Here is a 57671-nt window from a genome sequence, read left to right as displayed (position 1 = left end):
TTTAAAACAGTCTTGGATCATAGTTTGGCTCTTTTTAGTATTCAGGCCGCCATCAATGAGTTTATAAGCTCTAAAGTAAGCCTCGTTGTCACGACTTAGTAGAAAAGTATCTACGCCTAAAAATCGAAGAGCATATGGGCCGGTATTACCGCCGAGTCGAGCGCCATGCTTTTTTAAATGAGCCCAAAGTCCAATCACGTCGTCTTTAGGCCAATTAGCGATGAACTGACCAAAAGAACCATGCTCTTCAGATACTTCGTAAATCATTTGAGCGTTGTCTTTTATACACATCACTTTTTTGCCATTACGAATAATGCGCTCGTCTTTGCATTTTGCTTCCCACATTTCGTCAGGCATCATCAGTATTTTTTCAATATCAAAACTAAAAAACACTTCCTCAAAACCAGGCCATTTTTGTTCCACAACGCGCCAAACAAACCCACTTTGAAAAATTTGTTTACTAAACTGAGCTAACCATCTGTCATCAGAGATTTGTGCTAAATCAGGCTTAGGCTCATTGACACCGGCCATTGCAAAAACAATGCTTTTACTGCCTTTGCGTTCAATCGCTCGGTTTAATATATCTCGAAACGGCTCGAGGTTTTTAATACTCATATTTTATTCTCGATGACTTATTACTAAAAAGCCGCGCTTGGCTTACGAAAAAACCAATACGCGGCGAAGCCTTTAAATGTTTAAAACTTTAGGCTGCAATACCAGAGTGACGAAGCAGAGCATCAATTTCTGGCTCACGACCTCTGAAGGCTTTGAATAGCTCCATTGGCTCTTGGCTTCCACCACGCTCTAAAATATTAGTTAAGAACGAGTGACCTGTTGTGGAGTTAAAGATACCGTCTTCTTCAAATTTAGAAAAGGCATCGGCTGATAATACTTCAGCCCACTTGTAGCTGTAATAACCAGCGGCGTAGCCACCTGCAAAGATGTGTCCAAAGCTATGTTGGAAGCGGTTAAATGACGGAGGCGTAATAACAGACACTGTCGTTCTAACATCATCTAAAATTTCCTGAATACGAGCGCCAGTCTCAGGTTTGTATTCTGCGTGAATTCTGAAGTCAAACAGGCTGAATTCTAATTGGCGAACCATCATCATCGCTGATTGGAAGTTTTTAGCCGCTAGCATTTTGTCTAACAAATCTTTAGGTAAAGGTTCGTTCGTCTCAAAGTGGCCAGAAATAAACGATAACGCCTCTTCTTCATAACACCAGTTTTCTAAAAACTGACTTGGTAATTCAACAGCATCCCAAGCTACACCATTTATTCCAGAAACCGCAGCTTCGTCAACTTGCGTAAGCATATGGTGAATACCATGTCCAAATTCGTGGAACAAAGTAACTACTTCATCGTGAGTAAATAGGGCAGGTTGGTCACCAATAGGCTGATTAAAGTTACACGTTAAATAAGCAATTGGGGTTTGTAGTTCACCAGTGGAAAACTTAATTCGGCCTTGGCAATCGTCCATCCAAGCACCACCACGTTTTTTCTCGCGAGCATATAAGTCTAAGAAAAAGCTACCACGGTATTCACTTTCTTGATCGTAAATATCAAAAAACTGAACGTCTTTATGCCAAGTATCAACGGTTTCTGCGTGCTTTTTAACGGTAATGCCAAACAAACGTTCTACGGTTTTAAACAGGCCATTTACAACGGTTTCAGCTGGGAAATAAGGACGTAACTGTTCGTCTGAAATAGAGTATTTAGCTTGTTTTAACTTCTCACCGTAGTAAGTGTAATCCCAAGGATTTAGGTCTGAAACACCATGTTCATCTTTAGCGAACGCTTTAAGCTCAGCCACTTCTTGTTTGGCCTGAGGGACCGATTTTTCTGCAAGTTGCGTTAAAAACTCAGTTACTTGCTCAGGCGATGACGCCATTTTTGTTGCAACAGACTTGTCAGCATAACTATCAAAGCCAAGTAAATTAGAGACCTCATGACGAAGTGCCATGATCTCTTCCATTATATCGGTGTTATTAAATTCACCTGCATTCGGGCCTTCTTCAGACGCTCTAGTGGTAAATGCGGTGTACATTTCTTGGCGTAAAGACGCGTTATCAGAGTAAGTCATCACTGGCAAGTAGCTTGGGAAGTCTAGCGTAAACAGGTAACCGTCAAGCTCTTTCATTTCAGCCGTTTGCTTAGCGGCGGCAATCGCTGACTCAGGTAGGCCGGCTAATTCAGATTCATCTGTGATGACTTTCTGCCATGCATGCGTAGCATCTAAAACATTATTACTAAACTGTGAGCTTAAATCTGAAAGGCGGCTTTGAATTTCGCCATATCGTTTTTGCTGCTCTGGTGGTAAATCGATACCTGATAATTTGAAATCACGAAGTGCATTTGTGATGACTTTTTGCTGAGCGGCATTAAGAGAATCAAACTGGCTTGATTTACTTAGGTTTCTCGTACGCTTTAAATAGTTCAGCATGCTGGCCAACCCAAGTACCGTATTCACTTAAAATAGGAAGACAAGATTCGTACGCGTCACGCATTTCGTCAGTACTTACCACTGAGTTCATGTGAGAAACAGGTGACCAGGCTTTGGATAGTTTATTGTCTGCCTTTTCAACGTCTTCTACTAAGGTTTTCCAAGTTGGTTCTGCTTCAGAAACGGCTTTGTTAATGGCTTCTTTGCACTCTTTAATCAACGCCTCAACAGCCGGTTTAACATGCTCCGGCTTAATTTTTGAGAATGGCGGCAATTGAAAATCAGATAATAATGGGTTGTTAGATTCAGACATAAACGACCTTGTCAGCGGTGATTAAAATAATTAGTTAATAAATAGGTGCGACAACCCTGTTTTACAAGGTTTTGTATTAGAATAAAAATACCGATGGTGATTATCTAATATTTCTATTTGGTTTTATTCATCGTAGCCCATATCCTTACGGGATAGTAATTTTACAGGATCAGATTTATGACAACTCATTTTGACTATATTGCCATTGGTGGCGGAAGCGGTGGTATTGCATCGGCGAACAGAGCAGCAATGCGCGGCGCTAAAGTAGCACTAGTAGAAGCGAAAGCAATGGGCGGTACTTGCGTAAACGTAGGTTGTGTACCTAAAAAAGCCATGTGGTTTGGCGCACAAGTTGCTGAGGCTATTCATAAATATAGCCCAGACTATGGTTTTGATGTAACGGTTAATAAATTTGATTGGAGCAAGCTTGTTGCTAGCCGCGAAGCTTATATCAAAAGAATTCATGGCTCTTACGATCGCGTATTAGGAAATAACGACGTTACCGTTATTAACGGCTTTGCTAAGTTTGTTGATGCAAAAACAATAGAAGTAGATGGCAAGCAATATACCGCTGATCATATTACGATTGCCACGGGCGGTCGTCCTACTTGGCCAGAGATTGAAGGTGCTGATTTAGGTATTGATTCTGATGGCTTTTTTGATCTAAACGAACAACCCAAAAGAACGGTTGTTGTAGGTGCAGGTTATATTGCTGTTGAATTGGCGGGCGTATTAAATAGCCTAGGTACAGAAACTAAATTAGCGGTTCGTAAACACGCACCTTTACGTAATTTCGATACTATGATTTCTGAAACACTAGTAGAAATGATGGCTGAAGATGGTATTGAATTATTAACACATAGCGTGCCTAAACGAGTTGTAAAACAGGCAGATGGTAGCTTAGTGCTTGAATTTGAAAACGGCACTCAAGTAGAAACTGATTGTGTAATTTGGGCGATTGGTCGTACGCCAAGTACTGACAATATCAATATTGAAGCGTCAGGTGTTAAACGTGATGAATGGGGTTACATTCCAGTTGATGAGCATCATGAAACTAACGTTCCAGGCGTTTACGCATTGGGCGATATCATAGGTAAGGTTGAATTAACACCGGTTGCGGTTAAGTCTGGTCGTATTTTAGCAGAGCGTTTGTTCAATAATATTACCGACGTTGTGATGGATTACACTAATATCCCAACCGTTGTATTCAGTCACCCAGCAATTGGAACAATGGGTCTAACGGAAGAGCAGGCTATTGTTCAATACGGCAAAGACAATGTAAAAGTATACAACTCAAGCTTTGCCGCTATGTATACGGCATTAACAGAACACCGCCAGATGACTAAAATGAAACTAATTTGCGCTGGCGACAATGAGCTTGTTGTTGGTATTCATGGTATTGGTCTTGGCATGGATGAAATCCTACAAGGCTTTGGCGTGGCAATTAAAATGGGTGCAACAAAAGCAGATTTTGACGCTTGTGTCGCCATTCACCCAACATCAGCGGAAGAGTACGTTACTTTACGTTAATTGCGTTAAAGTTGGTCTTTTATTAAGACACAAAAAAGCCACTTATCTAAAGTGGCTTTTTTACTTTTATAGCTTGAGTAGAGACTATATTTGCAACGTCATAGCGACATTACCTTCGATACATCTCTAAGCAACATTTCTACACAACAGCTCTACGCAACACCTTCAAACGGGACAATCCTATCCCCAATACTATTTAAAATATCTACCTGACCATCGCATACTGCGATAATAGAGCGTCCTTGTTTCAATTCCTCAGGTATAACAATACGGCCGTTTTGATTTTTGTTGAAGTTATGTGTTTCGTGACGCAGATCGAGAGCGCCATCTTCAAAAAAAATCAGTGTAGCTTGCGTAACCGGGTCATGTAACATCAGATAACCTTTTATATTTTTGATAACGAATTTATATCGGCAACTTAAAGCTACTCAATTTATATTCATAAATCAAACATAAATATTAGAAAAAGGGAATAAATAGTGAGGTCAGATGAGATAAGTGCTTTAAAGCGTTAGTTAACCACTTTAAAGCACACTTTGTTACAAGATTAATAACTTAGAAAGCAATGGAACCCGAGATATAAATATTTCGTCCAATCGCCGGGATTTTATCACCCGTTTGTAAGCTACTCATATTGTTATCCATTTCCATGCTGCTGCCCATATCCATAGAGCTTCCCATATCCATGCTTGAGTCCATGCTGCTGTTCATTGTCATTGGTCTGTAACGACCAGCTAAATGACTGGTATATGACTTATCAAACAAGTTTGAAATTCCAATGGTGACAGACCAATCTTTCTGCGCATAAAATGCAGAGATATCAGTTGTGCCGTAACCCGATGTTTTTGACTCGTTGTTAATAGCAGAGACTCTATCTTGGCTTGCCGTTAATTGTTCGGTGACTTTAAACAACCAATCATTCAACAGATAGCTAGCTGAAAGTCTTAATGTATCTGCGCTAATTCGATATAAGTCATCATCGATATCGTCACGTTCACCACGAACCATGCTAATTGAGCCATCCAAGTATAGGTCGTCATTAACTGCCCATTGTGCAATAACGTCAGCCCCATAAAGTGATGCTTCAACATTAGCGAACTGCATTGGCGCGCTTCCCGTCATCATAGTTGCAACCATATTCGCTTGCATATTGGTAGACGGTGTCGCTTGAATATAATCGTCTATATTTTGGTAAAATAACTGTGGTGAAATAAGTACATCAGCCAGTTTATATTCTAAACCTAGATTAAATTGATAAGCGGTTTCGTGTTCTAGCTCAGGGTTGCCTACATAAGTATGGCCATCAGCTAAACCACCAGTGGCTTGCATTGGGACCCAAAGGTACCTTTCTTGATAAGACGGTGCGCGTTGTTTTATGGCGCCTGAAACAAGTAGTGACAACTCTTCAGACAATAAGTGCGTATAGGCAGCTGATACGTCATAAAGCGTTTCTGTTTGATCAGTATTTGCAGAGTTAAAGTTATCACGAAGCATCATAATTGCAGGATTCATCATCGCCATATGGTGACTAACGTCTCCCGCATCACTTTCATGTTGTTTAGCTCTTAAACCTAAGGTGAGCTGACCGTCGGTTAAATCGGTTTTTACTTCCGCGAACACACTAACCACTTCGTCCGTAACATCATTAAAGTTCACCACGTTAAACATCATGTTATCTGGCGAAGTAATTACGGCTTGGTGTTCTGAGAATAGCCAGTCAGTACCTAAAACGACCATTGAGTTTTCTATCAAAGAAAACGGCATTTCTACCGATACATGGCCACCAAAAGACGTTGACTCAGCGGTATTGTATCTTGTCATCATTGGGTTCTTGTTAGTGCGAAGGCTATAGTTGTCCATGCCGTGCGTAGCGTCTGTGTAGTTTACATTCCACTTTATGTTTTGTTCATTATTTTGAATTTCGCCTGAAAGATTAAATTGATCAGTTTTTATGTAATCAATATCCATTGGTAATGCCGCTGTGCCGCTTGGCTTAGTATTCGTATTTTTGAAATTAAAGTGGGTTTCTGTTTGTTCCGTTAAATAACCTAAATCAAAACCAGACTGAGTTCTTTCATAACTTGAAGGCACAATATCAAAACCACTCGCGGTTTCTTGATCATCAGCTGATTGTTTGTTACCAAATACTAAAAAGGCCAAGTTTTGATTAGCGATGTTTAAAGTAGGCGCTACAAAATAGGCATCACCCTGTTGTTTATAACCTGTCGTTAAGTCACCGCTAAATAAAGCGTCCGCTGAGTCAGAAAACTTTGCTTGTCGGTGGTTAATTTTAATTGCGCCACCAAAGGTATTTAGACCTGCAGAAACCGGTGCAATACCACGGTATATGGTGACGGATTCAACGTTGGTCGGATTCGCATAACTCATCGGCGCATCCATAGCGTTGGGCCCCGCTCCAACAATAGTTTGGCCATCTATAGACACGCCAACTCTATCGCCAAATAAACCACGATATTGCGCTATACCAGTAATAGCACCATTTTTATTGGCGGCGGCACCAGCGGCTGATGTTAGCCAGTCCGCAGCATCAGGAGAGGTGACACTTTGTTCTAATGGTTGAGATGATGTTTTAGATGTGATCTTCTTTGTAGTTATTTCAATCACTTCCATTGATGTTTCTGCAACAGCAGGTGCAGATATGCTTAACAGGCCGCATAACGGAGCCAATACAGTTTTGTACTTCATTTTAAATCCTTGTTTAATAAATTTTAATTATTTTTGTTTAAACAAGGTGCGTTGGAGGGGCTCGACCTTCGGGCTGAAGATATTGCGTTGAATAGGATTGAGCAAAAAGAGTAGCTGAAATTTTAACGTGATGTACTACAACGGCTTGAACGGTTAGATAGTTAGAATGAACAATTGCAGGTGCATCAAGTTCAAAAATACACAGTGGGCAGTGACCAGAAGAAAAGGAGTGGTGTGGCGGGGCCTTAGGATCAAGATCGCTAAAAGCGTCAGCTTCAATCCCTATTTCTATGGCAAGCTGGTTGTAAAACTCGTTGGCGGTTGTTTTTGAAACCCATTCAAAACCGTTTTTTGTACAAATGAGTTGCTTGTCATTCTCGGCGTTCGCCAAAACTGAGACACTTGGCCCAATTAGGTTCCCTGCTAAACATAGAATAAAAAGTAACTGAACAAAATAACGCATTAAATGAATTGATCGCTTGTGCTCGTTTTTAAGTAAGTAAAAGAATATCGAAAATAAAAAATAGAACAATGAAATTTTTAAAATCAGTAGAAAAAGCGTCATTTTCTTACCAACGTAAAAAAAAGTGGCAGAAAATGCAGGTTTGTGGGACTTCAAGCTTTACGGTGGTCAAAATTACTGCTAACTTATCTACTGTCTGCGCAAACCCGCGCCAAAATTATTAAATCAAAAACTTCAAAACCTTCTTATCAATTACAAAGACATCTCAATATGCATTTACGTGAATTAAAAAATAAGCCAATTAGCGAACTCGTTCAATTAGCCGAGTCTATGGGCTTAGAGAATATGGCGCGTCTGCGCAAGCAAGACATCATTTTTTCAATCTTGAAAAAACACGCCAAAAGCGGTGAATCCATCTATGGTGATGGAGTATTAGAAATCTTACAGGATGGCTTCGGCTTTTTGCGTTCTGCAGACTCTTCTTACCTTGCTGGTCCAGATGACATTTATGTGTCGCCAAGCCAGATCCGCAGGTTTAATCTTAGAACAGGTGATTCAATTTCAGGATTGATTCGACCGCCTAAGGATTCAGAGCGCTATTTTGCGTTACTGAAAATAGAACAAGTTAACCATGATAAACCTGAAATCTCTCGCAACAAAATCTTATTCGAAAACTTAACTCCTTTGCACCCTACATCACGCTTCTCTATGGAACGCGGTAACGGTTCAACTGAAGATATTACAGCTCGAGTTCTAGATTTAGCAGCGCCGATTGGTCGTGGCCAACGTGGTTTGATAGTTGCTCCGCCAAAAGCGGGTAAAACGATGTTAATGCAGAATATTGCAACATCAATTGCAGCGAACCACCCAGAAGCAACATTAATGGTACTTCTAATTGACGAACGTCCGGAAGAAGTAACAGAGATGCAACGTCTTGTAAAAGGTGAAGTTGTAGCCTCAACGTTTGATGAACCAGCGAGCCGCCACGTTCAAGTTGCTGAAATGGTAATCGAAAAAGCAAAACGTTTAGTAGAGCACAAGAAAGACGTCGTTATCTTACTTGACTCAATTACTCGTTTAGCTCGTGCCTATAACACGGTAATACCTTCGTCAGGTAAAGTACTAACTGGTGGTGTTGATGCCAATGCACTTCATAAACCAAAGCGTTTCTTTGGTGCAGCTCGTAACGTTGAAGAAGGTGGTAGTTTAACAATTATCGCTACAGCGCTAGTAGATACAGGTTCTAAGATGGACGAAGTAATCTACGAAGAGTTTAAAGGTACAGGTAACATGGAATTACACTTAAACCGCAAAATTGCGGAGCGTCGTGTATTCCCAGCTATCGACTACAACCGTTCTGGTACTCGTCGTGAAGAGCTAATGACTTCTCAAGACGAACTACAGAAAATGTGGATATTAAGAAAGATTGTTAATCCAATGCAAGAAGTTGAAGCAATGGAATTCTTAATTGACCGTCTGGCGATGACAAAAACGAATGAAGAGTTCTTTAAAGCAATGAAACGTCAAAAGGGCGCGTAGTTAACTTTTTAGCGCGTTGTTTATTCGCTTAAATCGTGCAAAAGCCCAATGTTTATTGGGCTTTTTTGTTATTTAAAAGTAAGTTACATAGTAATTAGTAAACTTTCACAATTACTAGTTCGTATATAAAAATTACATTCAAATTAATGGTAAACGTTTAGCTCATTATGAAATATAAAGATCTTAGAGATTTTATCGACAAGCTAGAAGAGCAGGGTGAGTTAGTTCGCATTACTGCTGAGGTCGACCCTGACCTAGAAATGACGGAAATTGCTGATAGAACATTGCGAGGCGAAGGGCCGGCGCTATTATTTGAAAACCCTAAAGGGCATTCAATTCCGGTACTTGCAAATCTGTTTGGCACACCTAAACGTGTTGCTATGGGAATGGGACAAGATAATGTTGAAGCATTACGTGAAGTTGGTAAAACGTTAGCTTTTCTAAAAGAGCCAGAGCCTCCCGCAGGTTTAAAAGATGCTTTTTCTAAGTTACCTATATTTAAACAAGTTCTTAACTTAGCACCTAAAGAAGTTAAAAAAGCACCTTGTCAGAAAGTGGTTATTGCAGGCGATGATGTTGATTTAACAAAGTTACCTATTATGCGCTGCTGGCCAGGTGACGTAGCTCCATTGGTAACTTGGGGTTTAACGGTGACTAAAGGTCCAAATAAACCTAGGCAAAACCTAGGTATTTATCGACAACAGTTATTGGGTCCAAACAAACTGATCATGCGCTGGTTATCACATCGCGGTGGTGCCTTAGATTTCCAAGAGTTTAAAAAATCAAATCCAGGTGAGAAGTACCCTGTAGCCGTTGCACTTGGAGCCGACCCAGCGACAATTTTGGGCGCGGTAACACCTGTGCCAGACACTTTAAGTGAATACGGTTTTGCCGGCTTATTGCGTGGTGAAAAAACCGAAGTGGTTAAATGTATTTCTAACGACTTACAAGTGCCTGCATCTGCAGAGTTTGTTCTTGAAGGTTATTTAGACCCGGAGGAAATGGCACCGGAAGGCCCTTATGGCGACCATACAGGTTACTATAATGAAGTAGAGTCGTTCCCTGTTTTTACTGTTACGCATATTACGCATCGCAAAGATCCAATTTACCACAGCACTTATACCGGACGTCCACCCGATGAGCCGGCAATTTTAGGTGTGGCTCTAAACGAAGTATTTGTGCCTATAATTCAGAAGCAATTCCCTGAGATTGTCGATTTTTATTTGCCGCCGGAAGGCTGTTCTTACCGAATGGCTGTAGTGACAATGAAAAAACAATATCCAGGTCATGCAAAGCGCGTGATGATGGGAGTGTGGTCATTCTTAAGACAATTCATGTATACCAAGTTTGTTATTGTATGTGACGATGACGTGAATGCCCGTGACTGGAATGACGTAATGTGGGCGATAACGACTCGTATGGACCCTGCAAGAGACACGGTATTAATTGAAAATACGCCAATAGATTATTTAGACTTTGCTTCTCCTGTATCTGGTTTGGGCTCAAAAATGGGCCTAGATGCCACTAATAAATGGGCAGGTGAAACCGACAGAGAGTGGGGCGAGCCAATTGAAATGTCACCAGAGATTAAATCAAAAGTTGATGGTCGTTGGGATGAATTTGGTATTTCACTTAAAAAGTAAACACAAAGCGTACTATAGTCATATAGTCGCTTCTATATTAGGAAATGAGATTTAATGTCTGCACATCAGATAACTGCCGAAGTCGTGTCAATTGAAGCTGTCACGGATTATGTAAAAATCGTTAAGATGAAACCGCTTGAGCCAGCTCAGTTTTTAGCGGGTCAATATCTACAAGTTGTTTTGTCAGATGACGACAAGCGTATATTTTCTATCGCCTCGAGCCCTACTTCTGAATTTATAGAACTCCATATTGGTGCAGGTCCAGGTGATGCTTATCCGCAAGGAGCGCTTGATCACTTAGCCGAAAACAAAACGGTAACGTTAGAAATTGGTTTAGGTCATGCACATCTTAATTCTGCATCTGAGCGTCCAATTGTCTTAATGGCGGGTGGCACAGGTTTTTCTTATGTTAAATCCATTGCTGACTATCTAGCCGAAACAAAACCTTTCCATACCGTATTACTTTATTGGGGCGCTAAAGATGAAGAGTCTTTATATGCATCAGAGTATTTAGCTGAGTGGGCCAACAAATTTCCTCACTTTCAATACATTCCCGTTGTGGAAGAAGCTGAAGATAATTGGTCAGGTAAAGTGGGTTATGTTCATCAGGCAGTGATGGAAGATATTGTTAGTTTAGAACCTTATGATATTTACCTAGCGGGTCCATTTAAAATGGCTGGAATCGCAAGGGAAGACTTCATAAGCCAAAAAGGCGCGATAAAAGAACATATGTTTGCCGACGCCTTTGCGTTTATTTAGCAATAAGCATGTTATATCGGAACCCACTCACTAAATTAGTCAGTGGGTTTTTTAATTTAATACTAAATGAAAGGAATGGGCGTTAATGAACATAGAAATCAGACAAGCCGATTACAACGTAGAAAAAGACGGTACAGACTTAGTTAATTTACTAAATGGATACGCACAAGACCCAATGGGCGGCGCTGAGCCATTAAGTCAATTCAGTCAAGACAACTTAATAGCAGCATTAGCAAAAACACCTCATGCGTTTTCTGTACTTGCATACGTTGATGGTAAGCCAGCCGGTTTAATAAACTGTTTTGAGGGCTTTTCTACCTTTGCCTGTAAACCCGTAGTTAATATTCACGATGTTACCGTTGCTGGTGATTTTAGAGGGTTAGGACTAAGTCAGAAAATGTTGGATGAAGTAGAGCGAATCGCCAGCAGTAAAGGTGCTTGTAAGCTGACACTCGAAGTTTTAGAGGGAAATACTGTCGCTAGAAACTCTTACCTTAAATATGGTTTTAAAGGTTACGAGCTTGATCCAGAAATGGGTAAAGCTGAGTTTTGGGAAAAGAAACTTAAGTGACATTAAACTCATAATCGTTTAGTTTAATTACTTATCTTTTATATAATGAAAAAGGAGTTACTTTCATGAAAGCATGGAAGATTTCACTAGTTGCGGCCGCTTTACTGTCTGGTTGTGACGTACCATCAAAGAGCCAAAACACTGAGCAGCAAATAGCCGCTCAAGAGATTGCTGGCTTTAAAATATTAGACCAAGTTAACGCCGAACCAGGCAAAACTGCCATCCCTTATAAAAAGTTCAAACTAGACAATGGTCTAACGGTTATCCTTCATCAAGATGATTCAGATCCGTTAGTTCACGTTGACGTAACTTATCACGTAGGTTCAGGCCGTGAAGACATTGGTAAGTCAGGCTTCGCCCATTTCTTTGAACATATGATGTTCCAAGGCTCTGAAAATGTAGCTGATGAAGAACACTTTAAAATTATCACTGAAGCCGGTGGTACTTTAAATGGCACAACAAATACCGACCGCACAAACTACTTTGAAACGGTTCCTGCGAATCAGCTAGAAAAAATGCTGTGGTTAGAATCAGACAGAATGGGTTACCTTTTAGACGCAGTTACTCAAGAGAAGTTTGAAGTCCAACGTGAAACAGTAAAAAATGAACGCGGTCAAAGAGTTGATAACCGTCCATACGGAAGATTAAACGAGCGTGTTTCTGCAGCTTTATATCCAGAAGGTCATCCTTATTCATGGCCGGTTATTGGTTATATGGAAGACTTAAACCGAGTTAATGTGAACGATCTAAAAGCGTTTTTCTTACGCTGGTACGGTCCAAACAATGCAACTATCACAATTGGTGGTGACATTGATGAAGCTAAAACTCTTGAGTTAGTGAATAAGTATTTTGGAACCATTCCAAAAGGCCCAGAAGTTAAAATGCCTGAGAAGGCGCCAGTAACGTTAGATGCTGATAGATATATCTCTATGGAAGATAACGTTCATTTACCACTACTTTATATGTCTTACCCTACGGTTCATATTCGCCATGAAGATGAAGCGCCAATGGATATTTTGGCTGAGATTCTAGGCGGCGGAAAAACATCACTGCTTTACAAGAACTTAGTTAAGAATCAATTTGCAGTTCAAGCGTCGGTAAGTCACCCATGTTCAGAGCTAGCTTGTACGCTAAACATGTTTGCTTTACCTAACCCTGCAGCGGGCAAGTCACTGGCTGATTTAGAAAAAATCATTAGAGATTCGATGACTGAATTTGAAACTCGCGGTGTGTTAGATGATGACTTACTTAAAGTAAAAGCCAATATGGAAGCGTCTTTCATCTTTGGTTTACAAAGTGTTTCAGGAAAAGTAAGCCAGCTAGCAAGCAACGAAATCTTTACGGGTAACCCAAACTATATTGAAAAAGACATTGCTCGTTACGCAAATGTAACCAAAGCCGATGTAATGCGAGTTTATAAAGAATATATCAAAGGTAAACATGCAGTGATCATGAGTGTCGTGCCTAAAGGCAAACTTGATACTATTGCTCATGAAGACACTTATGTAACGCCAGAGCGCACTATTCCTGAGCTTAAAAACGCTACAGCCGATGACTTAAACGTACGCGTCGCTAAATCTAATTTTGATAGAAGCACAATGCCAACAGCCGGAGCAAATAAGCCAGTAGACGTGCCAGAGATGTGGCAAGTTACTACAACTAATGGTTTATCTGTTTTAGGTGCTCAAAGTATCGAAACACCAACAACGTCAATGTTAATTAAAATTCCAGCTGGTCACTTTTATGAGTCTAAAGAGCAAGCCGGATTATCTAATTTATTAGCGTCAATGTTTGCTGAATCAACAACTCAGCGTTCTGCAGAAGACATGAGTAAAGAGCTGCGTAAACTGGGTAGCAACGTTTATATTAGTGAAAACAATAATTACATTAACGTTAACGTAAATGCGCTGAGCAAAAACTTAGATAAAACATTAGCGTTGGTGAATGAAAAGCTAATGAATCCGGCTTTTGATGAAGCAGAGTTTGCTCGTGTTAAAAATAATGTATTGCAACAGTTCAATAATGCTAAAAAAGATGCGGGTTATTTAGCATCAACAGCTTATGCTCAAATCCTATTCGGTGATTCTATTGCAGGAGTTCCTTCTGATGGTAATGAAGCTACTGTTGCCAACATTACTTTAGCGGACGTAAAAGCGTTTTATGTAAAACATATAAAACCAAAAGGCTCACAGCTTATTGTGGTATCTGATCTGCCACAGGCGTCTATTAATAAGTCGCTGGTAGCGTTTGCAGACTGGAAAGGCGAAGCGCCAAAGCTTGAGTTAAATTTACCTGCCGTTGAGTTAGATAAAGGTACGGTTTATTTAGTAAATAAAGACAACGCCGCTCAATCGGCTATTAGGATTGGCAAGCGCGGTCTTACGCAAGATATTACCGGTGAGTTTTATAAAGCGAGCCTAATGAACTTTGCGTTAGGTGGTGCATTTAATAGCCGTATTAACCTTAACTTGAGAGAAGATAAAGGTTATACCTATGGTGCTCGCTCTCGTTTTTGGGGCGACAAAAATACCGGTGGTTATACAGCTAGTGCGGAAGTTCGAGCTGATGCGACGGACAAATCGATAGCGGAGTTTGTTAAAGAAATTTCCACATATCAAGCGTCGGGTATTACGCCCGAAGAACTAAACTTTATGCGCTTAGCAATTAACCAAGGTGATGCATTAAAATATGAAACACCTCGCGCAAAGCTAGGCTTTTTAGCACAAATACTAGAACATGATTTAGCGCCTACTTTTGTAGATACTAGAAATGAAATTGTGGCTGGCATTAGTCAAAAAGAAATTAATGAATTAGCGAAAAAGTATTTAATCATTAACGACATGATAATGGTTGTTGTAGGTGATGCAAAAACGTTAAAGCCAAAACTAGAAGCAATGGATCTTAAAGTGGTTGATTACTCAATCTAATCACTTTTAATTATCCAGAACGAAAAAACCAAGGAATACTCCTTGGTTTTTTTTATGTTTACTGATTACTGATTACTGATTACTGATTACTGATTACTGATTACTGATTACTGATTACTGGTTCAAAGTGAACAAGTCGTGATCACTGTTTGCTTTTCGCCTTTTTAATTGACTCAGCACAAGCCTTTTCCGCCATGCGAAGGGCTCTGTCGATAGCCGCTTGATCGTTCGTTGCTTTGGCTTCGGATACGTCAATTTGTGCATTCTGGCAACTGTCAGTGCGTTTTTTCTTAAGTTCTTTTTCTTCTATTACGCGGGTTTCTGAATCATAGCTCGCCTGCATATTACTGCAGCCAATAACAAGAATAGTGATGCCAGCACTTAAGCTTACTTTTATTATTTTTGTTAGCGTTTTATTCATTGTCCAACTCCTTATGAATATTAAAGTTCAGCCTAACTAATAAGGCTGTTGCTGCAAATAGAGCAGAGGTGATTGGTCTATTTTAATCAAACCTCTTTTGGGCCTGTCTAAATCAATAATGATAAATACAATCAATGTGATAAGTAAGGATACCATAGATATTTGCATCATCATTCTTGAGCCACTAAGGCCAACTGAATAGCCTAATATGGTAACAGCCGATAAGAACACGACAAACAGTAATATTAGTACAACGTCAGGCACGTGCATTTTGATTAAGGCGTTTCGAGTATTTTGCTGTTCAATCACTTTAATTATCTTAGATCTAAAATCGCTACTTTCAGATACCTCAAGTAACTGTTTTTGCACTCGGACTGACTCAAGGTGAAGTTGCGTGCGATGGCTCTCATCAACAATACTAGTTTCACTCAATTCAGATTTTATCTCTACATATTCTGTAAGTAATTTGTTTGCCCTATAAGCCTCTGTAACCGGTAAAAATTTAGATTCGATGATGGTCGATTGAATAACATTAGCTTCTTCAATAACGGCAATGCTTCGTGTTTTATATCTGTCCATCGACATACTAAATGTAAAGCCCAGTAACAGCGCAAGTAAGCCAAGTATTGATGCTTGAATGGAGCCCGTTAGTGACTTTACTTCTTCAGGGGTTTGTTTTTGTACAAACCGGCCAATACGGAACCCAAACTCATTGAATAAAATAATGTTAATGAATAAACAAACGGCAATGGTGACGCTGCTGAATTGATATAGCCAACTTAGCTCTGGCATAGATATAGTTTCCTTAAAAAAGCCACCAAAAAGGTGGCTTCGTTTATATTAACGTTGAGGCACTCTTACCCAGCCTTCCATTAAGACCCGCGCACTGCGACTCATAATAGCTTTCTTAACTTGCCAATTACCATCTAGCATTTCGGCTTCAGCACCAACTTTTAAGGTACCACTTGGGTGACCAAAAGTAACAGCCTGTCTGTTCTTTCCACCTGCTGCTAAATTAACAAGCGTATTTGGAATAGCGGCTGCAGTGCCAATTGCAACAGCGGCTGTGCCCATCATAGCATGATGAAGTTTACCCATAGACAATGCACGAACAGACACATCGATATCAGCTTTGGCGATGTGTTTACCACTTGAGGTAACATAATCTGCTGGTGGCGCAACAAAGGCGACTTTTGGCGTATGCTGGCGTGCAACGGCTTCGCTAATGTTTTGAATTAGGCCCATTTTAACCGCGCCGTGTGCTCTAATATGTTCAAAACGCGCTAATGCGGCGTCGTCATTATTAATAGCTTCTTGCAATTCTGTACCGGTATAGCCTATGTCGGCTGCATTAAGGAAAATAGTTGGTATGCCAGCATTGATCATAGTGGCTTTATAGGTCGCAGCAGGAAAATCGCCGATTGCAGGCACTTCTAACTCATCCACTACGTTACCAGTAGGGAACATGGCGCCTTCACCGTCAGCTGGATTTAAAAATTGCACTTCCACTTCTGCGGCTGGAAAGGTAACGCCATCAAGCTCAAAATCACCGGTTTCCTGAACTTCGCCATCGGTCATAGGGACTTGTGCAATAATGGTTTTACCAATATTAGCCTGCCAAATTCGAACCGTCGCAATGCCGTCTTTTGGAATTCGATCGGCGTCAACTAAACCATTTGAAATGGCAAACGAACCAACCGCGGCGGTTAAGTTTCCACAGTTACCGCTCCAATCAATAAAAGGCTTGTCTATAGCAACCTGCCCAAATAAGTAATCAACGTCGTGATCCGCTTTATTGCTTTGCGACAATATTACCGTTTTACTTGTGCTTGATGTTGCTCCACCCATTCCGTCTGTGTGCTTTCCGTATGGATCTGGGCTACCAATCACTCTAAGTAAAATCGCGTCACGTGTTTCGCCTGGTTCTTGAGCTTCTAGTGGTAAGTCGTCTAAACTAAAAAAGACACCTTTACTGGTGCCGCCGCGCATATATGTGGCTGGAATTTTTATCTGAGGCAAATGTGTTGAAGACATTACGTTCCTCCTTATGTTTGTATGAGATGAAAAGCGGCAAGTTAGACTCACCGCTTTATATTAGAATCTTAACCGGATATACCAGTTAGCTCATAATTTAGCTGTGTTGAGATTCTAGGAAGTCTTGTGCAAAACGTTGTAATACACCGCCAGCAGCATAAATAGAAACTTCTTCTGCAGTGTCTAAGCGACACTTAACCGGAACCTCAACAGAACTGCCATCTTTGCGATTAACAACAACTGCTAACGTTGCGCCAGGCGTTGGTTCGCCTTTAACGTCATAAGTTTCAGTGCCGTCTAAACCTAATGTCTTACGTGTTGTGCCAGGCATAAACTCAAGCGGTAAAACGCCCATACCAATCAAGTTAGTACGGTGAATACGCTCAAATCCTTCGGCTACAATGACTTCTACACCCGCTAAACGAACACCTTTAGCAGCCCAATCTCGAGAAGAGCCTTGACCGTAATCGGCACCCGCAACAATAATGAGCGGCTGCTTGCGTTCCATGTAGGTTTCAATCGCTTCCCACATACGCGTTACTTTGCCTTCAGGCTCAATTCGAGCAAAAGAACCTTGCTTAACCTGTCCATTCTCTTGAACCATTTCATTCAATAGTTTTGGGTTGGCAAAGGTGGCACGTTGCGCCGTTAAGTGATCGCCTCGGTGCGTTGCGTAACTGTTAAAGTCTTCTTCCGGTAAACCCATTTTATGTAGGTATTCGCCGGCTGCGCTGTCCATCATAATGGCATTTGAAGGCGATAAGTGATCCGTGGTGATGTTATCACCAAGCACAGCTAACGGACGCAAGCCCTTCATTGTGCGTTCACCCGCTAACGCGCCTTCCCAATAAGGAGGACGACGAATGTACGTGCTTTGCGGACGCCAGTCATATAATGGGTCGTTATCTTCACCATAATCTACTGTTAGGTCGAACATTGGCTCGTAAACCTTACGGAACTGCTCAGGTTTAACGCTCGCTTTAATTACTGCATCAATTTCTTCATCATTTGGCCACAAGTCTTTAAGAGTAATTGGGTTACCGTCTTTATCGTGTCCTAAAATGTCTTTTTCGATGTCAAAGCGAATTGTACCGGCAATAGCATAAGCAACAACAAGTGGCGGTGATGCCAAGAAGGCTTGGTCTGCATGAGGGTGAATACGGCCATCGAAGTTTCTGTTACCAGATAAAACCGCGGTGCTGTATAAATCACGATCTTTAATTTCTTGCGCAATTTTAGGGTCGAGTGCGCCACTCATACCATTACAAGAAGTACAGGCATAAGCAACAACACCAAAGCCTAGTTGCTCTAGTTCAGGCAATAAGTTTGCCTCTTCTAAATACATAGTTACGGCTTTAGAGCCTGGCGCTAATGAAGACTTAACCCAAGGCTTGCGCAACAGGCCATGTTTATTTGCGTTTCGAGCTATCAGGCCAGCAGCAACCATGTTGCGTGGATTACTGGTATTAGTACAACTTGTAATAGCCGCGATAATAACTGCGCCATCTGGCATTTTGCCTTCTTCATTCTCAACAATGCCAGCAATACCTTTTGACTTTAAGTCAGTGGTTGCAACACGAGCATGAGGATTTGAAGGGCCAGCCATATTACGAACAACACTAGAAAGGTCAAACGTCAGAACACGTTCGTATTCGGCTTCAACCATTTCATCAGCCCAAAGGCCAGTTTGTTTTGCGTAGTTTTCAACTAATTTCACTTGGTCGTCTTCACGGCCAGTTAGCGTTAAATAGTCAATAGTTTGCTGATCTATGTAGAACATTGCAGCTGTGGCACCAAATTCTGGTGTCATGTTGGAAATGGTCGCTCTATCGCCTAGCGTTAGTGCATTTGCGCCTTCACCAAAGAACTCTAAGTACGAAGAGACAACACGTTCATTACGTAGAAACTCTGTTAACGCTAAAACAATATCTGTACTGGTGATGCCTGGCTGAGGTTTGCCAGTTAGTTCAACACCAATAATATCTGGTAAACGCATGTAAGACGCACGGCCTAACATTACGCTTTCTGCTTCAAGACCACCAACGCCAACCGCAATAACACCTAACGCGTCAACCATAGGTGTGTGGCTATCGGTTCCAACTAGCGTGTCAGGAAAGGCAACACCATCACGGTTTTGAATAACCGGTGACATGCGTTCTAAGTTAATTTGGTGCATGATGCCGTTACCTGGAGGGATAACGTCAACGTTTTTAAATGCAGTTTTAGTCCAGTTGATAAAGTGAAAACGGTCTTCGTTACGGCGGTCTTCAATGGCGCGGTTTTTCTCAAACGCGTCTTTTTCAAATCCTGCGTGTTCTACGGCTAACGAGTGATCAACAATTAACTGCGTTGGGACAACCGGGTTTACTTTGGCCGGGTCGCCACCTTTTTCAGCAATGGCATCACGTAAGCCAGCTAAATCAACTAATGCTGTTTGGCCAAGAATATCATGACACACAACGCGGGCAGGGAACCAAGGGAAATCTAAGTCGCGTTTGCGCTCGATTAATTGCGTTAATGAGTCCGTCAGTTTATCTTCCGGGCATTTTCGTACTAGGTTTTCTGCTAGTACTTTTGATGTATAAGGTAATTTTGCATAAGCGCCTGGCTTAATGGCATCCACTGCTTCTTTAGTATCGAAAAAGTCGATACCTGCATTTGGTAGTGGCTTTCTGTAATTCATATTCATTTTAATCACCAATTCATTGTATGAATGAATGTTGTTTGGTTTTATAAAAAAGAAGCAGGAGTTTAAAAGTCCCGCACCTTTAGAGCATCAAAGGCTTTAAAGTGTTGAGCCAACAAATGTTTGTAAACTCAATTTAAAGCCTGACGTTAGGGGGTTGCTATTGTCGAGATATTAACGCTCTGCAATTGGCGTTACAGGACGTAGCTCTTCGCCAGTATAATCTGCAGAAGGGCGAATGATGCGGTTATCAGCACGTTGCTCCATAACATGTCCAGCCCAACCTGTAACGCGAGACATTACAAAGATCGGCGTAAACAATGGCGTAGGGATACCCATGAAGTGGTATGCAGACGCATGGAAGAAATCGGCATTACAGAATAAGCCTTTTTCACGTTTCATTACTTCTTCACAACGAACCGATACTGGGTATAAAACCGTATCGCCTACGTCTGCTGCTAGCTTTTCAGCCCAACCTTTGATGATTTCGTTGCGAGGGTCAGAGTCAGAATAAACCGCGTGGCCAAAGCCCATGATTTTTTCTTTGCGCTCAAGTTTGCCCATCATTTCTTGTTCGGCATGATCAGCAGATGTGAAGCCTTCAATCATTTCCATCGCCGCTTCGTTTGCGCCACCGTGTAATGGACCACGTAAAGAGCCAATCGCACCAGTTACACAAGAGTGCATGTCTGACAATGTTGACGCACAAACACGTGCAGTGAATGTTGACGCGTTAAACTCATGCTCAGCATAAAGAATTAAAGACACGTGCATTACTTGCTCATGCAATTCATTTGGCTTTTCACCGTGAAGCATATGTAGGAAGTGCGCGCCAATTGAGTCATCATCTGTTTCAACATCAATACGAACGCCATCGTGTGAAAAGCGATACCAGTAACAAATGATGCTTGGGAAGCTTGCTAATAAACGGTCAGTAACGTCTTGTTGTTGATCAAAGCTAGTTTCCATTTCTAGGTTACCAAGCATTGAACAACCCGTACGTAATACATCCATTGGGTGCGCGTTTGCAGGGATGCGCTCTAGTACATCTTTAAGTGCTTGAGGAAGACCACGCATACCGTGAAGTTTCTTCTTATATGCATCAAGTTCAGACTGAGTTGGCAGGTTGCCTTTTAGAATGAGGTACGCCACTTCTTCAAATTGACAGTTGTTCGCTAAATCTTTTACGTCATAACCACGGTAGGTTAAACCTGAACCTGACTTACCAACGGTTGAAAGGGCTGTTTTACCTGCAACTTGACCGCGAAGACCCGCGCCACTTAATACTTTAGCCATGATTTCTCTCCTGAGTTAACCTGTTAAATTTATTCATGTTGAGCGCCTTATTTACGACGCTTTATTATTTTTTAAGCGAGCCAAAAATTGACTCACTTTTTATCTAGTTGTACTAATCAATATTTATAAATTGACTGTTTTTATTACTTGTTTTTGCCTTCGGCAAATAATGAATCTAGCTTTTGCTCGTAGTCGTGATACCCAAGGTAATCATACAAGTCCATACGAGTTTGCATTGAATCTACTACGGCTTTTTGATCGCCATCGTTCAAAATATGTTTATAAACATTCTCAGCAGCCTTATTCATTGCGCGGAACGCACTTAATGGATAAAGAACCATGTCGCAGCCCCATTCACCTAGCTGTTCTTTATTCCAAAGTTCAGTTTTACCAAACTCTGTGATGTTCGCTAGAATTGGCACATCTAACGCTTCAGAGAATGCACGGTAATGATCTTCTGTTTGCACAGCTTCAGCAAAAATACCGTCGGCACCGGCAGCAACATACGCTTTAGCACGGGCAATAGCCGCTTCTAAACCTTCTTGTGCAAAAGAATCTGTACGCGCCATGATAAAAAAGTCTGGATCAGTACGAGCATCAACGGCCGCTTTAATACGGTCAACCATTTCAGCAGTAGACACGATTTCTTTGTTAGGACGGTGACCACAACGCTTTTGCGCCACTTGGTCTTCCATGTGAACGGCAGCTGCACCAGCTTTTTCCATATCACGAATGGTTTTGGCAATATTAAATGCGCCACCCCAACCAGTATCAATATCCACCATTAATGGTAGGTCACAGGCAGATGTAATGCGCTGTACGTCAACAATAACGTCATTTAATGAAGTCATACCTAAATCAGGCAGACCATATGATGCGTTAGCAACACCGCCACCAGAAAGGTAAATAGCTTGGTGGCCAATTTGTTTAGCCATCATTGCTGAGTACGCGTTAATTGTGCCTACAATTTGTAGAGGTTTGTTGTTTATTAATGCTTGGCGAAACTTCTTACCTGCGCTCATGCTGTTCTCTCTTTTTTGTTAAACCTATTGATGACATTTAATAGCAATGTCGGTTAATTTGATTGCATCGAGATTAATTTGTTCTCGATATTATTTTTAGAATAAAGGATGTGTCGACGCATTAGCATTTCAGCGAGTTCTTCGTCGCGGTTACTAATGGCCTGAACAATATGTTTGTGCTCATCAAAAGCAGTAGTGACTCGAGGGCCGGCCATGCCTAGTTGCACACGATACATGCGAACTAAATGGTAAATTCCGTTAATGAGCATATCGATCAAATGCTGATTTTTACTGCCTAATATGACACGGTAATGAAAGTCTAAATCACCCGCTTCTTGGTAATAAGACTCACCATCTTTAACCTTGTCAAAATGTTTGCTGAGGAGTTTGTTAAGGTCGGCAATTTCTTTATCCGTCATGTTTTTAGCTGCTAGTCTGGCGGCCATACCCTCTAAAGATTCGCGGACTTGATAAAGCTCGATTAAACCTTCTACCGATAACGTTGCAACACGAGCGCCCACATTGGCTTTGCGTTCAACTAGAAAGCTAGACTCCAATCGGTTCATAGCTTCGCGGACAACGGCTCGGCTGACACCATACTTTGTCGACAACTCTGCTTCGCTTAATTTTTGTCCAGCAGCAAGGTCGCCTTCAACGATATCCGCTCTTAATTTAATAAAAGTCTTGTCTGCCGCGGTAACTGGCTGTTCAAATGGAAGTGTAATTTTGCCCACAATCAAACTCTAGGTTTTGTAAATTGTAGACAATATAGGGGCGAAGAGTAAAAAAATCAAACATTAGGACAAAATTTAATAGCTAGAATATTTGGGTTGTCGACAAAACTGTATTGAGAAATTGACAGCTTTGCCTTTCGTTAAAACGGGCTCTATGGTTTTAAGCCGTTTACTTCCCATGCTGACCATTTATTTGATTTAGCTAATTCCTGCGCGCGCAGGTACATGGCTTTTGCGAGTTCAGGTTTATTCTGTGCTTGCAGTACATCAGCCTTAGCTTTGTACCATTCTGGCATTTTTTTAGCGGCGAGTTTTACTTGTGCAATAATCGCATCGGCTTTACTAAGTTCACCGGTTTTTATTAAACCATTGGCGAGTTGAATAGCAACTTGTGCGTGTGAGTTTGGGAATTGTTTATGGACAGCGTTAAGGATTTCAGAAATTTTATCCGTTTGTTCTGACCAAAAAACATATTTACTAAATTGGTAAGCTTGTAACCATTCAATTTGAAAGCCAGCCCATTGAGTGTTTAATGATTCAAAATATTTCAGCACAGCTTTATAGTCGCCCAACGCTGCAAGCTCACCGCCGTCTTTGCCATATTCAGGTGCTAAAAACTCTAAGCCTTTTAGTAGCGCAGGCAATCCTGTGGAAAAGTGGTTTTCTTCAGGTATAGATGCAAAAGTCCAGTTATCTATCGCTGGATTTACTTTTATGGCGGTAACTAATTCTGTAACGCCCATGCCTTGTTCATTCGCAACGGAAATAAACAATGGCTTTTTATGGGTTTTAGCTGAGTTTGAAGCGTCCATTGAAGCAGCTGGTATTTGTTTAAATCGCTGAATAATAGACATGTCGTCATACCAAACGCTTGGGCTCATGGCTAAAAAAGCACTAAACGGTGAGCTCGAATTTAAGTAGTTATTGAGCACAAATAAGCCACCTAAAGAATAGCCAGCTATGGCCCGTTTATCGTTGGTTCTAAACGCTTTATCTATAATTGGCACTAGCTCTGAATTAACGTATCGGTCAAACTTCTGAATACCGCCATATTCTGGCTGTGCTTTGTTTGATTGAGCCGCATCTGCATCTTCATTTTTAACTGTGCCAGGGTCAATCGACCACGTTGTATGATACACGTAGTCAGGATCACTTAAGGTCGCAACACCAACCACAATCATTGGTGGCATTTTTCCCATGCGGGTTAAATGTTTAATGGTGCTGGCTACATGTAAAAAGTGAAAGTCAGAATCAACGATGTAAAGAGTAGGGTACTTTCGTATAGTGCCTTCGTAGCGTTCAGGCAACGACACTTGGTACTTGCGAGGCGCATTAAGCACTTTAGAGTTATGCCAGTACTCTTCACCTATCACGACTTTAGAAGTGTCTGCTGCATAGACAGATTGACTGCCCGACACCAATAGAAGTAATAACCCTAGAAAAGCTAAAAGTGAAATATGCATGATAGAGCTCCGGCTTATCGTTAACCTATTTTAATACTTGGCTGATAATAACAAACGTCAACATTGCCATTGCCCGGGTATACCAAAAATGGGCCAGGGTTATGTTTGGCATTGTTAATTCGTTTTATAAACTTATCAGACTTAGTATTAGCAATACGAATGTTTTTTTGTTGTGCTTTTGATAACGATGAACCAATAGCCGCACTAAGTATTTTTACTTGTTCAGATTTAGGTTTAACAATGCCGCCTTCTGCTCGTTCTCCGCGATTCATTGCTTGCACAATTGACATGCCATGAACAACTCTGCCAATTACTGACATGTTTCTATCAAGATGGCGAGGTGCTTGTCCAATAACAATGTAAAACTCAGTAGACGACGAATCTGGGTCGTTGTTTCTAGCCATCGCTACTGCGCCAGGGCAATGTAATAACCAACGCTCTTTTGTAGAAGGGTCTTGGCCTGCAGGGAAGTTATGCCAGTAGCCTGTTTCAGGTGCGAGCAACGCAGGCGATTGCACAACTTGAAACCCCGATTGCTCATTACTCACGTTGGTAAACTCAGCCGATATAGGACGACGAAAATTCGATTTTTTACTCACACCCTTTTCATAATCCATTTCGCCAGCTTGAGCCACAAAACCATCAATGACTCGGTAAAAGCTTTGGTTATGATAAAAGCCTTCAGTTACTAAATTTGAAAACTGTTTGGCGGCCATTGGTGACTGTAAGTCAGTTAATTGAATAATAACTTGGCCAATATTGGTTTCCATATAAACAAGCGACGATTGCTCTACAGGAAGGTACTCCGGCTCTGCGTTAGCGCTTGTTGAAAATGCAATAAACTGGCTGGCGATAATAGATAGAGTGAAAACAGCAGCGGTCCAAAGTTTCATTAATTTGCCTTAATTATTATTGATGTTGGCTTATCACGGTTGCGTAACCGTGGTTTTTATATAACCTAACGTTATTCTTAAAAAAACAACTGGAAGATTCGCAAACGTGGACTTAGTAAAAGACTTTTTTAATCCAGATAATATCTACTTCATTGAGCTAATGACGCTGACAGTAACGGCAATTACGTTATTAGTACTTCGTGCGGTGAAAAGTAAGTTACATGCACAACCTCAAAATAAAATTTGGGGAGCCAGTTTGTTTTCGCTTTACCTTCCGGCAAAGTCCTTTCTAATTTTCCTTACCTTGTGGCATGCGCTTAAACTTGTGAATCAGTTTTGGGTACTCAAATTAGGTCTATCTGAAATGCCAGTAATACCGCTTCTTATTGCGGTTCATATGAGTTGGTTTGGCTTTAGAGTCGTAAATACATTGGAGTTCGCGTTTCTAGACTCTTCTGAAACGGGTCGATTAGATCAAACGGCCATTATTGGCGTTGCTAAAGTATGTCGATTATTACTTATGGTAATTTTAGCCATTGTTGCATTTGATTTACTAGGTTTAGATGCCAGTGGCTTAATTGCCTTGGGCAGTGTGTCAGGTGCCGCATTGGCGTTTGCCTCAAAAGATTTAGTATCAAATTGGTTCGGCGGCATCATGTTATACATGGATAAGCCTTTTAAAGTTGGCGACTGGATTTGCTCACCAGATAGAGAAATTGAAGGCACGGTTGAATACATTGGCTGGCGAATATCTAAAATTCGAACTTTTGATATGCGTCCGTTATACGTGCCTAATGCCATGTTTAATAATATCGCAGTGCAAAACCCGTCAAGAATGACTCACCGTCGTATCAAAGAAACCATAGGGGTGAGATACGATGACATCAAGCAAGTAAACGTCATTGTTGAGGATATAAAAACCTATTTGAAAGGCTCAGAACATATTGCTCAAGACCAAACTATTATTGTTAATTTTAACGGATTTGGCTCATCAAGCTTAAACATCCTCGTTTATTGCATGACAGTCACTACATCTTGGGTAACCTTTCATGAACATAAGCATACAGTGCTGTTAGCCATAGCAGATATTGTTGAGCAACACGGTGGAGAGTTTGCGTTCCCAACTCAAACATTACACGTAAATGCCGAACTTGAATCAGGACCAGAGCCGGAAATTAGAAAGTAACTATTATTTAGCAACTATCATTTAGTAGGTATCAGTTAGCAAGTGTGAGTTTATAAATATTAGTTGGTAGTTATAAGTTAGTAGGTACCCGTCTCTAGGTAAGAGTTATTCGATATCGCCCAGTAAGCTAAACCATGTTAGGCCAAGCTTACTGGGGATTACTCACTAAAGAGAGTGATACACTTCGAGGCTTTTTTGTGTTTCGCCTAACAATGCAAGTTCTTGCGCAAACAGTTTAGTGTCAGTAGCGTTGTTTTGGCTGTAAACCACTTTCTGTAAAGCTTGTTTAGCCAGTTGATGATCTCGTTGACCGGCAGCTAAATATCCTAATAAAGTTAACAACTCTTTGTCGTCGGGCGAATTTACTAAGTGTTTTTGCACTCGCCCAAATAAAACATCCATTTGCACAGAGTGATTAAGTTGATAATAGCGGCGGATTATATTTAGTATAAATTTGTTATTCAGAACCTTCTTTTGCTCTAAAATTAACGATTCTACTTTGTCCGACTGTTGTGCTTTTGACAGTGCAGACAAGTAAGCAAATAGCAGCGCAGGTAATTGTCTATTAGACTTATGCAGCCCTTGCCACGATTGTTCCAACTGATTTAAAGACTTCTGAGCTACGAATGAAGAAAAGCCTCTTTCAAACCAAGTTGTAAGTTGTGTCTGCCAAGCTTCAAAAACAGGCTCTGAGCTTTGCTTTTTAATTTGTTTATTTAGCTTTGGTAGCAATTCATCAACTTCTTTCCAGTTATGTTGATAAATATTCACCTCTAGCCATAACTGTTGAAACGCAATGGTTTGCTTCAATACGGGCGTGCTAAGTGTGTTTAATAGTTGTTCAGCTTGCTGATAGTCTTTGGATTGACAAGCCAATACTAATTGAGAAAACGGCACGTTAGACTTATCAAAGGTTAGATTATTCGCATCGTCTAAGTTAGATAACTTTAGCTTTTCTTGAACATTTTTAGTCACTGTTTCGTTATTTGCATGAGCGGCACACACTAAGCTCAATGCTTTTGCAGATTCAATTCGGTCGGTGCGACGAACTTTTAAAAATTCCTCCGCAGCTAAATCCCATTGACCTAATGACATAAGGTTTAAGCCATTTTGATAAAAACTGGTGCTCTTTTTTGCGTGAAACTTTTGCCACCACTTACTGGGCCAAATTAACATTAAAAATAGATATTGAATCAGTTTAACCACAACGTAAATTGCGACAGCGATAATGATCAATGCCGCGATAACTTGAAAGACAGAGCCTTCAAGAGTCCAGTTAGCAAACGAGATTAAAACGTAGCCCTGCTCGCCAGTTAGGCTCGACGCAAAAAGAAACGCGCAAACAATGAGTGCTAACGCCAGCAGTTTTTTTAGCCAACTATTCATTGCCGGCCTCCGTGATGCTTTGTAGATTCAATTGTTGTGCAACGTAAGCTTTTAAAAGAGGTTGTGTTGTTAAACCAGCAGGCAGTTGCAATTCAACTTGTTTGTTTTGAATTGCTTCAAGCGTGGTAATTGCTGATATAACCGCTGGGCTAGATAAATCAAAATATTGGCGTAACCAGGTTAAAGACTGATCGATGCTAGTTTGATAAATTTTCTGTTTGTAATTTAGACTCGCGTTTTGCGCCGCCAATAACTGACTCGTAACATTAGCTCTTACAAACCATTGTTGTTTAGGCGGTAATTCAGGTTCAATTGGCGTATCTCGACGAGTAATGGTGACAAAGTTACCCATAAATCGCTCAACGCTATTTGCTAGGTTTTGCTTCCAATCACTGATGTCTTCCGAAACTTGTGGTTTGCTTTCATTAGCGACAGGATCTGGTGTGTATTTTCGAGCTAAAGGTAAAGTTTCTAACTGGCTTATAACGCCAGATATCGCTAAAAATGAAGACTCTGTATCAGGTTGAACAATGCTATTTAGAACCGCAATGTCTTCACTAATCGCAGTGCGAATGTAAAACACACTTGGATCTTGCATTGCCACTAGTCTTACGTTGGCAGCTAATAACAATTGTACAGCCGTCGCTGTGTCTTTTTCGATCAATAAGCGGTGCTCTGCTAAGTTAACCAAGTATAAACTTTCCGCTGCGAGCCATGTATTTGGTTGGCTTTGGCCTAATTCTTTAATTCGATTATTAAGGCTTTGCAAACTTTGCTGAGTATTAAGCACAAAGTCATTGCCACGCTGTTGATTCAGTTGCAACTGCGCCAAGTTATCTTGAACGTTTTGCAACGTATTTCGAGTTTGTTGATAGCTTTGTTCCGCAAGCGTTTTTGTTTGCTCTAGGTCTTTCTGTTGTGTTTGCGTAAATTGCTGAGCTTGCCACCATAAATATGCCACACCGGACACTGCAACAAGGCTAAATAGGAATGCAAATAAAGCTAACCAACTAAATGGTTTTTTAGTTTTCTTTGCCGGTACACGAGATGAAGTATTGTGTGTTGAGCTTGAACCCGAACTTGAACCTGAACCTGGGCTCGAGCTTGGCTTCACGTCTGGCTTAGAGCTTGATGGCTTCTTTGTCTCTTGGCTTGAAGACGTTGGCTTTGAGGACGCTGCTGATAACGCTGCCTGAGCTTTTAACTCTGCTTCTAGCTTTTCTATTTCAGCGTTGGCCTTTGCGGTTTTTTGATCGGCTTTGCTCTTTTCTTTGTTCTTCTCTTTGCTCTGCTCTTTGTTCTGCTCATTGCTCACGTCAGACTGAGTGTTCTTTTCTACTTTTGAGTCTGCACCCGCTTTAGGTGTTTTATTGTCCTTGCCTTGCGCCATAATCGTCTCACTTCGCCAATCGTTGGATACTATTGATAATAGAAGAATTGTTCATTTGTTCACAGATAATAATACGAGAATCATCAATTCCCTTTGTCTGTAAATATACCTTTATTCGAGGGCTAAAAACTAGCCATTGCCATTTATTTAAATATTGGGGGAAGTTCTCCGGATCATTTAGCTCCCCATGCCTACTCTTATCTAGAGCTAGCTGCAATCCATTTACCAGTGCGTTAGCAATATCAATGCTGGTGGCCAATAGTGTTTGAATGTTTGTCCAAGGCACAGACAAAGCTTTAAAATCATTCGGGATTCGTTTATATAGTGACCACTCGCTTACCTCAAACCCTCTTTCAATTAAAGTGTCTTTAATTAGTTCACGGCCATCATTACCTTTAACAATAATCGCGCTTTGTATTGTATTGGCGTGATTAAATGCAGCCATGGCTAACAAGCCGTCGCTGTCACTTTGAAGTGGGTAATGGATATTTGTTTTTGGAATTGTTAATAACTGAGCTAGGTACTCCGCTGTGCCTTCACCTACCGCAAATAGTTGTTGGTGACTTTTAGCTGCGTTTAATAGCTCAGGGTGTTTGTTAATAGCCTCAAAAAACTGCTTAACCGCATTTTTACTAACGAAAATAAACAGGGTGTTTGATGATAGTAACGCATTAAAAATAACAGAAGGTTGCGGTGTAGGTTCAATGGATATAGCCGGGCTATGGATTGATGAAATGTTAGCTTCATCAAGTAAAACAGTCAGTTCCTCGCCCATTGGAGTAGGGCGAGTATTTAGTAACTGAATAGATTGAGGTTGCTCGTCTTGTGAGCTCATTCACTAACCTTCGGCGTAAACGGCTTTCAAAATTACGTCAGCCCCTTGCGCTAATAGTTTGTTGGCAAGTTCAGCACCTAATGCTTCGGCGTTAGACACAGGACCTTCAATGGAATCACGAATAATGGTTTTACCGTCTAAGCTTCCCACTAGGCCTCTAAGCGAAATGGTATCGCCCTCTATTTCTGCATAGCTACCAATTGGTACCTGACAGCCACCTTCAAGTCCGCGGTTCATGGCACGTTCAGCCAAAACTCTTGCTCGTGTTGGTGCATCTTCAAGTGCGGCTAACAATTGTTTAATTTCTGTGTCATTACTACGACATTCAATACCCACGGCACCTTGTCCGTTGGCAGGTAGTAATAACTCTGTAGGTAAATACTGTTTAATACGCTCAGGCATTTCTAATCGAATTAAACCGGCTGCTGCTAAAATAATGGCGTCGTACTGACCTTCATCAAGCTTACGTAAACGCGTATTAACATTGCCTCTTAAGTCTTTAATAACAAGGTCTGGACGTAATGACTTTAATTGACATTGGCGGCGTAACGACGACGTTCCTACTACCGCACCTTCTGGTAATTCATCAAAGTTAGCATGGTGGTTACTTACAAACGCATCACGAGGGTCTTCTCGTTCGCAAATTGTGTTTAGCATAAGTCCGTCGGGGAACTCTACAGGCACGTCTTTCATTGAGTGAACAGCAATGTCTGCACGATCTTCCAACATGGCTACTTCTAGCTCTTTAACAAACAGGGCTTTGCCACCAATTTTTGCCAAAGGAGTATCTAAAATTTGGTCGCCTTTAGTGGTCATCGGCACTAATACAACATTAACCGAAGGATGAGCAGCTTCAAGCTGCGCTTTTACATAATAAGCTTGCCACATGGCTAACGCGCTTTCACGGGTGGCGATTCGAATTTCGGTTACAGAAGTCTGGGTCATAAAATAACTACTAACGGTTGGATTAACATAAGAAAGTGTCGCTAAGACTACCAGTTTTAGCGACACTTCTAAATAATAAAGTGTGGATTAATAGGTAAAGGTTGTGCTCGCGATTACTCGGTTTTGCTCATCAACCGCCTCGACCAACCAAGTGCCTTTTAGGATTGGCACTAAATTTTTACTTGAGTAAGTACGCCATCTATTTGAACCAATATTTAGCGAAACCTCGGCCTGTACTTTACCATCCAAAGACCAGCGGTGAGTGATGCTTTGCCCTGATAAGTCAGTTACTTCCGTAAAAAAGTAAACTTTAGCAGTATTTTCATCAATGGCTGTGGCGTTAAGATTATCCACCGGTTCGCGATCAGTCACCTCAGTGGTTAATACCGCTCGCTGAATAAACTTATTAGATAATTGGTCAGTCTCATTCGCGATTAAATGAGTAGAGCCTAGTAGGGCAATGAGCCCAATAAAAAAGCCAGCTATGCGAGTCGATGTCACATTATTTTTGTTATTCATAAAGAATCCCTAACTTAAATGTTTAATTGCTCGACCAATTCCATCTACCGTCAATGGAAACATCTGATCTTTAACGAGTTGCCTCATTAAACCAATAGAGGCGTAAAATGACCAATGTTGCTCTTCTTGTGGGTTTAACCATGCAACTTTGTCAAAGTGATTAAGTACTTTGTTCATCCAGTCGGCACCAGACTTTTCATTCCAGTGTTCTACGGAACCGCCAGGCATCATAATTTCATAAGGACCCATAGTGGCATCACCAACAAAAATGACTTTGTAATTACTGCCGTAAGTCCTAATTAACTCGTCTACATCTAGGCCTTTGTCATAACGTCTGGCGTTATCTTTCCAAACTTGCTCATAGAGACAGTTGTGAAAATAAAAGAACTCTAAATGTTTAAATTCACCGTGTGCCGCGGCAAAAAGTTCTTCGCAGATATGAATATAATCGTCCATAGATCCACCAACGTCAAAAAACATCAACACATTCACCGCATTGTGTCGTTCAGGTTGGGTTTTTATATCCAAGTAACCCGCATTGTTAGCGGTGGCTCTTATGGTTTGTTTTATATCTAGCGTTTCACTATTGCCTGTGCGGGCAAATTTACGCAGTTTTTTTAAGGCTAATTTGATGTTTCTTGAGCCAAGGGCGTTGTCTTTATCAAGGTTTTGAAACTCGCGTTTGTCCCAAACTTTAACGGCTTTACGATGACGACTTTCGTGTTGGCCAATGCGCACACCTTCTGGATTGTACCCGTAGGCGCCAAAAGGCGATGTGCCACCAGTACCAACCCATTTGTTACCACCGGCATGACGCTCTTGCTGTTCTTTTAAGCGTTCTTTCAAGGTGTCCATCAGTTGATCCAGACCACCTAAAGACTTCAGTTTAGCTTTGTCTTCATCGCTTAATTGCTTTTCAAACTCTTTTCTAAGCCAATCTTCAGGAATGATGTGTTCGCTTAAATCAATATTTTGCACGCCTTCAAAGTAGTCGGCAAAAGCACGATCAAAGCGGTCATAGTGGATTTCGTCTTTTACGAGGATCAACCTTGAAAGATGATAAAACTCTTCAACATTGGCAAAAATAACACCCTTTTTTACCGCTTCAATTAAGTCCAACAGCTCTTTTAAAGATGTTGGGACCTGATACTTTTTTAGCGTTAGAAAAAAATCGATGAACATAGCTTAGCTTTTTCTTCTGCTCATAAAGGCCAGTTTTTCTAATAACTGTACGTCTTGCTCATTTTTAAGCAACGCGCCAAATAAAGGCACCACGCTTTTATCTTTATCTAGTAACACTTCTTGTGATACGTCGTCGGCAATTAACAGTTTTAACCAATCAATCAATTCTGATGTTGACGGCTTTTTCTTTAGGCCATTTAATTCACGCAAATCAAAAAACACTTCTAGTGCTTCGCGAAGCAAAGTGGCTTTAACGTCTGAGTGATGAACATCAATGATTTTTTCCATTTCTTCACGAGTTGGAAATTGGATGTAGTGGAAAAAGCAACGGCGCAGAAATGCATCCGGTAACTCTTTTTCGTTATTTGAGGTAATGATCACAATTGGTCTTTGTTTAGCAGCAACTTGCTGTTGAGTTTCATAAACAAAGAATTCCATTTTATCGAGCTCTTGAAGCAAGTCATTTGGAAACTCAATATCGGCTTTATCTATTTCATCAATTAGCAAAATAGGGCGTTTATCAGCTTCAAAAGCTTGCCACATTTTACCTTTTACAATGTAGTTACCAATGTTGTGTACACGCTCGTCGCCAAGTTGGCTGTCTCTTAATCGTGAAACGGCATCGTACTCGTATAAGCCTTGTTGAGCTTTAGTGGTGGACTTTATATGCCATTGAATAAGTTCAGTATCGAGTGCTTTTGCAAGCTCTTCAGCCAACTGGGTTTTACCCGTTCCAGGCTCACCTTTAATTAAAAGTGGCTTCTCAAGCGTAATAGCAGCGTTTACCGCTAAGCGAAGTTGTTCTGAAACAATATAATTATCAGTACCGTTAAAAACCATGCTGTTGATATCCTAACTGCGATTAACTAAAAGAAATGGCGGTGCCAGCTTGTTTAGTGCCAGCGTCATTTAATAGTGTGAACAGCTCTACGTCGGTACGATTATCTATCCATACGCCATCTTTATATTCAAAGTGATGACCGTTAAATTTAGTGGCTACCCAAATTTGATGAAGAGGCGCTTGTTTGTTGATAATGATTTTTGTGCCATTTGGAAAAATCACTTCTAAAATGCCGCCGGCCGTCTCGTAATCTAAATCAAAATCAATTTCGTCAATGTTGTCTTGAAGTTGATTTAAAAGGTCATCGGCTAATTGATGATATTGGCTGTCATTCATAGTAGTTTCCTATTGCATTTACGGATTATGATGCGATTATAGGCGGCAATTAAAATAGATACAGTAAAAACATGACTAGTCGACTTAAATCCCGCATTTTCAACGTCTCGCCTCTTATTGCCGTGTTATTTTTAGCTGGCTCAATAACGGCCTGTGGACAAAAAGGTCCGTTGTATTTACCCGGCGATAAACCGGAGAAGCCAGTAGAATCAAAGGCTGAAGAAAAAGAACAACCGTCTACTGCAAGTAAACCGGTAACTTCAACCCAATAAAACCCTTAATCGGTTTTGGTATATATACTAAATAAAAAGTATAACCGATTAATAAAACAAGAACTTATAAAAGATAGAGCTTAGTACTGTGGATTATTTTAACTTTACCAACCGTCGCCTTCTTGCCGAAAACGTAGACTGTCAGCACATTGCGGAGCAGTTTGGCACGCCCTGTTTTGTCTATTCAAAATCAACAATTGAACGCCATTATTTGGCATTTGATGATGCGATGAAAGGTTACCCTCATTTAATTTGTTATGCCGTAAAAGCGAACTCAAACATTGCGGTTTTAAACGTACTTGCAAAAATGGGCTCTGGTTTTGATATTGTTTCTGGTGGCGAATTAGCAAGAGTCCTGCACGCCGGTGGCGAAGCAAGTAAAGTTGTATTTTCAGGCGTTGGTAAAACCGTAGAAGAAATTAAGTACGCATTAGACGTAGGCATCAAGTGTTTTAACGTAGAGTCAGAAGCTGAACTAAAACGAATTGCTGCAGTCGCCAAAGAACATAATAAAGTGGCGCCTATTTCTATCCGAGTAAATCCTAACGTTGATGCGGGTACTCACCCGTACATTTCTACAGGACTTAAAGAAAACAAATTTGGTATTGAATTAGAGCAAGCCATTTCACTATTTGAATGGGCGAACCAACAACCATCATTAAGTGTGCAAGGTGTGGATTGTCACATTGGTTTCGCAGCTTACTGAGATTGCTCCGTTTTTAGATGCGCTTGATGCGTTAATTGACCTTATTGGTAAATTGCAAAGCAAAGGTATTGAATTAAGCCATCTAGATTTAGGTGGAGGTTTGGGTGTTCCTTACAACGGTGAAGCGCCGCCTCATCCAAGTGAATATACTGCTGCTCTTATGTCTAAGTTAAAGGCTTACCCTAACTTAACTATTATTTTTGAACCTGGCCGTGCCATTATGGCCAACGCAGGAATCTTGTTAACTAAAGTAGAGTATTTAAAGCAAAACGCGGACAAAAACTTTTGTATAGTTGATGCTGCAATGAATGACTTAATTAGACCTGCGCTTTATTCAGCGTGGCAAAAAATTGAACCTATTCACCAGCAGGACCTACCGGTTAAAAGTTATGACGTGGTTGGCCCAGTTTGTGAAACTGGCGACTTCCTTGGTAAAGACAGAGAGTTGTCGGTAATGGCTGGAGATATTTTAGCCGTGCGTTCAGCGGGGGCTTACGGCTTTACAATGAGCAGTAATTATAACTCTCGTCCAAGAGCTGCAGAAGTCATGGTAGATGATCAAAACGTTCATTTAATTAGAAAACGTGAAACCATTGAGTTCTTGTGGCATGGTGAGTCGGTAATCACCGATTAATTTGGGAAATAAAATGTTGTTAAATTTTACAAAAATGCATGGTTTAGGTAATGATTTCATGGTGGTAGACGCCGTGACGCAAAATGTATTTTTGTCTAAAGATCAAATTAAAGCGTTAGCGAATAGAAATTTTGGAATTGGTTTTGACCAGCTACTAATGGTTGAGCCTCCTTATGACCCAGATTTAGACTTTCATTATCGGATATTTAATTCAGACGGTACCGAAGTTGCTCAATGTGGCAATGGTGCGCGTTGTTTCGCTAGATTTGTTCAGCTGAAAGGCTTAACAAATAAGTCAGCCATTAAGGTAAGTACTAAGTCTGGCAATATGGTGTTGTATCTTGAGGGCGAAGATAAAGTGACGGTAAATATGGGACGACCTGTGTTTGAGCCGAAACAAATTCCTTTTATTGCCAATCAACAAGAAAAAACCTACTTGTTAAAAACGAGTCAAAAAACAGTAATGACAGGCGTGGTTTCTATGGGCAATCCGCATTGCGTTATTGTGGTTGATGACTTAGATGATACTGATGTATTGGCTTTAGGCGCAGAGTTAGAGCCGCATGAACGCTTTCCTGAGCAAGCCAATATTGGTTTTATGCAAATTATTAACAGTGAACATATTAAGCTAAGAGTCTATGAGCGAGGTGCGGGTGAAACCTTGGCTTGTGGCAGCGGAGCATGTGCTGCTGTGGTAGTTGGTCGAATTCAGGATTTACTTGGCAGCAAAGTTCAAGTAGATTTACCGGGTGGAAGCTTACATATTCGTTGGCATGATGAATCGTCACCGGTCAAGATGACTGGTCCAGCGCAATATGTGTTTGATGGACAAATACATTTATGAGTAAACTCGTTACCCCAAATCTAGATGATTTGGTTTTAGATGCTGACTTAGTAAAGGAATACCTAGAGCAAAATCTAGACTTTTTTGCTAAGTACCCAGAGCTAGTAAATCAACTGCAGATCACGCATGTGTCTCGCGGTGCGGTTTCGCTATTGGAAAAACGCCAAGAAATGCAGCGTGCTAAAATCACTCAGCTAGAAGAAGAGCTAACCACCTTAATTGGTAACGCTCGGGTTAACGAAGTTATTTTTAAAGCGATTAGTGAAATTTATATCGCTCTGGTTGGCTGTGACAGTATTCAGCAATTAGAAGATACAGTTAACAAGATTTGCCAAGAGCATTTATACCTTGTTCAATTCAGACTATTACAACCTCAAGACGAAGCCTACCTACACTTACAAGCTAAGCTGGGTGATAGAGGTACTTATTTAGGCCGAGTTTCTCAAGAATTAATGGAAGTGGTTTTTGATGAAAAAGCGCAATCCATTGCCTTAATTGAAGTAGTTCATGAGTCTGAAGATACCGAAGAAATTTTTGGAATCGCAGCCTTTGGCGCCAAAGATGCCGACCATTTTCAACCACAAATGGATACTTTCTTTATCCGAGAATTAGCGCGTTTGTTAAGCCGTCATTTTGTTCATTTAGTTCGTTAAAACCATGCCTTTTGAATTGGAAGAATATCCAGTGTCGCTGGGTGTTCCTCTTCAGCGTTATCTCAACTACCTTAAAAACGAGCGAGGTTATTCTAAGCATACCCTTGCCTCATACACTCGAACACTTTGTCATTTGTGTAAGCACTTACTAGAAAACCAGATAAATTCATGGGAACACGTAAAGCCTGATGATTTAAAAGGCTGGTTAATGGTCTTTAGGAAGGAGCAATTAAAGCCCTCATCAATTCAAGCAAAGATTTCCGCATCTAAAGGTTTATTCAAATATCTATTGCAAAAGCAGTTAGTTAAAAACGATCCCAGCGAATTACTTATGGCACCCAAAGCGGGTAGAGCCTTACCTAAAAATCTCGCAGTAGATGAAATGGACGTTTTGCTGTCCTTTGTACCTGAGACCACCATTGAATATAGAGACAAAGCCATGTTAGAGCTTTTTTATAGCAGTGGTTTGCGACTTTCTGAATTAGCAATGTTAACGATTGGCAATATCGACCTAGCAGAAAAGCAAGTGAGAGTATTAGGTAAGGGAAAAAAAGAACGTGTATTGCCGATAGGCCGAATGGCGATTAAAGCTTTGTCTGATTGGCTGTCAGTTCGTATTGAATTTAATAAATATCAATTGGATGCGTTGTTCTTAAGTCAGCTAGGAAATTCAATATCGGTAAGACAAATTGATCAGCGATTGAAGCACTGGGCCAAGCAACAAGGGATTCATAATATCGTCCACCCTCATAAATTACGACACTCCTTTGCCAGCCATATATTAGAATCTAGTGGCGATTTAAGAGCTGTGCAGGAGTTGCTGGGGCACGAAAATTTGTCTACAACGCAAATATATACGCATTTAGATTATCAGCATTTGGCGTCGGTTTATGACAGTGCTCACCCTAGGGCTAAAAAAAAGCCAAAAAATAAATAAGATTAATATGTTTGCTAATTTAGGAACTATAATGATCAGTCTTATAAAGTAATAAATACCCGAACGGAGATCCAGAAGTAAATGGAGTTTGAAGGTTTAAAATCGATTGAAGAGCTTAACGTATTAATAATTGATGACAATTTACTAGTGCATGATTTATTAAAGAGAGCGCTTTATGACCTAAATATTCGTAACGTGAGATGTGCGGAGAACGCCTACTATGGACTTAGGTTATGCGCCCAAACTCGATTTGACGTGGTTATTTGTGCTTTTAATGTGAAAAGCGATAAAGATGGTTTTCATATTTTAGAAGAAATGAAATTTAAAGGGTATGTCTCAAAAAGTACAATCCTCATATTTTTAAGCTCTGAAACCGATGAAACATTAGTTAACAGTATTTCTGAACTTCAACCCGATGACTTTTGGGTAAAACCATTAAACACAGGCCACGTAATAAAACGTCTTTCCTATGCGATTGCGGTTAAGCGCAAGTTATTTAACGTGTTTGAATGTATAGATAATCGTGATTTTGGCAAAGCTATTTACTACATAGAACGCCACTTATTAAATAAAGACTTAAAAAAATATCATATGCAACTCACGCGCATTAAAGGCGAGTGCTTGTTGTCTTTAATGGAATACAATGACGCTGAGGAATACTTCAGAGAGCTTTTACAGCATAGCAAAAACTCTTGGATGTACCTTGGTTTTGTTAGCGCTCTATTAAAACAAAACAAAATTGAAGAAATTAAAAAACTGCTGGAAAATTTAACTACGAAAGTGGAAACCCGTTTTGCCACTTACGACTTATTAGCTCAGTTTTATGTTGAAAATGAAGATTTTGTGCAAGCATACGAAACCATTAAAAAAGCCGCAGCACTCGCACCTCGAAATATTGCACGAAACAAAAAGGTATGGGATTTAGCAAGGTTAAATCATGATCAGCGCGAGCAGTATAATGCTACCGTGATGATGGCTAAACATGCCAAAAAGTCTATTCACGACTCTCCTGAGCTCTTATTGAATGTCATGCGTTCTTGTATCGACTTAGCATTGTCTGTAGACGCTGCAGAGTCATTTGAACTGTTAAGCCGAGTAGATAAGTATATTGCTGAGCTTGAAGCCGACTACGATGATATAAGCCACTTTAAAGAGCAACTTGTTATAGTGCGAGCAAGAGTGTTGACTGCAAGGGAAGAGAAGTCCAAAGCAGAACGTCTGGTGGAGCTGCAGGTTTCATTACGTCCAAACAATTCATTGGAAGACAACTTAGACAAAGTAAAAGTGTTCCATGAAGTCGGCATGAGAGAAGAAGCCTTAGATTTATTAGAGGCGGTTAAAAAGCAGATAGCTTGTGATTCACTAGCGGGTGCAGTAACCAGTAAATTTGTTGAGCAGGAAGCAAAAGAAAAGTCAGAAATTCATTTTACTCCAAAACAGCTTAATAGCATGGCAGTGGAGTTCTTTAAGAAGAAAAAAATGACGCCCGCATTGCGCTCACTTGAGCAAGCACTTCAGCTTACACCTCGAAATGTAAAAGTGGCGCTGAGCCTCTTAAAAGTATTAGTTGCTATTCATCGTAGTGAAGGTTTAGATGACTCACAGAAAGAACTAGCATCAAGTACGATAAACGCGTTACATGTTGGTGATCTTGATGATACGCAGATGATTCATTTTAATGAAATTGTGAATGAGTTGGCGTCGGCCATTGATGAAGGTAAAGCGACCGCTATCAGTTAGCGTTTATACAAACCTCAGAGTTTCAGTGGAATATAAAAGAGCCAAGTTTATTAAAGATAATAATTATTTGGCTCTTTTAAAACAGTATACCTAGCTTTTTACAGGCAAAATAATACTAGTAAGCAATTCTTCTTCCGCTACGCTTTTAGGCGAGTTTCTATAAACCTCATAGTCTGCCACACCCTTTAGAGATTTTAACTTAGCATACTGCTGATAACCTTTTGCGGTTGCCCAGCCGTTAGACAAATAGTTGTAACTACCAGTATGATCAACTTGCAAACCGTCATGTTCTGGAATTTCGCCAAACACCATATTGGTAGGCACATCAAAGCTTGGTTTATTAAAATAAGCAAAGGCACCAGTTAATTCACATTCGCCAGTAACAAAGTCGAACTTGTGGGAAATAGTCACCATCATGTCTGGCAACGGAACCTTTTCGTCAATCAACTGCTGAAAGCAAGGTCCCATGACTTGTTTAATGTCTTCAATGTTGCACTTGTGCCTAAAGCCAACATAGTGAAAGCCTTTCTGCTTTTTAATGCCCTGTATTTCTACCGAAGACTGCACGCTACCGGTTTCAATATACTCTTGGAGCATATTAAGGCCACGATCGTAGTCAAAGCTTATAAATGCGATCATCATCTTTTTCATAAAGAATAAGAAGAATGGCAAGCTGCCTTGCATTAACCAGTTCACTTTTGTTGCTTCTTCTCCGCTTTCCGTAGTGATAGCTTCAAAGGTGAATTGAGTTTTGGATTTGCTTTTCCAAGGCTTGAAAAACTCGAGGTCATAACTTAGTTGTTTATCTGCAATAACCTCAGTTAATATCATTTGGCCTGAACCAATTCGCTCGCCATCCCAGTGCTGTTTGTGGTTCTCTTTGCTAGGCTCGCCAGTAACGGTAACCGGACAGCTAGGCTCTTGAATGATCCACGGAGACCAGGCATTCCACTGGTTAAAATCGCCAACAATTGCCATCACTTCACTAACAGGTCGATTGACGGTAATTGAACGCGTCAACGAAAATCCAATTGAAAACATACTGACTCCACTTTTTATTTTATTATCAGAGCGCATTTATCAGTAAGATGAGCGCTTAGCGAATAACTAATTGTTAATATTTTGTCTAACTATTATCTATTTGTGAATTACTTTTTTTTGGCATTCGCAAAGGCGTCAGCAAAAGCACTGTTAACCATGCCACCAAATGCCCCATTGTTTTGTTTATTCTGCTTTTGCGCCGGTGCTTTTTTCTGTTGAGTTCTATTTTCTGTTGGCGCTTTTTTATTGGCGTTTACTGGTTTAGGTTGTTCCTCTAAACGCATCGTTAAACTAATTCGCTTTCTGTTAACGTCAACTTCCAACACTTTTACTTTTACAATATCGCCTGCTTTTACAACTTCTGACGGATCTGCAACAAACTTATCTGTAAGTGATGAAATATGCACAAGACCATCTTGGTGAACACCTATATCTACAAAGGCTCCAAAATTAGTAACGTTAGTGATCACACCTTCTAAAATCATACTAGGCTGTAAGTCACTAACTTTCTCAACGCCTTCCTTAAAGGTTGCCGTCTTAAATTCAGGTCGAGGATCTCGGCCAGGCTTTTCAAGTTCTTTTACAATGTCTTTAATGGTCAATAAACCAAAAGAATCGTTTATATAGTCGTTTGCATTTAAAGATGTTAAGAAGGCGTGGTTTGCAATGATATCATCAACGGCACGGTTATGGGTTTCTATTATATTTTTAACGACAGGGTAAGCCTCCGGGTGAACCGATGAAGCATCCAATGGGTTATCGCCATTCGCTATTTTTAAGAAACCAGCACATTGCTCAAATGCCTTTGGCCCTAAGCGCTCCACTTTTTTGAGTTCTTTACGGTTATTAAAGCGACCATGTTCGTCTCGGAATTTTACAATGTTGTTAGCGAGTGTTTTGTTTAGACCAGAAACTCGCGTAAGTAATGGCACTGATGCTGTGTTCAAATCTACGCCTACGGCATTAACACAGTCTTCTACTACTGCTTCTAAGCTTTTTGATAATAAATTTTGACTAACATCGTGTTGATATTGGCCAACACCAATAGACTTAGGCTCTACTTTAACTAGTTCTGCTAGAGGGTCTTGTAAACGGCGAGCGATAGATACCGCGCCACGAATAGATACGTCTAAGTCTGGGAATTCATTGGCAGCAAATTCACTCGCTGAATATACTGATGCACCCGCTTCGCTCACCATGATTTTAGTTAAGTTCAGCTCATTGGCTTTCTTAATAACCTCAGCGGCCAGTTTATCTGTCTCTCTTGAAGCTGTACCGTTGCCAATAGCAATCAATTCAGCTTTGTGCGTGCGAGCTAAATGCTCAATAGTACGTATAGACTTGTCCCAATGGTTTTGAGGCTCATGTGGGAAAATGGTCGCGGTATCTAAAAGCTTACCTGTCTTATCAACAACGGCAATTTTACAGCCGGTTCTAAATCCAGGGTCAATACCAATGGTCGTTTTGGCACCAGCAGGCGCCGCCATTAATAAATCACTTAGGTTTTTAGCAAATACACGAATGGCTTCTACTTCTGCCTTTTCGCGCAGTTCGGTCATTAATTCATTTTCTACAGACAAAGATATCTTTATTTTCCAAGCCCACTGAACAATGGTTTTTAACCATTTATCCGCTGGTTTTTGATTAAAGTTTAAATCAAAGTGGTGAGCAATAATGGCTTCACAATGTGACTCACGAACTGGCGCTTCCGCACCTGGGTCTGCATTTAGTGTTAGTTGTAATACGCCTTCATTACGACCTCTTAACATTGCCAATAAGCGGTGCGATGGCACTTTAGTGGCGAGCTCTGAATGTTCAAAGTAGTCTTGAAACTTTGCACCTTCTTTTTCTTTGCCCGCAATAACTTTACTTTCAAGGTGGCCATTTTTACGTACGGTACGACGAATCTTATTCAGTAAGTCTGCTTCTTCCGCAATACGCTCCATCAAAATGAACTTAGCGCCGTCTAGTGCCGCTTTCTCATCGGTAATAGTGTCGTTAAAGTACTTAGTCGCTTCTGCTTCAGGGGTAAGCATTGGGTTATTAAACAGGTCATTGGCCAGTGGTTCTAGACCTTGTTCTTTGGCAATTTCACCTTTTGTACGACGCTTTGGTTTGTAAGGTAGGTATAGGTCTTCTAAGCGAGTTTTGTTATCGGCGGCTAATAATTTAGTTTTTAATTCTGGAGTTAACTTGTCTTGTTCAGTAATACTTTTAATTATAACGGCACGTCGGTCTTCAAGCTCTCTTAGATAGCTCAATCGACTGTCCAAGTTACGAAGTTGAGTGTCGTCTAGTCCGCCGGTTTTTTCTTTACGATAACGAGCAATAAACGGAACAGTGGAACCTTCATCAAGCAAGGCTACTGCGGCCGCAACTTGTTCAGATTTAACGGCTAGTTCTTCTGAAATTTGATTGATAATCTGGGTGTTAACTACAGTCATAAAAATTTTATTCCAACAACTTCATTTAATTTGGTTTGGCAGGGTATGCGATAGTATTGATAATCCATACTTTCTTGCCGCTTGGGGTGTTCACTTCAAACTCATCATCTACCGATCGTTTTAGACACGCGCGTGCCATTGGAGAGTCAATGGAGATGTAATCTTTGCGGCCATATATTTCATCAGGGCCAACAATTCTGAAAGTTAAAAGCTCTTCTTGTTCGTTTTCGATTTCAACTAATGCGCCAAAAAACACTTTGCCTTCTTGCTGAGGGGAATAATCAACAATTTGAAGGTCTTCAAGTCGTTTTCTTAAAAAACGGATGCGTCGATCTATTTGCCTAAGCAATCGCTTGTTTTCTTTGTAATCTGCATTTTCTGAGCGGTCACCAAGGCTCGCTGCCCAAGTAACTTTTTTGGTGACTTCCGGTCGGGTTACCCGCCATAACGTATCCAATTCGGCTTGCAGCGCAAGGTATCCTTCGCGAGTAACTAAGTTTGTATTCATAGAGTTCAAGTTAGTTTCGATTAGTTGATCATTGTAGCAAGATTATTTAAATCAAGGCTACAACAAACGGTTTTTGGTACGTTTTATACACAACTGACAAACTTTGTAACAACCAAGTTGGCTTGGTGCTTTGGCAATCCATGCATTTTACTTTATATTCGGACTTGTTATAGGCACATAGGATTTGAAATGGAACAGGAAACGACAAAAATATTAGTAGTAGATGACGACATGCGTCTGCGCAGCTTATTAGAGCGCTACTTACTGGAACAAGGTTTTATTGTAAGAAGTGCAGCGAATAGCGAGCAAATGGATAGACTACTAGAGCGTGAAAATTTCCATCTATTGGTGTTAGACCTAATGTTGCCTGGTGAAGATGGTTTGTCTATTTGTCGCCGTTTACGCCAAAACGAAAATGAAATTCCAATTGTGATGCTAACGGCTAAAGGTGATGAAGTTGACCGCATTATTGGCTTAGAAACTGGGCGCCGATGATTATTTACCAAAGCCATTTAATCCAAGAGAGTTATTAGCAAGAATTAAAGCAATACTACGTCGTAAATCCAAAGAGCTGCCAGGTGCTCCGTCTACGGAAGAAGAAGAAGTAAGCTTTGGTGACTTTACCTTAAACTTAGCAACTCGCGAGATGCGTAGTGGCGATAAAATCATGCCATTAACCAGTGGTGAGTTTGCGGTATTAAAAGCCTTAATTAATCACGCCCGTGAACCTCTGTCGCGAGACAAGTTAATGAACATGGCTAGAGGTCGAGATTACTCAGCGCTTGAACGTAGTATTGACGTACAGGTGAGTAGGCTTAGAAAGATGATTGAAGAAGATCATACTAAACCTCGTTATATTCAAACAGTTTGGGGTGTGGGATACGTTTTCATACCGGATGGTAAAGGTTAGTGATATTTTTAAAGGGGCTTAAATGAGATTGTTACCGCGCAGCGCATTTGGCCAAACGGTTTTTCTTTTAGGCTTTGTACTATTAGTAAACCAAGTGGTGTCGTATTACAGCGTTGCGTTATATGTCATTAAGCCTAGCTATCAGCAAATAAATAATTTACTGGCTAAACAAATTAAAGTGCTCTTTATTGCTGATGACCGTGACTTCATTATTAGCGCAGACTTATCTAAAAAATACTTAGAAGCCACCGATATCAATATTCTAAATGAGCGTCAGGCTATTGAGAATGGCCTAAATGACGCGGAATATTATCAACACTTTTCTTCACAAATGTCCGAACAACTTGGTGGTCCTGCGGAAGTTAGAATATCCCAAGGGGATATGTTTTATGTTTGGATAAGACCACCTCAGGCTCCTCATATTTGGGTCAAAGTTCCCTTAGACGGTTTTCAAAAGAAAGATTTATCACCACTACTCATTTACCTGATTGCAATAGGTGTGCTCAGTGTTGCTGGTGGTTGGTTATTTGCGCGTCACTTAAATCGCCCTATGCAATCCTTAAAACTAGCGGCTGAACAGGTTGGTAAAGGTGAGTTTCCACCGGAAATAAAAGCACAAGGCTCAGAAGAAGTCGTGGCGGTAACACAAGCCTTTAACCATATGTCTAGCGGTATTCAGCAGTTGGAAAAAGACAGAAGCTTTTTAATGGCGGGTGTATCACATGACTTGAGAACGCCATTAACTCGAATTCGCCTGGCAACAGAGATGATGTCACAAACCGAGCAATTTCTTCGAGAAGGCATTATCAAAGATATCGAAGACATGAATGCGATTATTGATCAGTTCATGGAATATATTCGTCATCATAAAATGGAAGAGTTGGAGTTTTATCAAATTAACTGTTTAATCTCTGACGTTTGTGAAGCGGAAGAGGTCAACAGACCACGAAGTTTTGAATTGGAGCTAGATGATAGCCTGCCAGCAATCACCATCAGGCCGGTGGCAATTAAACGTGCCATTTCTAATTTAGTGGAAAATGCGTTACGGTATTCATCTGACGAAATAGTCGTCAGTTCTTATTTAGAAGAAGATAAGCAGCACATAAGCTTTGAAGTTTCTGATAAAGGGCCGGGCATACCAGAGCAAGATATGAAACGCTTGTTTGAACCTTTCACCCAAGGCGACTCAGCTCGAGGCGTGGAAGGAAGTGGTTTAGGCTTAGCTATTATTAAAAAGATAATAGATATGCACAACGGTAACATTGTCTTAATTAACAGAAAAGAAGGTGGTTTGACGGCTAAAGTTACACTACCAGTCAACATTAAATAGCATCAAGGAGTATTGGTTATGTCACAACAAGGTTCTGCTGGGAACGTTATTGCCGCTTTGTGCAATGTCTTTTTTCCAGGCTTAGGTTTTTTAGTTCAAGGTCGAATTTTAGCTGCTATCGTGACAGCAATGCTAGTGTTCGGTGGTTATGCGTTGTTTTGGTTAGTTGTACCAGCAATTATTGGCGGACTTATCCACTTGTGGTCAATTATTAATGCCGCTACGTTTAAAGGTGACAGAGTGATTGTGGTTCGAGACGAATAAGTTTTTAGAAGAATCGTTTTTATTAAAAATAATTGTTTAAAAAAATAGTTGTTTTAGACGAATCATAACGACTGTTCAGCAACTCTTATTTATATCGAGTTGCGGAACAGTCATCTATCGTATTTACTCTTTTGTAAATAGGTGTGCAATTTCCGCTAGGTCACTTTTACCCGACTGCAACTCTTCTTGCGTTAAGCCTGAGAGCTCATGTGGAAATACAAGCCACTCTTCACTTTCCTGAACAAAGTAGTCAGGCACAATATCCACTTTAGAATTTGTTGGTTTGTACCAAGGGCACGCAATTCTAATATCTGACGGCGTATTAAGCCTAGATAGGCTTTTGATCTGCTTTATCAACGCTTCAATACTTCTGCCGGTATCAAATACATCATCTACAATAAGCAAACTGTCGCTTGCGTTCGCATTTTCAATTAGATAGTGCAAACCATGTACTTTTATTTCTTTCGATTGCTTACCAATGCCATAGTAAGAGGATGTACGGACGGCAATATGGTCTGTTTCAACCTCTTTAAAGTCAAAAAACTCTTGAACCGCGATACCTATTGGTGCACCGCCGCGCCAAATACCAATAATGAAGTCAGGGCGAAAACCATCTTCATACACTTGGTGTGCTAGTTTAAAAGAATCAACTAATAATTCTTGAGAGGTAATGTATTTTTTATCTGTCATTAGTAATGCCTAGCGTAAAAATTAAATCTGAGTATAGGTTAGTTTTCATTAGAAAGAGATCGTTGAGTATGTGATTCTAATGCGCGCTTTGTGTAATCGTCAAAGGCATCGGCCTCGAGTTCTTCCATAGAAACCGCTATCACTAATATCCGTATTTAAAGCCTCTGAAGAGTCAGAGTTATCTTTGGTCAATTCTGCTTCTACATGCATTTTAATTGTGAAGTCAATTTTGTCATTTAGGGTGTCTACAATTTTAGGAGCACGGTCGGAATAAAACTGTGCGTTATATTGTGTAGGCACTTTAGGAAGGCGCTGTGCAACATTATTTAATGCCTCAATAAGGTCTTCTTTGACACTAAATGGAGCCGCTTTTAGCTTATTGATCGCACTATCAAGTTTGTTCATCAACTCGTAAAAATGACTGCAATTTATTTCATTTACGGTTTGAAAAACAAAATAGTTATTGGCAAGCATAATAAATGGCTGCTTTTGCTGCGGGTTTAGCCAGCCTTCTTTTTGTATGGTTTGAAGAAGATCTCTAAACTCACGCTGTCTAATCCTGCAGTTGTGAGCAATTCGCTTTTGCTTAAGCTCTTTCTGCTTCAGCTCTTGGTAGCGAGAATAGATAATTATCGCAATAAATACGATGGCAACAACCAGTAATGTGGCCAAAAACCACAATGCCACGGTAATCATCCCAGACCTCCAAAATCCATCATTTTTTCTTATTATTTATTGTTATTATTTATATTTTAAATACTTTTCAGTGCCTTAACACACTTGTACCATTCTATTACTAATATTGGTACTTTTCTTTAGTTATTGATTGGTCAGAAATTTCCTGTGGCATGTAATTTTCGTCATGCTTAGCTAATACTTCACTTGCTAAAACGCTGCCGTTTGGTTGCAAAGTTCCATTGGCTACAATGCCTTGCTCTTCTCTAAATAAATCTGGAAGAATGCCACTGTAAGTCACGGTAACCGTTGGGTCTGTGTCATTAAAGACTAACGGTGTCGCCATGTCTACAAGGTCAAAACTAACTTTCAGGCTAGTAGGGTCACGCTTTACTGAACCAGGTACAACAATGCCACCAATTCTTAAACGTTGTCCGGCTTCTGGTTTGATACCGGTTTCTACTTTGCCAAAATGTATTTCAGACGGTTTGTAAAATAAATCAATATTCTGGCTCAACGCATAAAGAACCAAACCAGAAATTGCACTAAAGCCAATAAGCAATGTGATAACTATAGTGAGTCTTTTTTTTCTGCGAGGATTCATTTCTTTCTACTACCTTTTAAATTCTAACGATGATTATTCTGTTGTTGAGCAGCCAGCTTTTGCTTTTGTTCGGTAACAATGCGCTTTGCTATGTCACTCTTTGCGCGCTTTAGTGCGGACTTACTTTGTAATACTAATGTCAACAAAGCAATCAACCCAAAACCAAAAGACAACCAAACAAAAAAGCCATATCCGCCCATATCTAAAAATGCGGTGATACTATCAAATTGCATAATGACTCCTACTTAGCTTGCTCAAGCATTAAGTTTTTTACCCAAGGGCGACTGCTATTACGAAGTAAAATTTCCGTTTTAAATCGTATACAGGTAACCGTAGCGACAAAAAATGCAAACCCAAGAAAGCAAACTACAAATGGCCAAAACATTTCTAAGCTCATTGCAGGTTTGCCCAACTTGCTTACTGTTGCGCCTTGGTGAAGGGTATTCCACCACTCCACTGAATATTTAATAATAGGCAGATTAATAACGCCAACTAAAGCAATAATTGACGCAGCTTTACCTGCCATTTGCTTGTCTTCAAAGGCGTTGTTTATCGCGATAACGCCAAGATATAAAAACAGTAACACCAACTCAGAGGTTAAACGCGCATCCCAGACCCACCAAGTGCCCCACATAGGTTTTCCCCATGCTGCGCCGGTAAACAATGCGATAGCTGTAAATACTGCGCCAACAGGCGCTAGAGCTGCAACGGCAGCATCTGATAGCTTTAATTGCCAAACCATGCCACATAGTGCAGCGATGGCCATACCTAAATAAATACCCATCGATAAACTTGCCGCAGGTACATGTAGATAAAAAATTCTGAAACTGTCGCCTTGTTGATAGTCAGCTGGCGCAAAAAGCAGTGCCCAAACTAAACCTATAGTTAGTAAAGAGCCACTTAACCAGCCAAACCAAGGGATAACTCGGTCACTAAGGTGGTAAGTTGTTTCAGGGTTTGCGTATGGATGTAACCATTTCCACATTTAATTCGTACTCACTTTTAAAGCTGATGTAATTGCAAAAGGGGTTAATGTTAATGCACCCACTAGTAATGCGCCAATAATAGCAAGTTGACCACCATAGGGTAAACCATATGACGCTGCGTCAATTGCACTAGTGGCGAATATTAGTACAGGAATATAGAGAGGTAGAATAATCAAGCTCAATAAAACACCGCCTTTTTTTAGCCCTACCGTCAATGCCGCACCAATTGCACCAATAAAACTTAGTACGGGAGTACCTAATAAAAGGGTCCAAAAAGTCGCTAAAAAACTCTCAGTCGGCAAATTAAGCATACCTGCAAGGACAGGCGCAGTAATGATCAACGGAATACCAGTTAAAATCCAATGGGCAATAACTTTTGCGAGGACCCAAATAAAACTAGGGTAAGGGCTCAATAAAAGTTGCTCTAGCGCACCGTCTTGATAATCAGATTTAAACATTCGGTCTAACGATAACAAGGTCGCTAAAAGTGCCGATACCCAAATAATACCAGGTGCTATTTTAGCTAAGGTTTGTGGCTCTGGACCTATTCCAAGCGGAAATAAGGTGATGATAATAATAAAAAACAGTAATGGATTAAGCACATCGTCGCGGTGACGAAGCGCAATTTTTAAATCTCGGCTCAATACCAACTTAAATAAGTTGAAGTAGGAAAGTACGTTACCTTGTTCCATATTAAAACCGATAATCCAATTCTAGGCGTGACACTCTGTTGCTCGGAAGATTTAATTCTTGGTGAGTTGTCAATATAACGCAACCGCCATTATTGGCATGTTCTAGTATTTTTTGCTCAATAGCTTCAACCCCTTTTGCATCGATTGCGGTAAAGGGTTCGTCTAAAATCCAAACTTTAGCATTACTTTGCCACAACTGAGCCAGTGCGATACGCCTATTCTGGCCAGCACTTAATTGGCCAGCTAATGACTGTTCAAACGCCAGTAAACCAACATCTGCTAACAATGCTTCAGCGTCGCTGTTACCATAGCCATGCAGAGATAGTTGAAACTCTAGGTTTTCCTGGGCGGTTAATTCACTTTTAACACCAGGTAAGTGGCCCAAATAAAGTAGGTTTTGTCGGTATAGTTCAAGTTGTTCATTGATATTATTCTGATCAAACTCAATAGTGCCTTCGTAAGGCTGAGCTAATCCAGCTAAAATTCTAAGTAAGCTTGTTTTTCCGGCACCGTTAGGCCCCGCCACTTGGATAATATCTCCACGGCGAAACTGAACGTTTAGATCTTCAAACAATATGCGGTCTTGTTTAATACAAGTGAGTTGCTTGGTTTCTAAATAAATTTGTGCACTTAAACTTTGCAAAGCAATAAATAAACTAATGAATTCAATTGTGTTGTTATTCTCCCACGGCAATTAAAAATTGCCAATATATACTTACCGATAAACGGACAACACTTTAATACACATCAAACAAAATAGGGCTAATTGTGAGAAAAATGCGAAACGTGACAGACCAACCTAATGCTGAGTTTAGTTGGCGAAGCCTTACTGCGCTAGTGCCATACCTGTTGGAACATAAGGTTAGGGTATTTCTTGCATTATCTTGTTTAGTGCTAGCTAAAGTTGCCAGCGTTGGTTTGCCTTTTGTACTAAAAAACTTAGTGGATACGTTAAATGCGAAAGACTCAGTAGAGCCTGCGTTAGCCATTCTTGCCGTGCCAGTTGCTTTAGTTGTTGCATACGGAGCCATACGCTTTTTAAATGTCATTTTAGGTGAAGTCAGAGATACTTTGTTTGGGCGAGTTACAGAACGGGCTATGCGTAAAGTGGGGCTTAAAGTTTTTAATCACTTACATAAACTAGAGTTAGATTTTCACTTAAATCGTCAAACGGGTGGCCTATCTCGAGACATGGAGCGGGGCATCAGTGGTATCAGCTTTTTGATGCGATTTATGGTCTTTAATATTGTTCCAATTTTATTAGAAATTCTTTTTGTTGTCGGTATTTTCTTTACTAAATACGGCTGGGACTTTGCGGTCATTACGTTATCGGCCATCGTTTTATATATTGGCTTTACCGCTTACGCAACAGAATGGCGTACTCGCTACATAAGAGCCGCTAATGAAGCTGACTCACAAAGTAATACCAGAGCCATTGATAGTCTATTAAATTACGAAACGGTTAAGTATTTTAACAATGAAAAATATGAAGCAAATCGTTATGACGAAGATTTAGAAAAGTGGGAATCTGCAAGGCGAAGTAACCGCTTAACCTTATTTGGACTAAACAGCGGGCAAGCGCTCATTGTTGCAACTGCCATGACTTGCATGTTGATGTTAGCCGCTCAAGGTGTAGTGGATAAAAGCATGACAATTGGTGACTTTGTGTTAATCAATGCCTTTATGATGCAACTGTTTATGCCTCTTAACTTTCTTGGCTTTGTGTACAGAGAAATCAAAGGGTCACTCGCCAATATTGAAAAAATGTTTTTGTTGTTAGAGCGAAAAGAGCAAATCACTGATAACCAAGACGCCACTGATTTAACCATTAAACAGCCAAGCATTGAATTTAGAAATGTAGACTTTGCCTACAACAAAGAAAGACCTATTTTACAAGACGTCAGCTTTACAATTCATCCAAAGCAAAAAGTAGCGGTGGTTGGATCTAGCGGCGCGGGCAAGTCTACCTTAGTTAAAGTCTTGTTTCGTTTTTACGATGTAAATAACGGCCAAGTCTTCATTGACGGTCAAGATACAAAAACCGTGACTCAAACATCGCTTAGAGAAAATATAGGAATTGTGCCGCAGGATACTGTGTTATTTAACGATACTATTTTTGAGAACATTCGTTATGGCAAACCAACTGCAACCGATGACGAAGTGTGGAAGGCCATAAAAATGGCGCATTTAAACGACTTTGTTAATTCCTTACCTGACGGTAAAGACTCAAAAGTAGGTGAGCGCGGATTAAAGCTGTCTGGCGGTGAAAAACAGCGAGTCGCCATTGCTAGAGTTTTATTAAAAGCGCCCTCAATTTTGGTATTTGACGAAGCTACTTCTTCGTTAGATTCAGGCTCGGAGCAAGCAATATTAAAGTCGTTGAGAGAGATTGCAGAAGGTCATACATCTTTGGTGATTGCGCATCGCTTATCAACCATTGTTGATGCTGATCAAATTGTTGTAATGGAGCAGGGCAGAGTGGTTGAAGTGGGCAATCATAAAACATTATTAGAAGCTGAAGGGCGTTATTACCATTTGTGGAAAATGCAAAACGACAAGCTTTAAGCTTGTCGTTATTGATATTTGTATTGAAGTTATTTAAAGCTTAAGCAACATGAGTCGCAGACTCCATGCTTTTGCGGCGCTTTTTAAAAAAGTTGATCATAAAAGTAGGATATAAAAAATAACCTTTATTACGTGAAATTTTTTTTATCAGTAAATACAAAGTCAGCATCATTAAGTACAGTACGTAAACTCCACCAATACCCGACGCAGCGCTTAGTGCAAATAAGTTATCGAGTTTGAATAACAGTAATAAAATGACACAAATACACCACATCTTGTGGAATTCAATACCAGGGTACGAGTGAAACTCAAAATACTTTAGCTTGTTATAATAGAGGTTTCCGTATTTGTCCCCTACATATTCCTTATGGGTTGACTGTCGGTATTGACGTTTCACTCTTGTTCCTCGTTACCAAACATAAACATCAGTGGCAGGTGGATTCTACTCGCCCATGACACTTCGTCATGTTTGTGGCCCGGGAAAAACTCTGTCTTCCATAAATCATTTGGATAGGATGCGGCAAAGATTGCATCGATACGCTTTTGCAACGGAGGATATACCGCGTCTAAAGTTTGATCGCCCAAGTCAAAATACACTTTATGGCCATCTAACTTGTTTATATTTTTTCGTATGTAGTCTTCAAACCCTTTTGGAAACGGATTGTCCACATCGTACATACCAGGCCAATGTGTCGACATAGCAATCGCACCGCCAAACACATCAGGTCTTTCTAGTAATGCATACCATGACATTAAGCCGCCCATGCTAGAGCCGCCAACAAAACGATGTGCTGGTCCAGAATGAACATTAAAGTTTTTCTCAATGAATGGCACGACTTCATTAGCTAAAAAACGAACGTAATTATCGCCGTAAAAGAAGTCACCTATAGGCGCAAAGGACTTTGACTGAAATGCCAGCCTAGTTTTTATAATTGTTCTGTCTAAAAGGGAAAGCTCTCGGTATACCTTTTCAGGGAAGTACTCAGGGTAACGCTTTTTACCCGCGTTCCAAATGCCAACCACAATAAAAGGTCTAACCTTTCCCTCTTTCATCAGCTTAGCTGCCGCTTCATCCACTTTCCATTCTTGGTTATTCCAAGTGTCAGATGAATCAAATAACATGTTGCCGTCGTGCATGTACAAAACGTCATATTTTTGGTCGTATGAATAATCTTCAGGTAACCAAACATCAATAGTTCGGCTTGATATAAATTCAGAATGAAAATCTTCAAAGCGTTTGATAACACCACTTGAAGGAATAGCAGATGGGTCGGCTTTGACCGCAAAAGTCATTAACAACACTATGTAAAATATTAGCTTTTTCATTAAAACTCCGTCTCTAAAAAACTATGAATTAATAGAATAAGATGCTTTGTGTTTTTGTGAATATAAAATTGGAATTAACTGATCCATATGTCTGTATGATTCTAGTGTACTCTTAAACCAGTCGTCTAAAAGTCTTGATGGATAAACCTTGTTAAACAAATAGAAATTAGCAAAACCACCTATTATTGGTACGTTCATGCCCATACTACCGTTTATTTGTATAGAGGTGCCATTTTTATTCGCAGTATATTTGTATTCTATACTTCCAATAGCATAACCAGCATGCAGAACGTCAAGCGTTAGGCCTTCGTCGCCAAAAGAGCGAATTTTATATCGCATTTGCCATTGCTCATCGTCAAAGCTGGATTGTTCTTGAAAGACAACTCCGTGTAAAAGGCGGTTATTTTGGGGCTCAGGCGAAGTGACAATAAAAAGATTACTGAGGGTTCGAGGTTGCGCAAGCTTAAACCAAGGTAAGCTTTGACCATTAAAGGTTAGCTTATTTTGAATTTGATTTTGATAAAACCAATGTAGCATTCTAGGTGTTACATTTATCAATTCTGATGTGGCGCTAAATTGATAGTGACCATTTGTAGACTTTTGTAGCTTCTGCGGCCTTAAACTCTCGTTTAATTCCGTCGATTTTAACACCCATGGATGTGCCATTACCGGCACGCTATCAAAGGTAGCTTGGGGTTTTAACCATAAGCCTGCTAGCAATAGTACTAGCAGGTAACCTGAAAATTTTAAAAAGTACTGCATAATAAGCTTTTTTATTTTTATTATTGCTTATAAGAAGGATCCTACCAGAACATCTTTAAGCCTTGCCACTGTGTATCGAACCCGTCCATTGGGCTACGAGTGAATCCTGAACGTACAAACTGATTCATTTTACCTTCGGTGTAAGCTAACAATAAATTAGCTAAAGCAGCGTCGTCAATTGGAAAGCTTTTGCCTTCACGAAGTTTACGCTCTCGTAAAACTTGCTTAAATTGTGTTTCAAGTTTCTCGAACAAAGACACAACACGTTCCCTTAATCGGTCATGCTCACCTAAAAGTGCATCACCAGTTAAAATAGCAGTAATGCCACGATTCATTTCTGCGAAACCAAGAATTAGCTTCATGATATTCTGAATGCGACCTTCCGTTGTTTTGTCTTTTTCTAAAATAACGTTAATACGGCTTAATAAAGTGTTTTCTATAAATTCAATTAACCCTTCATACATTCTCGCTTTGCTTGGAAAATGTCGATATAACGCAGCTTCAGAAACACCGACTTTCTCGGCTAGTTTAGCTGTTGTAATCCTTTGCCCCGCGTGGCTTTCTAACATCTCAGCAAGACATTGTAGAATTTGCTCTTTACGGTTACCCTTTTTAGCTGCAGGCATACTTCCCCTCGGCGCACATTGATAATTTAATGATTAAACTTTATTTAACTGCTCAAACACGACGTCTAATAAATCATAAGACAGGTGTTTTTTGGAATTCAGAGGTAAGTCCTTACTTCCATCATTCCAGTATACTTTTAACGCATTATTGTCAGAATTAAACCCTTGACCAGATACGGATACATCATTTGCACAGATCATATCTAGGTTCTTTTTGGTAAGTTTCCCTAATGCATATTTTTCTACCTCTTGTGTTTCGGCCGCAAAACCGATTACAAAAGGTCTATTTTTATTTAGTGCTGCTACATCAGCAACGATATCTGGATTTTTCACCATAGTGACGGTCATGTCGTCATCATTCTTTTTTATTTTCTGGTCGGCACAAATTTCAGGTCGATAATCGGCAACAGCGGCACAAGCAATAAATACATCTGACTGTTGTGCTAATTCTAACGCTGCGTTATGCATTTCTCGGGCACTTTGAACATCATAACGAAGCGTATCTCTTGGTGTTGAAAGAGAAACCGGACCAGCAATTAGATTTACTTTTGCGCCTAGCTCTGCCGCAGCTTCAGCAATGGCAAAGCCCATTTTTCCGCTTGAATGATTTGAGATATATCTAACTGGGTCAATTGATTCGCGAGTTGGACCTGCGGTAATTGTGATTGTTTTACCAGCTAATATTTTTGTATTTGATTTGAACATTGAAACGGTGCGTTCAACAATTTCACTTGGCTCAATCATGCGGCCTGCACCTACATCTCCACAAGCTTGTCCACCAACAGCGGGTCCCCAAATATGGACTCCACGAGAGGACAATACTGATAAGTTTTCTTTGGTAGCTGCATGGGCATACATTTGTTGGTTCATGGCTGGGCAAACAACAACTGGGGCTGGAGTGGCAAGTAATAGCGTACTTGCTAAATTATTGGCTAAACCTGCTCTCATGGTTGCCAGCATATCGGCCGATGCAGGACTAACAATAACTAGGTCTGCCCACTTGGCAAATTCAATATGACCCATTGCCGCTTCTGCGTTTGGATCTAACAAATCTTCAGCAACTGGTTCGCCACTAACTGCCTGCAAGGTCAAAGGGGTGATAAAAGCTTTACCGCCAGAAGTTAAGACCACTTTTACTTCAGCGCCTCGCTCTTTTATTCGGCGAATATATTCCGGCATTTTATAGGCAGCAATTCCGCCACTGATAATTAATAAAATGCGTTTATGGTTCAGTTCTGACATATATCGGTCGCTTTGAGTGGTTGTTAACCTAAAGCAGGCTATATTTTATATTCAAATTAGGTGCTTACTTTATCGGTTTTGAAACCATTTCACCATAAAAAACTCACATCAATGGCAAGGAGGCAAAATGTCGATACAACAATGGCGATTATCCGACCGACCAAGAGAAAAATTACTCAATCAAGGAGCTAGTTCATTATCCGATGCAGAGCTTTTAGCAATATTTTTTAGAACTGGCATATCGGGAATGGATGCCGTTAGTTTGGCTAACCATACGCTTCATGAATTTGGTTCACTCAATGCATTACTAAGCGCTAACGTTGAACAATTTACTGCAATTAAAGGCATGGGGCAGGCTAAGTTTGTGCAACTTCAAGCCGTTTTGGAACTCTCAAATCGATATTTTAGTGAGGTAATGAAGCGCGATACATTATTAGATTCGCCACAGGCGGTTCGCATTTATTTACATAGGTTATTAAGAGATGAGCCTTATGAGCAGTTTGTACTGGTGCACTTGGATAATCAACATCGTGTTATTAAAAGTGAGGTATTGTTTAAGGGCACGATTGACTCTGCAGCCGTTTACCCAAGAGTGGTTGTAGATACAGTAATTAAACACAATACAGCCGCTGTTATTTTTGCGCACAATCATCCATCAGGCATTAGTGAGCCAAGCCAATCGGATATTAGGTTAACGGAAAGATTAAAAGACGCGCTGTTACTCATTGACGTGAGGACTCTAGACCATTTCATTATTGGTAATGAAGAAGTGGTGAGCTTTGCTGAAAGAGGATTGATCTAACTTTTTGAATCACAGAAACGTCGCAAAAAAATTAACAATAAACGACGCCCCTTATTACTAGTTTTATTTTATGAGTTCTAAATACTTTTGTGTTGCTTGTTCAAGTCCAAATTTTTCACTCACTTCATTGATATCTATTGTGGGAGGTGACTTCAGTACTTGATTTATTTTATCCGCTAGCGCTTTATGATCGCCGGTTGGCACTAAAAAGTCAGCAAGGTTACCGGTTAAAATTTCATTAGGGCCAAAGTCACAGTCTGTGCTCACAACAGGTGTACCGCATATAAGGCTATCGATCAGGTTCATCCCTAAACCTTCAAAGTCTGAACTTGATACTAAAGCTTTCGCATTTTTA

The 57671-nt window shown here is 40.4% G+C and carries 56 protein-coding genes and 2 pseudogenes (2 of these 58 only partly in view); 19 read left to right on the top strand and 39 right to left on the bottom strand.

Going from position 1 to position 57671, the window contains the following annotated elements:
• A protein-coding gene (locus GNP35_RS13000) for a DNA-3-methyladenine glycosylase I (RefSeq protein WP_155696515.1) crosses the window boundary here: on the bottom strand, positions 1–615 show its 5' portion. 90 nt of this gene lie to the left of the window's left edge; only the first 615 of its 705 coding nucleotides appear in the window; its start codon is at positions 613–615; its stop codon lies beyond the left edge, outside the window.
• Positions 616–703: 88 nt separating this feature from the next.
• A pseudogene (prlC, locus tag GNP35_RS12995) lies at positions 704–2756 on the bottom strand (oligopeptidase A).
• A 177-nt stretch (positions 2757–2933) separates the two neighbouring features.
• On the opposite strand from prlC, the gene gorA reads away from it, so the two are divergent.
• Positions 2934–4286 (top strand): glutathione-disulfide reductase, encoded by a 1353-nt coding sequence (gene gorA, locus GNP35_RS12990; protein WP_155696514.1) that lies wholly within the window; start codon positions 2934–2936, stop codon positions 4284–4286.
• Between the two features lie 152 nt (positions 4287–4438).
• Here gorA and GNP35_RS12985 read toward each other — a convergent pair whose 3' ends face one another.
• The 3 genes from GNP35_RS12985 to GNP35_RS12975 form a co-directional block, all read right to left on the bottom strand.
• A complete protein-coding gene (locus GNP35_RS12985; RefSeq protein WP_155696513.1) occupies positions 4439–4660 on the bottom strand; it encodes a TIGR02922 family protein in 222 nt (73 codons plus the stop codon).
• Positions 4661–4841: 181 nt separating this feature from the next.
• Positions 4842–6992, bottom strand: coding sequence for a TonB-dependent receptor (locus tag GNP35_RS12980; RefSeq protein WP_155696512.1), 2151 nt, complete (start codon positions 6990–6992; stop codon positions 4842–4844).
• 37 nt (positions 6993–7029) lie between these two features.
• Complete coding sequence (locus GNP35_RS12975; RefSeq protein WP_155696511.1) at positions 7030–7383, bottom strand: hypothetical protein; 354 nt, start codon at positions 7381–7383, stop codon at positions 7030–7032.
• 342 nt (positions 7384–7725) lie between these two features.
• On the opposite strand from GNP35_RS12975, the gene rho reads away from it, so the two are divergent.
• The 5 genes from rho (at position 7726) to GNP35_RS12950 (ending at position 14894) form a co-directional block, all read left to right on the top strand.
• Complete coding sequence (rho, locus tag GNP35_RS12970; RefSeq protein WP_155696510.1) at positions 7726–8994, top strand: transcription termination factor Rho; 1269 nt, start codon at positions 7726–7728, stop codon at positions 8992–8994.
• A gap of 167 nt (positions 8995–9161) precedes the next feature.
• Positions 9162–10637, top strand: coding sequence for a 4-hydroxy-3-polyprenylbenzoate decarboxylase (gene ubiD, locus GNP35_RS12965; protein WP_155696509.1), 1476 nt, complete (start codon positions 9162–9164; stop codon positions 10635–10637).
• Positions 10638–10691: 54 nt separating this feature from the next.
• Positions 10692–11396, top strand: coding sequence for an NAD(P)H-flavin reductase (gene fre / locus GNP35_RS12960; protein ID WP_155696508.1), 705 nt, complete (start codon positions 10692–10694; stop codon positions 11394–11396).
• An 85-nt stretch (positions 11397–11481) separates the two neighbouring features.
• Complete coding sequence (locus GNP35_RS12955) at positions 11482–11967, top strand: GNAT family N-acetyltransferase (protein ID WP_155696507.1); 486 nt, start codon at positions 11482–11484, stop codon at positions 11965–11967.
• Between the two features lie 65 nt (positions 11968–12032).
• The gene (locus GNP35_RS12950; protein WP_155696506.1) at positions 12033–14894 is read left to right on the top strand and encodes a M16 family metallopeptidase; all 2862 of its coding nucleotides are present in this window, start codon (positions 12033–12035) and stop codon (positions 14892–14894) included.
• A 142-nt stretch (positions 14895–15036) separates the two neighbouring features.
• Here the strand turns inward: GNP35_RS12950 and GNP35_RS12945 are convergent, their stop codons facing one another.
• The 9 genes from GNP35_RS12945 to GNP35_RS12905 all read right to left on the bottom strand — a co-directional run bounded on the left by GNP35_RS12945 (position 15037) and on the right by GNP35_RS12905 (position 25443).
• Positions 15037–15315, bottom strand: a complete 279-nt coding sequence (locus GNP35_RS12945) for a hypothetical protein (RefSeq protein ID WP_155696505.1) — start codon at positions 15313–15315, stop codon at positions 15037–15039.
• A gap of 36 nt (positions 15316–15351) precedes the next feature.
• Positions 15352–16107 (bottom strand): bestrophin-like domain, encoded by a 756-nt coding sequence (locus GNP35_RS12940; RefSeq protein WP_155696504.1) that lies wholly within the window; start codon positions 16105–16107, stop codon positions 15352–15354.
• A gap of 48 nt (positions 16108–16155) precedes the next feature.
• Positions 16156–17349 (bottom strand): 2-methylaconitate cis-trans isomerase PrpF, encoded by a 1194-nt coding sequence (prpF, locus tag GNP35_RS12935; RefSeq protein WP_155696503.1) that lies wholly within the window; start codon positions 17347–17349, stop codon positions 16156–16158.
• A 97-nt stretch (positions 17350–17446) separates the two neighbouring features.
• Complete coding sequence (gene acnD / locus GNP35_RS12930; protein ID WP_155696502.1) at positions 17447–20038, bottom strand: Fe/S-dependent 2-methylisocitrate dehydratase AcnD; 2592 nt, start codon at positions 20036–20038, stop codon at positions 17447–17449.
• A 171-nt stretch (positions 20039–20209) separates the two neighbouring features.
• Positions 20210–21331 (bottom strand): bifunctional 2-methylcitrate synthase/citrate synthase, encoded by a 1122-nt coding sequence (prpC, locus tag GNP35_RS12925; protein ID WP_155696501.1) that lies wholly within the window; start codon positions 21329–21331, stop codon positions 20210–20212.
• A gap of 143 nt (positions 21332–21474) precedes the next feature.
• Positions 21475–22353, bottom strand: a complete 879-nt coding sequence (gene prpB / locus GNP35_RS12920) for a methylisocitrate lyase (RefSeq protein ID WP_155696500.1) — start codon at positions 22351–22353, stop codon at positions 21475–21477.
• A gap of 53 nt (positions 22354–22406) precedes the next feature.
• Positions 22407–23078 (bottom strand): GntR family transcriptional regulator, encoded by a 672-nt coding sequence (locus GNP35_RS12915; RefSeq protein ID WP_330997856.1) that lies wholly within the window; start codon positions 23076–23078, stop codon positions 22407–22409.
• Between the two features lie 161 nt (positions 23079–23239).
• Positions 23240–24550 (bottom strand): alpha/beta hydrolase-fold protein, encoded by a 1311-nt coding sequence (locus tag GNP35_RS12910; RefSeq protein WP_155696498.1) that lies wholly within the window; start codon positions 24548–24550, stop codon positions 23240–23242.
• Between the two features lie 20 nt (positions 24551–24570).
• On the bottom strand, positions 24571–25443 hold the full coding sequence (locus GNP35_RS12905; protein WP_155696497.1) for a peptidylprolyl isomerase: 873 nt from the start codon (positions 25441–25443) through the stop codon (positions 24571–24573).
• Positions 25444–25549: 106 nt separating this feature from the next.
• Here GNP35_RS12905 and GNP35_RS15875 point away from each other — a divergent pair, with 106 nt between their 5' ends.
• Positions 25550–26629, top strand: a complete 1080-nt coding sequence (locus GNP35_RS15875; RefSeq protein WP_155696496.1) for a mechanosensitive ion channel family protein — start codon at positions 25550–25552, stop codon at positions 26627–26629.
• Between the two features lie 165 nt (positions 26630–26794).
• On the opposite strand, the gene GNP35_RS12895 is transcribed toward GNP35_RS15875, so the two are convergent.
• From GNP35_RS12895 to cyaY, 8 genes are all read right to left on the bottom strand, one after another.
• Positions 26795–28015: a heme biosynthesis HemY N-terminal domain-containing protein gene (locus GNP35_RS12895; protein ID WP_155696495.1), complete on the bottom strand. Its 1221-nt coding sequence runs from the start codon at positions 28013–28015 to the stop codon at positions 26795–26797.
• Positions 28008–29405 carry a uroporphyrinogen-III C-methyltransferase gene (locus tag GNP35_RS12890; RefSeq protein ID WP_155696494.1) on the bottom strand — a complete coding sequence of 466 codons (1398 nt, stop codon included), beginning with the start codon at positions 29403–29405 and terminating at the stop codon, positions 28008–28010. Before GNP35_RS12890 ends, GNP35_RS12895 begins: the two co-directional genes overlap by 8 nt.
• Positions 29406–29412: 7 nt before the next feature.
• The gene (locus GNP35_RS12885; RefSeq protein WP_155696493.1) at positions 29413–30240 is read right to left on the bottom strand and encodes a uroporphyrinogen-III synthase; all 828 of its coding nucleotides are present in this window, start codon (positions 30238–30240) and stop codon (positions 29413–29415) included.
• 3 nt (positions 30241–30243) lie between these two features.
• Positions 30244–31185 (bottom strand): hydroxymethylbilane synthase, encoded by a 942-nt coding sequence (hemC, locus tag GNP35_RS12880; protein ID WP_155696492.1) that lies wholly within the window; start codon positions 31183–31185, stop codon positions 30244–30246.
• Positions 31186–31272: 87 nt separating this feature from the next.
• The gene (locus GNP35_RS12875) at positions 31273–31704 is read right to left on the bottom strand and encodes a DUF2914 domain-containing protein (RefSeq protein WP_155696491.1); all 432 of its coding nucleotides are present in this window, start codon (positions 31702–31704) and stop codon (positions 31273–31275) included.
• A gap of 9 nt (positions 31705–31713) precedes the next feature.
• Positions 31714–32886, bottom strand: coding sequence for a vWA domain-containing protein (locus tag GNP35_RS12870; protein ID WP_155696490.1), 1173 nt, complete (start codon positions 32884–32886; stop codon positions 31714–31716).
• A 3-nt stretch (positions 32887–32889) separates the two neighbouring features.
• Entirely contained in the window at positions 32890–33726 is an 837-nt protein-coding gene (locus GNP35_RS12865) for an AAA family ATPase (RefSeq protein ID WP_155696489.1), read from the bottom strand.
• A gap of 22 nt (positions 33727–33748) precedes the next feature.
• Positions 33749–34063: an iron donor protein CyaY gene (cyaY, locus tag GNP35_RS12860; RefSeq protein WP_155696488.1), complete on the bottom strand. Its 315-nt coding sequence runs from the start codon at positions 34061–34063 to the stop codon at positions 33749–33751.
• A 71-nt stretch (positions 34064–34134) separates the two neighbouring features.
• On the opposite strand from cyaY, the gene lptM reads away from it, so the two are divergent.
• The 6 genes and pseudogenes from lptM to GNP35_RS12830 all read left to right on the top strand — a co-directional run bounded on the left by lptM (position 34135) and on the right by GNP35_RS12830 (position 39849).
• Positions 34135–34335, top strand: coding sequence for an LPS translocon maturation chaperone LptM (gene lptM, locus GNP35_RS12855; RefSeq protein WP_155696487.1), 201 nt, complete (start codon positions 34135–34137; stop codon positions 34333–34335).
• Between the two features lie 88 nt (positions 34336–34423).
• Positions 34424–35675: pseudogene (gene lysA / locus GNP35_RS12850) on the top strand (diaminopimelate decarboxylase).
• Positions 35676–35688: 13 nt separating this feature from the next.
• On the top strand, positions 35689–36519 hold the full coding sequence (gene dapF / locus GNP35_RS12845) for a diaminopimelate epimerase (protein WP_155696486.1): 831 nt from the start codon (positions 35689–35691) through the stop codon (positions 36517–36519).
• On the top strand, positions 36516–37172 hold the full coding sequence (locus tag GNP35_RS12840) for a DUF484 family protein (protein ID WP_155696485.1): 657 nt from the start codon (positions 36516–36518) through the stop codon (positions 37170–37172). Before dapF ends, GNP35_RS12840 begins: the two co-directional genes overlap by 4 nt.
• 4 nt (positions 37173–37176) lie before the next feature.
• Positions 37177–38109: a tyrosine recombinase XerC gene (gene xerC, locus GNP35_RS12835; RefSeq protein WP_155696484.1), complete on the top strand. Its 933-nt coding sequence runs from the start codon at positions 37177–37179 to the stop codon at positions 38107–38109.
• Between the two features lie 81 nt (positions 38110–38190).
• Positions 38191–39849, top strand: a complete 1659-nt coding sequence (locus GNP35_RS12830; RefSeq protein WP_155696483.1) for a response regulator — start codon at positions 38191–38193, stop codon at positions 39847–39849.
• 90 nt (positions 39850–39939) lie between these two features.
• On the opposite strand, the gene GNP35_RS12825 is transcribed toward GNP35_RS12830, so the two are convergent.
• From GNP35_RS12825 to greB, 3 genes are all read right to left on the bottom strand, one after another.
• Positions 39940–40890, bottom strand: a complete 951-nt coding sequence (locus GNP35_RS12825; RefSeq protein ID WP_196492520.1) for a GyrI-like domain-containing protein — start codon at positions 40888–40890, stop codon at positions 39940–39942.
• 107 nt (positions 40891–40997) lie between these two features.
• The gene (locus GNP35_RS12820) at positions 40998–43334 is read right to left on the bottom strand and encodes a Tex family protein (protein ID WP_155696481.1); all 2337 of its coding nucleotides are present in this window, start codon (positions 43332–43334) and stop codon (positions 40998–41000) included.
• Positions 43335–43359: 25 nt separating this feature from the next.
• Entirely contained in the window at positions 43360–43842 is a 483-nt protein-coding gene (gene greB / locus GNP35_RS12815; protein WP_155696480.1) for a transcription elongation factor GreB, read from the bottom strand.
• A 189-nt stretch (positions 43843–44031) separates the two neighbouring features.
• On the opposite strand from greB, the gene GNP35_RS16385 reads away from it, so the two are divergent.
• Complete coding sequence (locus tag GNP35_RS16385; RefSeq protein ID WP_330997815.1) at positions 44032–44337, top strand: response regulator; 306 nt, start codon at positions 44032–44034, stop codon at positions 44335–44337.
• Here GNP35_RS16385 and GNP35_RS16380 read toward each other — a convergent pair whose 3' ends face one another.
• Positions 44338–44511, bottom strand: a complete 174-nt coding sequence (locus GNP35_RS16380; protein ID WP_330997814.1) for a hypothetical protein — start codon at positions 44509–44511, stop codon at positions 44338–44340.
• Between GNP35_RS16380 and GNP35_RS16375 the strand changes: the two genes are divergently transcribed.
• From GNP35_RS16375 to GNP35_RS12800, 3 genes are read left to right on the top strand one after another with little or no spacing between them, the layout of a single operon-like run.
• Entirely contained in the window at positions 44510–44752 is a 243-nt protein-coding gene (locus GNP35_RS16375; protein ID WP_330997813.1) for a winged helix-turn-helix domain-containing protein, read from the top strand. The genes GNP35_RS16380 and GNP35_RS16375 overlap by 2 nt on opposite strands.
• 22 nt (positions 44753–44774) lie before the next feature.
• Positions 44775–46082, top strand: coding sequence for a two-component system sensor histidine kinase EnvZ (envZ, locus tag GNP35_RS12805; RefSeq protein ID WP_155696479.1), 1308 nt, complete (start codon positions 44775–44777; stop codon positions 46080–46082).
• An 18-nt stretch (positions 46083–46100) separates the two neighbouring features.
• Positions 46101–46346 (top strand): hypothetical protein, encoded by a 246-nt coding sequence (locus GNP35_RS12800; protein WP_155696478.1) that lies wholly within the window; start codon positions 46101–46103, stop codon positions 46344–46346.
• A 123-nt stretch (positions 46347–46469) separates the two neighbouring features.
• Here GNP35_RS12800 and GNP35_RS12795 read toward each other — a convergent pair whose 3' ends face one another.
• The 7 genes from GNP35_RS12795 to ccmA form a co-directional block, all read right to left on the bottom strand.
• On the bottom strand, positions 46470–47036 hold the full coding sequence (locus tag GNP35_RS12795) for a phosphoribosyltransferase (RefSeq protein WP_155696477.1): 567 nt from the start codon (positions 47034–47036) through the stop codon (positions 46470–46472).
• A gap of 99 nt (positions 47037–47135) precedes the next feature.
• Positions 47136–47732 (bottom strand): hypothetical protein, encoded by a 597-nt coding sequence (locus GNP35_RS12790; protein WP_196492519.1) that lies wholly within the window; start codon positions 47730–47732, stop codon positions 47136–47138.
• A gap of 100 nt (positions 47733–47832) precedes the next feature.
• A complete protein-coding gene (gene ccmE / locus GNP35_RS12785; RefSeq protein WP_155696475.1) occupies positions 47833–48315 on the bottom strand; it encodes a cytochrome c maturation protein CcmE in 483 nt (160 codons plus the stop codon).
• 23 nt (positions 48316–48338) lie between these two features.
• Positions 48339–48548, bottom strand: a complete 210-nt coding sequence (gene ccmD / locus GNP35_RS12780) for a heme exporter protein CcmD (RefSeq protein ID WP_155696474.1) — start codon at positions 48546–48548, stop codon at positions 48339–48341.
• A gap of 8 nt (positions 48549–48556) precedes the next feature.
• Positions 48557–49300 (bottom strand): heme ABC transporter permease, encoded by a 744-nt coding sequence (locus GNP35_RS12775; protein WP_155696473.1) that lies wholly within the window; start codon positions 49298–49300, stop codon positions 48557–48559.
• Positions 49301–49993: a heme exporter protein CcmB gene (ccmB, locus tag GNP35_RS12770; RefSeq protein ID WP_155696472.1), complete on the bottom strand. Its 693-nt coding sequence runs from the start codon at positions 49991–49993 to the stop codon at positions 49301–49303.
• 1 nt (position 49994) lies between these two features.
• Positions 49995–50636 carry a cytochrome c biogenesis heme-transporting ATPase CcmA gene (ccmA, locus tag GNP35_RS12765; protein WP_155697142.1) on the bottom strand — a complete coding sequence of 214 codons (642 nt, stop codon included), beginning with the start codon at positions 50634–50636 and terminating at the stop codon, positions 49995–49997.
• Between the two features lie 134 nt (positions 50637–50770).
• On the opposite strand from ccmA, the gene GNP35_RS12760 reads away from it, so the two are divergent.
• Entirely contained in the window at positions 50771–52558 is a 1788-nt protein-coding gene (locus GNP35_RS12760; protein ID WP_155697141.1) for an ABCB family ABC transporter ATP-binding protein/permease, read from the top strand.
• Positions 52559–52598: 40 nt separating this feature from the next.
• Here the strand turns inward: GNP35_RS12760 and GNP35_RS12755 are convergent, their stop codons facing one another.
• The 5 genes from GNP35_RS12755 to coaBC are packed head-to-tail and all read right to left on the bottom strand — an operon-like array spanning position 52599 to position 56514.
• Positions 52599–52955: a hypothetical protein gene (locus GNP35_RS12755; protein ID WP_155696471.1), complete on the bottom strand. Its 357-nt coding sequence runs from the start codon at positions 52953–52955 to the stop codon at positions 52599–52601.
• Positions 52952–53884 (bottom strand): alpha/beta hydrolase, encoded by a 933-nt coding sequence (locus GNP35_RS12750; protein WP_155696470.1) that lies wholly within the window; start codon positions 53882–53884, stop codon positions 52952–52954. Before GNP35_RS12750 ends, GNP35_RS12755 begins: the two co-directional genes overlap by 4 nt.
• 21 nt (positions 53885–53905) lie before the next feature.
• Complete coding sequence (locus tag GNP35_RS12745) at positions 53906–54646, bottom strand: hypothetical protein (protein ID WP_155696469.1); 741 nt, start codon at positions 54644–54646, stop codon at positions 53906–53908.
• A 41-nt stretch (positions 54647–54687) separates the two neighbouring features.
• The gene (slmA, locus tag GNP35_RS12740) at positions 54688–55272 is read right to left on the bottom strand and encodes a nucleoid occlusion factor SlmA (RefSeq protein WP_155696468.1); all 585 of its coding nucleotides are present in this window, start codon (positions 55270–55272) and stop codon (positions 54688–54690) included.
• A gap of 33 nt (positions 55273–55305) precedes the next feature.
• Positions 55306–56514, bottom strand: a complete 1209-nt coding sequence (gene coaBC / locus GNP35_RS12735) for a bifunctional phosphopantothenoylcysteine decarboxylase/phosphopantothenate--cysteine ligase CoaBC (RefSeq protein ID WP_155696467.1) — start codon at positions 56512–56514, stop codon at positions 55306–55308.
• 127 nt (positions 56515–56641) lie between these two features.
• Between coaBC and radC the strand changes: the two genes are divergently transcribed.
• Positions 56642–57316, top strand: a complete 675-nt coding sequence (gene radC / locus GNP35_RS12730; protein ID WP_155696466.1) for a RadC family protein — start codon at positions 56642–56644, stop codon at positions 57314–57316.
• A 63-nt stretch (positions 57317–57379) separates the two neighbouring features.
• On the opposite strand, the gene GNP35_RS12725 is transcribed toward radC, so the two are convergent.
• Positions 57380–57671: the end of a glycosyltransferase gene (locus tag GNP35_RS12725; RefSeq protein ID WP_196492518.1), read on the bottom strand. It continues 800 nt past the right edge of the window; 292 of the gene's 1092 nt are visible here — the last part of the coding sequence; its start codon lies off the right edge, out of view; its stop codon occupies positions 57380–57382.

The organism is Psychrosphaera haliotis (assembly GCF_009728465.1).
Lineage (GTDB): Bacteria > Pseudomonadota > Gammaproteobacteria > Enterobacterales > Alteromonadaceae > Psychrosphaera > Psychrosphaera haliotis.
Note: the sequence above shows the minus strand (reverse complement) of the source record. Positions and strands in the feature narration are given on the sequence as shown.

Bases quoted from the DNA above. Each gene is read 5' to 3' on its own strand.
- gorA (WP_155696514.1), top strand. From the start codon at position 2,934: ATGACAACTCATTTTGACTATATTGCCATTGGTGGCGGAAGCGGTGGT.
- GNP35_RS12985 (WP_155696513.1), bottom strand. From the start codon at position 4,660: ATGTTACATGACCCGGTTACGCAAGCTACACTGATTTTTTTTGAAGAT.
- GNP35_RS12980 (WP_155696512.1), bottom strand. From the start codon at position 6,992: ATGAAGTACAAAACTGTATTGGCTCCGTTATGCGGCCTGTTAAGCATA.
- rho (WP_155696510.1), top strand. From the start codon at position 7,726: ATGCATTTACGTGAATTAAAAAATAAGCCAATTAGCGAACTCGTTCAA.
- ubiD (WP_155696509.1), top strand. From the start codon at position 9,162: ATGAAATATAAAGATCTTAGAGATTTTATCGACAAGCTAGAAGAGCAG.
- fre (WP_155696508.1), top strand. From the start codon at position 10,692: ATGTCTGCACATCAGATAACTGCCGAAGTCGTGTCAATTGAAGCTGTC.
- GNP35_RS12955 (WP_155696507.1), top strand. From the start codon at position 11,482: ATGAACATAGAAATCAGACAAGCCGATTACAACGTAGAAAAAGACGGT.
- GNP35_RS12950 (WP_155696506.1), top strand. From the start codon at position 12,033: ATGAAAGCATGGAAGATTTCACTAGTTGCGGCCGCTTTACTGTCTGGT.
- GNP35_RS12945 (WP_155696505.1), bottom strand. From the start codon at position 15,315: ATGAATAAAACGCTAACAAAAATAATAAAAGTAAGCTTAAGTGCTGGC.
- GNP35_RS12940 (WP_155696504.1), bottom strand. From the start codon at position 16,107: ATGCCAGAGCTAAGTTGGCTATATCAATTCAGCAGCGTCACCATTGCC.
- prpF (WP_155696503.1), bottom strand. From the start codon at position 17,349: ATGTCTTCAACACATTTGCCTCAGATAAAAATTCCAGCCACATATATG.
- acnD (WP_155696502.1), bottom strand. From the start codon at position 20,038: ATGAATATGAATTACAGAAAGCCACTACCAAATGCAGGTATCGACTTT.
- prpC (WP_155696501.1), bottom strand. From the start codon at position 21,331: ATGGCTAAAGTATTAAGTGGCGCGGGTCTTCGCGGTCAAGTTGCAGGT.
- prpB (WP_155696500.1), bottom strand. From the start codon at position 22,353: ATGAGCGCAGGTAAGAAGTTTCGCCAAGCATTAATAAACAACAAACCT.
- GNP35_RS12910 (WP_155696498.1), bottom strand. From the start codon at position 24,550: ATGCATATTTCACTTTTAGCTTTTCTAGGGTTATTACTTCTATTGGTG.
- GNP35_RS12905 (WP_155696497.1), bottom strand. From the start codon at position 25,443: ATGAAACTTTGGACCGCTGCTGTTTTCACTCTATCTATTATCGCCAGC.
- GNP35_RS12895 (WP_155696495.1), bottom strand. From the start codon at position 28,015: ATGAATAGTTGGCTAAAAAAACTGCTGGCGTTAGCACTCATTGTTTGC.
- GNP35_RS12890 (WP_155696494.1), bottom strand. From the start codon at position 29,405: ATGGCGCAAGGCAAGGACAATAAAACACCTAAAGCGGGTGCAGACTCA.
- GNP35_RS12885 (WP_155696493.1), bottom strand. From the start codon at position 30,240: ATGAGCTCACAAGACGAGCAACCTCAATCTATTCAGTTACTAAATACT.
- hemC (WP_155696492.1), bottom strand. From the start codon at position 31,185: ATGACCCAGACTTCTGTAACCGAAATTCGAATCGCCACCCGTGAAAGC.
- GNP35_RS12875 (WP_155696491.1), bottom strand. From the start codon at position 31,704: ATGAATAACAAAAATAATGTGACATCGACTCGCATAGCTGGCTTTTTT.
- GNP35_RS12870 (WP_155696490.1), bottom strand. From the start codon at position 32,886: ATGTTCATCGATTTTTTTCTAACGCTAAAAAAGTATCAGGTCCCAACA.
- GNP35_RS12865 (WP_155696489.1), bottom strand. From the start codon at position 33,726: ATGGTTTTTAACGGTACTGATAATTATATTGTTTCAGAACAACTTCGC.
- cyaY (WP_155696488.1), bottom strand. From the start codon at position 34,063: ATGAATGACAGCCAATATCATCAATTAGCCGATGACCTTTTAAATCAA.
- lptM (WP_155696487.1), top strand. From the start codon at position 34,135: ATGACTAGTCGACTTAAATCCCGCATTTTCAACGTCTCGCCTCTTATT.
- dapF (WP_155696486.1), top strand. From the start codon at position 35,689: ATGTTGTTAAATTTTACAAAAATGCATGGTTTAGGTAATGATTTCATG.
- GNP35_RS12840 (WP_155696485.1), top strand. From the start codon at position 36,516: ATGAGTAAACTCGTTACCCCAAATCTAGATGATTTGGTTTTAGATGCT.
- xerC (WP_155696484.1), top strand. From the start codon at position 37,177: ATGCCTTTTGAATTGGAAGAATATCCAGTGTCGCTGGGTGTTCCTCTT.
- GNP35_RS12830 (WP_155696483.1), top strand. From the start codon at position 38,191: ATGGAGTTTGAAGGTTTAAAATCGATTGAAGAGCTTAACGTATTAATA.
- GNP35_RS12825 (WP_196492520.1), bottom strand. From the start codon at position 40,890: ATGTTTTCAATTGGATTTTCGTTGACGCGTTCAATTACCGTCAATCGA.
- GNP35_RS12820 (WP_155696481.1), bottom strand. From the start codon at position 43,334: ATGACTGTAGTTAACACCCAGATTATCAATCAAATTTCAGAAGAACTA.
- greB (WP_155696480.1), bottom strand. From the start codon at position 43,842: ATGAATACAAACTTAGTTACTCGCGAAGGATACCTTGCGCTGCAAGCC.
- GNP35_RS16385 (WP_330997815.1), top strand. From the start codon at position 44,032: ATGGAACAGGAAACGACAAAAATATTAGTAGTAGATGACGACATGCGT.
- GNP35_RS16375 (WP_330997813.1), top strand. From the start codon at position 44,510: ATGCCATTAACCAGTGGTGAGTTTGCGGTATTAAAAGCCTTAATTAAT.
- GNP35_RS16380 (WP_330997814.1), bottom strand. From the start codon at position 44,511: ATGATTTTATCGCCACTACGCATCTCGCGAGTTGCTAAGTTTAAGGTA.
- envZ (WP_155696479.1), top strand. From the start codon at position 44,775: ATGAGATTGTTACCGCGCAGCGCATTTGGCCAAACGGTTTTTCTTTTA.
- GNP35_RS12800 (WP_155696478.1), top strand. From the start codon at position 46,101: ATGTCACAACAAGGTTCTGCTGGGAACGTTATTGCCGCTTTGTGCAAT.
- GNP35_RS12795 (WP_155696477.1), bottom strand. From the start codon at position 47,036: ATGACAGATAAAAAATACATTACCTCTCAAGAATTATTAGTTGATTCT.
- GNP35_RS12790 (WP_196492519.1), bottom strand. From the start codon at position 47,732: ATGATTACCGTGGCATTGTGGTTTTTGGCCACATTACTGGTTGTTGCC.
- ccmE (WP_155696475.1), bottom strand. From the start codon at position 48,315: ATGAATCCTCGCAGAAAAAAAAGACTCACTATAGTTATCACATTGCTT.
- ccmD (WP_155696474.1), bottom strand. From the start codon at position 48,548: ATGCAATTTGATAGTATCACCGCATTTTTAGATATGGGCGGATATGGC.
- GNP35_RS12775 (WP_155696473.1), bottom strand. From the start codon at position 49,300: ATGTGGAAATGGTTACATCCATACGCAAACCCTGAAACAACTTACCAC.
- ccmB (WP_155696472.1), bottom strand. From the start codon at position 49,993: ATGGAACAAGGTAACGTACTTTCCTACTTCAACTTATTTAAGTTGGTA.
- GNP35_RS12760 (WP_155697141.1), top strand. From the start codon at position 50,771: ATGCGAAACGTGACAGACCAACCTAATGCTGAGTTTAGTTGGCGAAGC.
- GNP35_RS12750 (WP_155696470.1), bottom strand. From the start codon at position 53,884: ATGAAAAAGCTAATATTTTACATAGTGTTGTTAATGACTTTTGCGGTC.
- GNP35_RS12745 (WP_155696469.1), bottom strand. From the start codon at position 54,646: ATGCAGTACTTTTTAAAATTTTCAGGTTACCTGCTAGTACTATTGCTA.
- slmA (WP_155696468.1), bottom strand. From the start codon at position 55,272: ATGCCTGCAGCTAAAAAGGGTAACCGTAAAGAGCAAATTCTACAATGT.
- coaBC (WP_155696467.1), bottom strand. From the start codon at position 56,514: ATGTCAGAACTGAACCATAAACGCATTTTATTAATTATCAGTGGCGGA.
- radC (WP_155696466.1), top strand. From the start codon at position 56,642: ATGTCGATACAACAATGGCGATTATCCGACCGACCAAGAGAAAAATTA.